Here is a 40874-nt window from a genome sequence, read left to right as displayed (position 1 = left end):
CAGCTCCCACCTTTTTATCTGCATTCCAAGCCAACGATCGCCATTTATTTGGCGCCAAAAAACATCCTGTCGCATTCCTAACGAATCTTTCACTCGACATTTCTGAATTTTTTTCGTAGTGGCACCACTTTTTTAAAACACTAGTGGCACAAAACTATCCCTTCGCGCCAACTACCTGTAACTACTGGCCCAAATAGCAAGTGCTATCAATATAGTACCAGTGCCATCTTTTCTAATATTTCAAGAAATTTCCTAAAACAGGATGAGTGGCCAGGAACTTCACCCTAAAGCACCGCTCATACCACCGGTAACGAAATTCTCTGTTGCTGTAAGAGATGACTTACATGGCGACCAACGGAAGTAGCAAAGTTGTCACATTTAACTTTGACTCAGGGGTCATATTACAAACCGATTAGTTGAGAGCGGCGATAAGGATGCATTGCCACCCACTATAAGGCCAAGGCTCAGCTTCCCTTAATGGGTCAGTGAGATAACCCAAGGCATTGATATTTAAAGGCTTAAAGCCTCTATCAAGGCTCTGCGGCACTGGCGCCAGGCCCTTCTCCCAGGAAGGCCGGCTGCATTACAGGGCAAGCACCAATAACAAGGCCACGTTTCGCACAACTTGAGTGCAATAGTTAGTCACTCGTTATTCAACATGCCTGCACGCGGCAAGTCGGCGTCTATTCGCCTAACTTTCGCGGCATCAGTGACGCTTGCAAACATGAACTCCGGCCATCTAATTGGCATGATTAATATCGTCTTCAATGACAAAGAGGTAAATGCGATGCGCATCAGCATATTTGGTTTGGGTTACGTTGGCGCAGTGTGTGCCGGTTGCCTGTCTGCCCGTGGCCACGAAGTGGTCGGCGTGGACATCTCCAAGGAAAAGATTGACCTGATCAATGCGGGCAAATCGCCAATCGTTGAACCGGGCCTGGGCGAACTGCTGAGCCAGGGTATCGAGACCGGGCGGCTGCGCGGCACGACCAATTTCGCCGAGGCCATCCGCGATACCGACTTGTCGATGATCTGCGTGGGCACGCCCAGCAAGAAAAACGGCGACCTGGAACTCAACTACATCGAATCGGTATGCCGCGAGATCGGTTTTGTCCTGCGTGACAAAACCACCCGCCACACCATCGTGGTACGCAGCACCGTATTGCCGGGCACTGTGGCCAATGTGGTCATCCCGATCCTCGAAGACTGCTCCGGCAAGAAGGCCGGCGTCGACTTCGGTGTCGCGGTCAACCCGGAATTCCTGCGTGAATCCACCGCCATCGCCGACTACGACCTGCCACCGATGACCGTCATCGGCGAGTTCGACAAAGCCTCCGGCGATGTCCTGCAGTCGCTGTACGAAGAACTCGACGCGCCGATCATCCGCAAGGACATCGCCGTTGCCGAAATGATCAAGTACACCTGCAACGTGTGGCACGCCACCAAAGTCACCTTCGCCAACGAAATCGGCAACATCGCCAAAGCGGTCGGCGTCGATGGTCGCGAAGTGATGGAAGTGGTCTGCCAGGACAAAACCCTCAACCTGTCCCAGTACTACATGCGCCCAGGCTTCGCGTTCGGCGGTTCGTGCCTGCCCAAAGACGTGCGCGCCCTGACCTACCGCGCAGGCTCCCTGGACGTGGAAGCGCCGCTGCTCAACTCGCTGATGCGCAGCAACGAATCCCAAGTGCAGAACGCCTTCGACATCGTCGAAAGCCACGACAAGCGCAAAGTCGCCCTGCTGGGCCTGAGCTTCAAGGCCGGCACCGATGACCTGCGTGAAAGCCCGCTGGTGGAACTGGCGGAAATGCTGATCGGCAAGGGCTACGACCTGAGCATCTACGACAGCAACGTCGAATACGCCCGTGTTCACGGTGCGAACAAAGACTACATCGAAGGCAAGATCCCGCACGTGTCGTCCCTGCTCAACTCGGACTTCGACGCGGTGATCAACAACTCCGACGTGATCATCCTCGGCAACCGTGACGAGAAATTCCGTGCCCTGGCGCATAACGCACCACACGGCAAGCAAGTGGTCGACCTGGTGGGCTTCATGTCCAAGGCCACCAGCGTGAGCGGCCGCACCGAAGGCATTTGCTGGTAACAGCAACAGCAAGTTCCGGGCTGCAAGCGTACCAATCCCCAGCGCTTGCAGCCTGGAGCCTTCTTCACCTTCGGATGACGCTTATGTCCAAGTTAAAACACGTACTGCTCCAATCCGCCGGCTGGCTGTTGTTTTTGAGCCTGCTGATGGGACTCGCCCTGCTGTTACCGGCGAGTACGTTCGACTCCGAGTCGAAGAATTTTATTTTCCTGATTGGCGCCGTCGGTATCTGGCGCTACTCGATGGGTGCTACGCATTTCTTTCGCGGCATGCTGTTCCTGTACGTGGTCTACCCACACCTGCGCCGCAAAGTGCGCAAGCTGGGCAAAGCCGCCGACCCATCCCATGTATTCCTGATGGTCACAAGCTTTCGTATCGACGCGCTGACCACCGCCCAGGTGTACAGCTCGGTGATTCGCGAGGCCATCGAATGCGGCTTCCCGACCACCGTGGTCTGCTCGTTGGTGGAAATGAGCGATGAGCTGCTGGTGAAAAGCCTGTGGGAACGCATGAACCCGCCGGACCATGTGAAGCTTGATTTTGTGCGCATCGCCGGCACCGGCAAGCGCGACGGTCTGGCCTTTGGCTTTCGCGCCATCTCCCGCCACCTGCCGGATGACCGTGCCGTGGTTGCGGTGATCGATGGCGACACCGTGCTCGCCGAAGGCGTGGTTCGCAAGACCGTGCCGTGGTTCCAGCTGTTCGGCAATGTCGGCGGCCTGACCACCAACGAGTTCTGCGAAGTGCGCGGCGGCTACATCATGAGCGAATGGCACAAGCTGCGCTTTGCCCAACGCCACATCAACATGTGCTCCATGGCCCTGTCCAAGCGCGTGCTGACCATGACCGGGCGCATGTCGGTGTTCCGTGCCAGCGTGGTCACCGACCCGGGCTTTATCGCCGATGTGGAAAGCGACTCGCTGCAACACTGGCGCCTGGGCCGCTTCAAGTTTTTGACCGGCGATGACAAGTCCAGCTGGTTCAGCCTGATGCGCCTGGGCTACGACACGTTCTACGTGCCGGACGCTGCGATCAACACCGTGGAACACCCGCCGGAAAAGAGCTTCATCAAAGCCAGCCGCAAACTGATGTTCCGCTGGTACGGCAACAACCTGCGCCAGAACTCCCGTGCCCTGGGCCTGGGCATACGCCGGCTCGGCCTGTTCACCAGCGTGGTGCTGTTCGACCAGCGTGTGTCGATGTGGACCTCCCTGCTCGGCCTGACCGTGGCAATCATCGCCACCTTCAAGTACGGCGGCGCATTCATCCTCGCGTACCTGCTGTGGATCGGCATCACCCGCCTGATTCTGACCCTGCTGCTGTCGTGCTCCGGCCACAAGATCGGCCCGGCCTACCCGGTGATTCTCTATTACAACCAGATCATGGGCGCGCTGGTGAAGATCTACGTGTTCTTCCGCCTTGATCAACAGTCCTGGACCCGCCAGGACACCAAACTGACCCGCGATTTGGCCAGCTTTCAACGTTGGTTCAACACCTGGTCGTCTCGGACCATGACCTTCTCCGCCGGCAGCATTTTCGTCGCCGTGTTGCTGATGATGGTCTGACCCTGCCAAGCCTGAATTAACTAGGAACTACACACCATGAATAGCCAAGTAAACGCCAACGTTGTCCACGAATCCGAAGCCCAGCGCCAACATGCCCGGGTGAAAATCCCGGCCAAGCTGCGCTTTTTCAACACCGACCGCACCCAGACCGAAGCACGGGTGATCGACCTGTCCGCCGGCGGCCTGGCGTTCACCGCCACCCAGCCGTTGACCGTCGGTGAAGTGCACAAGGGCCGCCTGCAATTTGTCATCGATAACCTCGGCCTGGCGATGGACGTAGAGCTGCAGATTCGCTCCTACGACCGCCAGACCGGCCGCACCGGTTGCCAGTTCCAGAACCTGGACGCCCAGGATATTTCCACCCTGCGCCACCTGATCACCTCGCACTTGTCCGGCGACATCGTGACCATGGGCGACGTGCTGGCGACCCTGCAGCGCGACAACTTCACCAAGGCGCGCAAGGTCAAGGACGGCGGCAGCAACATGAGCGCCGCGGGCCGCCTGCGCGCCGTGGTGTTCAGCGCAGGTATCTTCATCGTCGGCCTGGCAGCGTTCGGTTTCGTCCTCAAATCCATTTACGGCATGTACTTCGTCAGCCACGCTCAGGCTGGCCTCGTCAGCGTGCCGGGCATGAACGTGACCATGCCGCGCGACGGCACCGTGCAAAGCCTGCTCAAAGGTGACGCGGTCGCCGCCAAAGGCGCGCCACTGGCGACCTTCAGCACCAGCATGCTCGATGTGCTCAAGGGCCACCTGGACGAAGACCAACTGCAACCGGCCAAGGTCGAAGAGCTGTTCGGCAAGCAAATGACCGGCACCCTGACCTCGCCTTGCGATTGCGTGGTGGCCCAGCAACTGGTCGCCGACGGTCAGTACGCCAGCAAAGGCGATGTGATCTTCCAACTGGTGCCACGCGGCAGCCTGGCCAATGTGGAAGCGCGCTTCACCTACCGCCAGTTCGCCGACGTTCGCCCAGGCACACCGGTGAGCTTCCAGGTTGCCGACGAAGAACAGATCCGCACCGGCACCATCGTCAGCAGCACCAGCCTGAACAGCGCCGACTTGTCCTCCGACATCCGCGTGCAGATCAAGCCGGATGCGCCGCTGGACAGCACCTACGCCGGTCGCCCGGTCGAAGTGACCAGCGACCGTGGCCCATCGCTGAACTGGCTGATCGATAAAGCCATGGCTCACGGCCTGTAAGCGAGGACATGCCTGTGAACCCTATTTCAAAAACAGCATTGACCCATGTGGGAGCCGGGCTTGCCCGCGATGCAGGCGACTCGGTTTTTCAGATGCACCGAGGTGACGCCATCGCAGGCAAGCCAGCTCCCACACAGAGCCGATTTCACTCAGCCTCTGCGTTCTGCGCGCTGGCATTGGCGGTGAGCCTGGCCGGTTGCGCCGGCCTGCCCGACCAGCGCCTGGCCAACGAAGCCTTGAAACGTGGCGACACGGTGACCGCCCAGCAGAACTATCAGCAGCTGGCAGACCTGGGTTACAGCGAGGCCCAAGTGGGCCTGGCCGATATCCAGGTGACCACCCGCGACCCCGAGCAAATCCGCCAGGCCGAAGCCACCTACCGCGCGGCGGCCGATACCTCGCCACGCGCCCAGGCCCGCCTGGGTCGCCTGCTGGTGGCCAAGCCCGGCGCCACCGAGGCCGAGCAGCACGAGGCCGAAGGCCTGTTGAAAAAAGCCTTTGCCAATGGCGAAGGCAATACCCTGATTCCGCTGGCGATGCTGTACCTGCAGTACCCGCACAGTTTCCCCAACGTGAATGCCCAACAGCAGATCAGCAAATGGCAGGCCGCGGGTTACCCGGAAGCAGGTCTGGCCCAAGTGCTGCTGTATCGCACCCAGGACACCTACGACCAGCATCTGGATGACGTGGAGCGCATCTGCAAAGCCGCGCTGAACACCACCGACATCTGCTATGTCGAGCTGGCCACGGTCTACCAGAAAAAAGCCGAGCCGGAAAAACAGGCCGAACTGCTCAAGCAGATGGAAGCCGGCTACAGCCGTGGCACCGTCACCGCGCAGCGTGTCGACAGCGTGGCCCGCGTGTTGGGCGATGCAACCTTGGGCAAGACCGACGAGAAAACCGCGCAAGCCCTGCTGGAAAAAATCGCCCCTGGCTATCCGGCGTCCTGGGTCAGCCTGGCGCAACTGCTCTACGACTTCCCCGAACTGGGCGACGTCGACCAGATGATGAAGTACTTGGACAACGGCCGCGCCGCCGACCATCCGCGCGCCGAGCTGTTGCTGGGCAAGCTCTATTACGAAGGCAAGTGGGTCCCGGCAGATGCCAAGGCCGCCGAAGCGCATTTCGAAAAAGCCGTGGGCAAGGAAGTGGCCGCCGATTACTACCTTGGCCAGATCTACCGTCGCGGCTACCTGGGCAAGGTCTATTCGCAAAAAGCCCTCGACCATTTGCTGACCGCTGCGCGCAACGGCCAGAACAGCGCCGACTTCGCCATCGCGCAATTGTTTTCCCAAGGCAAGGGCACCAAGCCCGACCCATTGAACGCCTACGTCTTCAGCCAGTTGGCTAAAGCCCAGGACACGCCAGAGGCCAATGACTTGGCCACGCAGCTCGAAGCCCCGCTCACGCCAGAGCAACGCGCCGAAGGCCAACGCCTGGTGCAACAGGAACTGGCCGCGCGCGGCACCCTGGCCCAGAGCACGCTGCAACTGCACGCCCTGCAAGAAGAAGACGGCGAGGAATCCCTATGAAGCTCAATCCATTCGTCAAGGCCGGCATCGGCCTGACCTTCGCCCTGCTGTGGTCGTGCCCGACCCTGGCCGCGCTGACCGAAGCCAAGAACTTCGGCCTGGAAGTCAAAGCCACCGCGCAATCGGAAGATGACCGCGACCTCGGCACGCAGAAAGGCGGCGACGTCAACGGCATCGGCCTTGACCTGCGCCCGTGGATCTACGGCGAAAGCGGCGCGTGGAGCGCCTACGCCATGGGCCAGGCGGTCGTGTCGAGCGACATCATCGAGACCGACACGCTGCAACAGTCCTCCGATGACACGACCGAGCAATCGAGCAACGACGACCGCAAGGCCAAGAAAAACTACCTGGCCCTGCGCGAGTTCTGGGTCGGCTACAGCGGCTTTACGCCCTACCCCGGCGAGATCCTCAAGTTCGGCCGCCAGCGCCTGCGCAATGACGACGGCCAATGGCGCGACACCAACATCGAGGCGCTGAACTGGACCTTCGACACCACGTTGCTCAAGGCCAACGTCGGCGCTGCCGAACGCTTCAGCGAATACCGCACCGACCTCAAGGAACTGTCGCCCAAGGACAAGGACCGCCAGCACTTCTACGCTGACGCCGCCTACCAGTGGACGCCGGGGCAGTGGATCGGCCTGCGCGGTCACCACACCCATGACGACGGCAAGCTCGACTACGCCGAACCGGGCGTGGCCACCGACCCGTTGGACAAACGCGAGAATGGCGACCTGACCTGGCTCGGCATCGAAGCCAACAGCGACGCCTATAACTGGCGCAACACCAACACCGTCAACTACTGGGCCAGCGTCACCGGCATGAAAGGCGACCGCGACACGGTCAACGCCCTGAACAAAGACGGCACCCGCCCAACCGAAGCCAAGCGCAGCGATGACGTGAGTGGCTGGGCCACCGACCTGGGTGTGCGCCTGCGTCTGGACCCGCAATGGCAAGTCGGCGCGGCCTACTCCCGCGCGAGTGCCAACTACGAACAGAACGGCCTGCAAAGCAACCGTTCGAACTGGACCGGCACCCAGTCCCGCGTGCACCGCTTCGGCGAAGCGTTTCGTGGCGAGATGAACAACATGCAGTCCATGAGCCTGTTCGGGTCCTGGCAGCTGCGCGAGGACTATGACGCCAGCCTGGTCTATCACAAATTCTGGCGCGTGGACGGTAACAAGCCGGTGGGCAGCAACGGCATCGATGCCGTGCAGAACAACACCGATGACGTGACCGACGCGATCCTGTCCAGCACTTCCCTGCCGCTTGAAGACGGCAAGAAAGACCTGGGCCAGGAGATGGACCTGGTGGTCACCAAGTACTTCAAGAAAGGCCTGCTGCCGGCCGCGCTCAGTCAGTCGATCGACGAACCGTCGGCGCTGGTGCGCTTTCGTGCCGGCGTGTTCAAGCCGGGTGACGCCTATGGCAGCCAGGTCGACTCGTACATGCATCGCGCCTTTGTCGACGTGATCTGGAAGTTCTGATGGGAGCCTGCGCAATGATTCCTCAAAAATTGCTGGTTGCCGCGATGCTGATGGCCAGTGCCACAGCCTTCGCCGACACCCCGCAGCAGGGCAAGGCGCCGACTATCGCCAAAGAACTGCAACAGGCCAAGACCTACACCATCTCCAGCCCGCCGACCGCGCCGCTGGAAATGGCCAAGCCTGCCCTGCCGGACCTGTCGGGCTACACCGCCGCGGCGATGGAAAAGAAGATCGTCAGAAGCAAGCCCGGCAAAATCAGCATCCGCCGCATGATGCAGGAAGACGCGCTCAAGGACTTTATCGGCGGCGATAACAAGATGGCCGAATGGGTGGTGCGCCAGCACGGCATTCCCCAGGCGATCTTTGTCGACGACGGCTACCTGAACCTCAAGGACCTGCTCGGCAAAGTGCCCAAGCAGTACTTCAGCGAAACCTCGCCGGGCGTGTTTTTGGCCAAGCTGCCAATCGTGGTCGGGCGCAAGGGCATTCTGGAAATCGACAAGAAGACCCAGGAGCTACGCCTGTCCCAACAAGCCGGTTCGTTCCTGATCAACGACGGTCAGCTGTTTGTGCGTGACACCAAGATCACCGGTTGGAATGAAAAGACCAATGGCCCGGCGCTGTTTCAGTCGCCCAAGGAGTTTCGCCCGTTCCTGCTGGCCTGGGGCGGCACCGAGACTTACGTCGCCAACAGCAAGATGGCCAGCTTCGGCTACGCCAACAGTAAGTCGTACGGGGTGAGTATTTCCCAGTACACGCCGAACATGGCCAAGGTGCTCAAGCGCCCTGAGCCGACCGGCTGGATCGTCGATTCCGAGTTCTCGGACATGTGGTACGGCTTCTACTGCTACGAAACCACCGGCTTTGTGCTCAAGGGCAATACCTACAAAGACAACATCGTCTACGGCATTGACCCGCACGACCGTTCCCACGGCCTGATCATTGCGGACAACACCGTCTACGGCACCAAGAAGAAGCACGGCATCATCATTTCCCGGGAAGTGAACGACAGCTTCATCTTCAACAACCGCAGCTACGACAACAAGCTGTCGGGCCTGGTGATCGACCGTAACAGCGTCAACAACCTGATCGCCGACAACGAGATCTACCGCAACCACACCGACGGCATCACGCTCTATGAGAGCGCTGACAACCTGCTGTGGGGCAACAAGGTGATCAGCAACCGTCGCCACGGCATTCGCATCCGTAACAGCGTGAACATCCGCCTGTACGAGAACACCTCGATGGCCAACGGGCTGACCGGCGTGTACGGCCACATCAAGGATTTGACCGACACCGACCGCGACATCGCCCTCGACCCGTTCGACGCCAAGGTCTCGCTGATCGTGGTCGGCGGTGAATTGGCGGGTAACGGCAGCGGGCCGCTGTCGATCGACTCGCCCTTGAGTGTCGAGCTGTACCGCGTGTCGATGCTGGCGCCGACCAAATCCAGCGGCATCAGCTTCAACGGCGTGCTGGGTGATCGGCAGGAAGAAATTCTCGACCTGTTGGTGCGCCAACAGAAAGCCGTGCTGATCGACCCTGTCGAACGCCAGACCGAAATGCAGGACTGAGGATGACCCTTATGCACCCACACATGATCAAACTGCTGAGCCTCTCGGGTCTGACCCTCGGCCTGCTGGCGGCCAGCCAAGGCGTGCGCGCCGATGACGTCAAGGCGCCGACCTTTACCGCCGAACCGTGCTGCAGCCTGTGCCCCGCGGCCCATGATGCGAAGAACTACACCACGCGCTATCAGCAGAACTTCACCACCCTGGTACAAGCCCAGGGCGACTGGCTGTTCCGTACCCAGGAAGACCTGCGCACCGAATTTGACACCAGCCCCGCCGGCTACAAACGCATGCAACAGCTGCACGATGCGTTCAAGGCCAAGGGTGTGGAATTGGTGGTGGTCTACCAGCCGACCCGTGGCCTGGTGAACCGCAACAAGCTCAACCCCGAAGAGAAAGCCAAGTTCGATTTCGACAAGGCACTGGGCAACTACAAAACCATGCTCGGCCGGTTCGCCAAGATGGGCTACGTGGTGCCGGACTTGTCGCCGCTGACCAACGAGCAACTGCCGGATGAATTGCCGGCCCACGATTTCTACTTCCGCGGCGACCAACACTGGACCCCATACGGCGCCCAGCGCACCGCGAAAATCGTCGGTGCCAAAGTGCGTGCGATGCCTGAGTTTGCGGATATTCCCAAGCGCGAATTCGAAACCAAGCGCTCCGGACGCATGGGCAAGACCGGCACCCTGCACAACATGGCCGGGCAACTGTGCGGCACCAGCTACGCGATCCAGTACATGGACCAGTTCACCACCGAGCCCAAAGGCGAAGCCGGTGACGGCGACCTGTTCGGCGATTCGGGCAACCCGCAGATCACCCTGGTCGGCACCAGCCACAGCGGCAAGAACTACAACTTCGCCGGCTTCCTCGAGCAGGAAATCGGCGCCGACATCCTCAACGTCGCTTTCCCCGGCGGTGGCCTCGAAGGCTCGATGATCCAGTACCTGGGCAGCGATGAATTCCAGAAAACCCCGCCGAAAATTCTCATCTGGGAATTCTCGCCGCTGTACCGCCTCGACCAGGAGACCATCTACCGCCAGATGATGTCGCTGCTCGACAACGGCTGCGAAGGCAAGACCGCGCAGATGAGCGCCAGCACCACGCTCAAACCCGGCAAGAACGAATTGCTGGTCAACAGTTCGAACAAAGACCTGCGTAACAGCAGTCACCAGGTCGACATCCGCTTCGCCGACCCGTCGGTGAAGACCCTGCAAGCCACCCTCTGGTACATGAACGGGCGCCACGAGGACATCAAGATCGAGAAACCCGAAACATCCGATACAGACGGGCGTTTCGCCTTTGAACTGCGCACCGATGAAGACTGGGCCTCGCAGAACTTGCTGGCCGTGGAAGTGCAGGGTCCCGAAGCGGGCGCTGCCGCGCAGAAAGTCGAAGCGAAAATTTGCACACGCAACGTATTCCCTAGCGGCGGTCAGAAGACTGCTTCGCTGCCGTGAAGTAAGTGCGCAATGAGGTTACCTATGCAGAAGTTATTGATTCCAACGCTGCTGGGCCTGGCGATGTTCGCCGGTTCAGTCAACGCCGCCGCGCCACTGCGCCCGCCCCAGGGCTATTTCGCCCCGGTGGAAGCGTTCAAGACCGGCGACTTCAAGAATGACTGCGACGCCATGCCGGCGCCGTACACCGGCTCGCTGCAATTTCGCAGCAAGTACGAAGGTTCGGACAAAGCCCGTTCCACCCTGAATGTGCAATCCGAAAAAGCCTTTCGCGACAGCACGGCCGACATCACCAAGCTGGAAAAAGACACCAGCAAGCGCGTGATGCAGTTCATGCGCGACGGTCGTCCGCAGCAGCTCGAATGCACGCTCAACTGGCTGACCAGCTGGGCCAAGGCAGATGCGTTGATGTCCAAGGACTTCAACCACACCGGCAAGTCCATGCGCAAATGGGCGCTGGGCAGCATGGCCTCGGCCTATGTGCGCCTGAAGTTCTCCGACTCCCACCCGTTGGCCAACCACCAGCAGGAGTCGCAGGTGATCGAAGCCTGGTTCAACAAGCTGGCCGATCAGGTGGTGAGCGATTGGGACAACCTGCCGCTGGAAAAAACTAACAACCACTCCTACTGGGCCGCCTGGTCGGTGATGGCAACCTCCGTCGCCACCAACCGCCGCGACCTGTTTGATTGGGCCGTGAAGGAATACAAAGTCGGCGCCAACCAGGTCGACGACCAGGGCTTTTTGCCCAACGAGTTGAAGCGTCAGCAGCGGGCTCTGTCGTACCACAACTACGCGTTGCCGCCGCTGTCGATGATCGCCAGCTTTGCCCTGGTCAACGGCGTGGATCTGCGCCAGGAAAACAACGGCGCGCTCAAACGCCTGGGCGACAAAGTGCTGGCCGGGGTCAAAGACCCGGAGATCTTCGAGAAGAAGAACGGCAAAGAGCAGGACATGAAGGACCTCAAGGAAGACATGAAATTTGCCTGGCTTGAACCCTTCTGCACCCTCTACACCTGCGCCCCGGATGTGCTCGAACGCAAGCATGGCATGCAGCCGTTCAAGACCTTCCGGCTCGGCGGTGACCTGACCAAGGTCTACGACCCGACGCATGAAAAGGGCAACAAAGGAATCTGACGAAACGCGGTTAGACATGTGGGAGGGGGCTTGCCCCCGATAGCAGTGTGTCATTCAACACAGATGGCGGCTGTTACACCGCCATCGGGGGCAAGCCCCCTCCCACAGTTTGAGCCGGTTTCGTCAGTAGGAATGTTGTACGGCCTCCCCCGAAATCGTGGGGGGGTTTGGGGGGGCTCTGGCCCTTGACTGTCTGTTAAACATGGAGAGATCGGGATGGTTTTCTCGTCCAATGTGTTCCTGTTTCTGTTCTTGCCGATCTTTCTCGGCTTGTACTACTTGAGCGGGCAACGCTATCGCAACCTGCTGCTGCTGATTGCCAGCTACGTGTTCTACGCCTGGTGGCGAGTGGACTTCCTGGCGCTGTTCGCCGCTGTAACGCTGTGGAATTACTGGATCGGCCTCAAGGTCGGTGCGGCAGGCGTACGCACCAAGCCGGCCCAGCGCTGGCTGCTGTTGGGCGTGGCGGTCGACCTGTGCATCCTCGGCTACTTCAAGTACGCCAACTTCGGTGTCGACAGCATCAACGTGATGATGAAGTCGGTGGGTCTGGAGCCGTTCATCCTCACCCACGTGTTGTTGCCGATCGGCATCTCGTTCTACATCTTCGAGTCCATCAGCTACATCATCGACGTGTACCGCGGCGACACCCCGGCCACCCGCAACCTCATCGACTTTGCGGCGTTCGTGGCGATCTTCCCGCACCTGATTGCCGGCCCGGTGTTGCGCTTTCGCGACCTGGCCGACCAGTTCAACAACCGCACCCACACCCTCGACAAGTTCTCCGAGGGCTGCACGCGGTTCATGCAGGGCTTTATCAAGAAGGTCTTTATCGCCGACACCCTCGCGGTGGTCGCCGACCATTGCTTCGCCCTGCAAAACCCCACCACGGGCGACGCCTGGCTGGGTGCGCTGGCGTACACCGCGCAGCTGTACTTCGACTTTTCCGGCTACAGCGACATGGCCATCGGCCTGGGCTTGATGATGGGTTTTCGCTTCATGGAAAACTTCAAGCAACCGTACATCAGCCAGTCGATCACCGAGTTCTGGCGTCGCTGGCACATCAGCCTGTCCACCTGGCTGCGTGACTACCTGTACATCACCCTGGGCGGCAACCGCAAAGGCACGCTGATCACCTACCGCAACCTGTTCCTGACCATGCTGCTCGGTGGCCTGTGGCACGGCGCGAACATCACCTACATCGTGTGGGGTGCCTGGCACGGCATGTGGCTGGCGATTGAAAAAGCCATCGGCCTCAACACCGCGCCGCGCAGCTTCAACGTGGTGCGCTGGGCCTTCACCTTCCTGCTGGTGGTAATGGGCTGGGTGATCTTCCGCTCAGAGAACCTGCACGTCGCCGGCCGTATGTACGGCGCAATGTTCAGCTTTGGCGAATGGTCGCTGTCGGAACTCAACCGCGCCAGCCTCACCGGCCTGCAAGTGGCAACCCTGGTGGTGGCGTACGCAACGTTGGCGTTCTTCGGCCTGCGCGATTTCTACACCAACCGCCCTGCCGAGAAAGCCAAGCCGGCCGACCCGAGCCTGATCAAGGCCGTGCCGGGCGACAACCCGGGCAGCATCCACCAGCCAGGTTTCACCGTCGGCCAGGACGCCGCCGTGCAGCCGGCCTACTGGACCGCTGACTGGCCACGCTACGCCATGCGCGGCGCTGTACTGCTGCTGTTCGTGGCGTCAATCCTGAAACTGTCGGCGCAGAGTTTCTCGCCGTTCCTTTACTTCCAATTCTGAGGGGAGCCGACCATGACCCGTTCATTCCGCGTCCTCTACATCGCGCTGTTCCTGCTGGTGCTGCTGGCCCTGGGCGCCTGGTCGATGCGCAGCTTCTTCGGCTTCAGCACCAACGCCGACGCGACCGTGCTCAACGGTCGCTGGACCAAGGCCGTCGAAACGCACTACGACGACCAGTTCCCGATCAAGCGCATCGGCACCAACCTGTGGGCCGCGCTGGACTACAAGCTGTTCAACGAAGGCCGCCCTGGCGTGGTGCTGGGCCGTGATCACTGGTTGTACAGCGACGAGGAGTTCAACCCCATCGTCAACGAAGACCAGAACCTTGAGGGCAACTACGCGCTGGTCGAAGGCGTGCGCCAGAAGCTCAAGGCTCAGGGCATTCAATTGGTCATGGCGATTGTGCCGGCCAAGGTGCGCCTGTACCCGGAACACCTGGGCGAAGTGAAACCGGCGAGCATCCACGCCAACCTGTATCAGGACTTCCACGCCCGTGTCGCCGCCGACAAGATCATCGCGCCCGACCTGCTAGGCCCGCTGCAACAGGCCAAGCTGGGCGGCACGCAAGTGTTCCTGCGCACCGACACCCACTGGACCCCGGACGGCGCCGAAATTGCCGCCAAGCAACTGGCCAAGGTGATCAGCGAAAAGGCCCCGCTCAGCGGTGAGCCGCAGCGCTTTGTCACCGAAGCGGAAAAAACCGAGCCGCACAAAGGCGACCTGCGTCTGTTCCTGCCGCTGGACCCGCTGTTCGAAAACCTGATGCCGCCCAAAGAGCCGCTGCAAAAACGCGTCACGCACCTGGCTGAAAACAAAGGCGACGACGGCCTGTTCAGCGACAGCGAAACCCCAGTGGCACTGGTGGGCACCAGCTACAGCGCCAACCCCAACTGGAACTTCGTCGGCGCCCTCAAGCAAGCCTTGCACAGCGACGTCATCAACTACTCCGAAGACGGCCACGGCCCGATTCTGCCGATGCTCAGCTACCTCAAAAGCGACGACTTCAAGAACAGCCCGCCACAGGTGCTGATCTGGGAGTTCCCTGAACGTTATCTGCCCGTCAACAACGAAATCGGTGATGCCGACCCGCAGTGGGTTGCGCAGCTTAAACAAGCCGGTTCGCGCCAACAGAACATGGCACTGAACACACCAGCTAAAACCCAAAAATCCGAGACGCCCGACCGGGCGCAAAACTGAAAGAGAGGTAATTCACATGACTTTCACTACTACTCCGCGTCGTCTCGCCAAGACCCTGGCCATTGCTGCCGGCTTGAGCTTCGTATCGATGTCCGCCTTCGCCGGGGGCGACGCCGCCCTTTACGGCCCAACCGCGCCGAAAGGCTCAAGCTTTGTACGTGTGTACAACGCCAGCAACCAGGAAGTCAGCGCCACCGTCGGCGCCACCAACCTGAGCGACGTTGCGCCACTGGCCAGCAGCGATTTCAGCTTCATGCCGGGCGGCGACTACAGCGCCAAGGTCGGCAGCCAGACCGTACCGGTCAAACTCGCCGCCGATCATTACTACACCCTGGTCAACAGCGGCAGCGGCCAGCCCCAACTGATCGAAGAACCGCCGTTCAAGAACAAGCAAAAATCCCTGGTGCGCGTGCAGAACCTCAGCGACAAGGCCCTGACTCTGAAAACCGCCGACGGCAAGACCGACGTGGTCAAGTCGGTGGCCGCCAAAGGCCGTGGCGAGCGTGAAATCAACCCGGTGAAGGTGAGCCTGGCCCTGTATGACGGCGACAAAAAGGTCGGCGACGTGAAGCCAGTGGCCCTGGAGCGCGGTGAAGCGGCGGTGCTGTATGTGACCGGTTCCGGTTCGAGCATTTCGCCAGTCTGGGTAAAACGCCCGGTATCGACCCGCTGATTAGATTCTTGAATTGACCCATGCCCCCTGTGGGAGCCGGGCTTGCCCGCGATGGCATCACTGCGGTGTAACTGAAACACCGAGTCGTCTGCATCGCAGGCAAGCCAGCTCCCACAAGGACCAGGGTGTCAGTTCAGACCGAGACAAAAACAAGAGTGAAACGACAAACCTTCGTAGCTCTGACCCAAATTGATTCAAGGAGAAACACATGATCCCAGTAATCCTTTCCGGTGGTAGCGGCTCACGTCTTTGGCCGCTTTCCCGTAAACAGTTCCCGAAACAATTCCTGGCCCTGACCGGCGAGCACACGCTGTTCCAGCAAACCCTGGAGCGTCTGGTGTTCGAAGGCATGGACTCACCGATCGTGGTCTGCAATAAGGACCACCGTTTTATCGTCAACGAGCAACTGAGCACGCGTAAGCTCGAATGCCAGCGCATCCTGATGGAGCCGTTCGGTCGCAACACTGCGCCGGCCGTGGCCCTGACGGCGATGATGCTGGTCAATGAAGGCCGCGACGAGCTGATGCTGGTGCTGCCCGCCGACCACGTGATCGACGACCAGAAAGCCCTGCAACGCGCCCTGGCCCTGGCCACCGTGGCGGCCGAGCGTGGCGAGATGGTGCTGTTCGGCGTACCGGCCACCCGTCCGGAAACCGGTTATGGCTACATCAAGTCCACCAACGATTCACTGCTGCCCGAAGGCGTAAGCCGCGTTGAACAGTTCGTCGAAAAACCCAATGAAAAACGCGCGGTCGAGTTCGTCAAAAGCGGCGGTTACTTCTGGAACAGCGGCATGTTCCTGTTCCGCGCCAGCCGCTTCCTCGAAGAGCTGAAAAAACACGATCCGGACATCTACGACACCTGCCTGTTGACCCTGGAACGCAGCGAGCAGACCGCAGACACCGTGACCTTCGACGAAGCCACCTTCGCCTGCTGCCCGGACAATTCCATCGACTACGCCGTGATGGAAAAAACCCAGCGTGCCTGCGTGGTACCGCTGAGTGCCGGCTGGAGCGACGTGGGTTGCTGGGCCTCGCTGTGGGCGGTCAACGACAAAGACATCCACGGTAACGTCAGCAAAGGCGACGTGGTGATCCAGGACAGCCGCAACTGCATGATTCACGGCAACGGCAAGCTGGTGTCGGTGATCGGCCTGGACAACATCGTAGTGGTGGAAACCAAGGACGCGATGATGATTGCCCACAAGGACAAGGTCCAGGGCGTCAAGCAGATGGTCAGCACCCTCAACGACCAGGGCCGCAGCGAAACCCAGAACCACTGCGAAGTCTATCGTCCGTGGGGCTCTTACGACTCGGTGGACATGGGCGGCCGCTTCCAGGTCAAGCACATCTCGGTCAAGCCGGGCGCGTGCCTTTCCCTGCAAATGCACCACCACCGCGCCGAGCACTGGATCGTGGTCAGCGGCACGGCCGAAGTCACCTGTGACGAGAACGTGTTCCTGCTCTGCGAGAACCAGTCCACCTACATCCCGATCGCCTCGGTGCACCGCCTGCGCAACCCGGGCAAGATCCCGTTGGAAATCATCGAAGTGCAATCGGGCAGCTACCTGGGCGAAGACGATATCGAGCGCTTCGAAGATATCTACGGACGCTCCACGCCGGTTGAACGTGGCGTGTCGGTGAAAACTATCGCGCAGTAATACAGTCGTAGAAAGAAGCCCTCACCCAGCCCATTGCGTCCCCTATCCGCAGTGGGTTGGGTGGGGGCTTTTTTTGTGGGGTTTTGGGTGTTTCTGAAGGCCTCTTCGCAGGCAAGCCAGCTCCCACAGTTGACCGCATTCCAACGGATGTACCCGGTCAACTGTGGGAGCTGGCTTGCCTGCGATGGGCCGAGACCAGTTTGGTCTTGGTCGAGAGGCTTGCACCGAAGGGTTGCAGGCGGATTCTTCTGCTCAGTAAGTCAGTCATCGGGGGCAAGCCCCCTCCCACCTTTTGATTTGTGAATGCAGTCGAAGGTGGGAGCTGGCTTGCCTGCGATGGCGGCGGCCCAATCAACACTTATCTCAAGCTCGCCAATCCCACCTACGCTTAAGTTAGGATGCTCGTTCCCTATTCGAGGTGGTCTCCATGTTCTTCGGCGTTCTCCTGATCATCACCTGGCTGATCCTGCTGCTGCGCTACCCGGCCAAGGCGTTGCCGGTGTCGCTCGCGGCCGCTGTCGGCCTGGGCTGCGTGGCGATTTGGGTGGTGTGGCTGGACAGCCGCGAAGCCTCGCAACTGTCGCGCCTGGAACTACGCATCAGCTATGCGCCGCAGGAATGCCCGCCAGACCGGCCGCTGAAACTGGTCCTGAGCAACGGCAACGACGTACCGCTGACCGAACTGCGCTGGCGCGTTGCAGCGTATGCACCGGGCGACTCCGTCAACCTGGCCGACAATGTCTACGCCGCTCCACGCTATCGCGGCCCCGGCGAGTTGCAGGCCGGCGCCACCTGGGACGACTGCCTGCCCACACCACCGCTGCGCCCCGGCTACCGCCCGCAAACCCTGGAATTTCGCGCCGAGCACCTGCAAGGCAGTTTCTCGGACTGACAAAGGATTGATTCATGCCCACTGTACTGATCACCGGCTGCTCCAGCGGCATCGGCCGCGCCCTGGCCGATGCCTTCAAAACCGCAGGCCATGAAGTGTGGGCCAGCGCCCGCCAGCCTGATGATGTGAGCGCCCTGGCTGCCGCCGGTTTCAAGGCCGTGCAACTGGACGTCAACGACGCCATGGCGCTCAAGGCGCTCGCCGAACAGATCGGCGGGCTGGACGTGCTGATCAACAATGCCGGCTACGGCGCCATGGGCCCGCTGCTCGACGGCGGCACCGAGGCCATGCAACGCCAGTTCGAAACCAATGTGTTTTCCATCGTCGGCGTGACCCAGGCGCTGTTTCCTGCACTGCGCCGAGCCAAAGGCCTGGTGGTGAACATCGGCAGCGTCTCCGGCGTATTGGTGACACCGTTTGCCGGCGCCTACTGCGCCTCGAAGGCGGCGGTGCACGCGTTGAGCGACGCACTGCGCATGGAGCTGGCGCCATTTGGTGTGCGCGTGATGGAAGTGCAGCCGGGCGCTATCGACACGCATTTTGCGAAAAACGCCGGCGCCCAGGCCGAGCTGTTGATCAACGAAAAGTCACCATGGTGGCCGTTGCGCGAAGGCATTCGTGCGCGCTCCCAGGCCTCGCAGAACAACCCGACCTCAGCCGAGCAATTCGCGGCGCAGGTATTAAAGGCCGTGCAACAGCCAACGCCGCCACGGCTGCTGCGCGCGGGCAATGGCTGCCGGGCGCTGCCACTGATGGCGGCCTTGGTGCCCAAGGCCCTGTTGGAAAAAGTCTTGAAGAAGCGCTTCGGCCTGTCGGGCTCGCTCTAGCCTTTCATAAAATCAATAAACGCCCGCACCTTGAGCGGCAAATGCCGGGTGTCGGGGTACATCGCGTAGATCCCCTGTGGCGCAAAACGATGGTCCGCCAACAAGCGCACCAAGCGCCCCGCCGCCAGGTCATCCTGCACCAACCATTGCGGCAGCACCGCCACGCCGAGGCCGCGCACGGCAAACGCCTGAAGCACGGCCGCACTGTCGGCCACCAGCGCAGTCGGGCCGGCGCGGTATTGATGCTCGCCGCCGGCCGGGTCGGTCAGGCTCAGTTCGGTCAAACGGCCATGGCCCAGCTTGGGCACCTGCTCCAACGCATCCAGGGTTTGAACCTCGGCAAACTCGGGCGCTGCCACTGCAAACACCTCAAAGGTCGACAACTGCACCGCACGGTGATTGGAGTCGAGCAGACGTCCCAGTCGAATCGCCACATCAAAGCGTTCGGAGATCAAATCGGCGTGGGTCGAGGAGGTGGATAAGTGAATGTTCAGGTCCGGGTGCAAGCGCCGAAAGGCCTCGATTGCAGGGGCAACCACCGCCAGCGCGTATTCGACTGTGGTGGTGATGCGCAACGTGCCTTTGAGCTGGGCATGTTCGGAGCGCGCCTCTTCCACCGCCAGGCGCGCTTCTTCAAGCATGCGTGTGCAGCGCAGATAAAAACGCTCGCCGGCATCGGTCAGCGCCAGTTGGCGGGTGTTGCGGGTCAGCAGGGTTACGCCCAGCTCTGCTTCCAGGCGCTTGAGGTTGAAGCTGACCACGGCGCGGGTCTGGCCCAGCAAATCGGCCGCTGCGGTAAGCGAACCGGCTTCTACCACAGCCTTGAAGGTGTCGAATCGGTCCAGGCTGACCATCGGCCGCGCCCTCCTTTGTCAAAATATTTTTGACAAACTAACAGGCAAACCGGCGTAGCCCAAACCCTGCTGGCGGCCTACCCTGCGCGCTTCATTCGCAGGATCGCGTCCATGACCTACCGCTCGAAAGTCGCCTGGATCTTTTTATTCGGCTTTGCCCTGGACCTGGTGAACATGTTTGTCGCCACGGTCGCCTACCCGGACATCGCCCGCGAGTTGCACGCCTCGGTCACACAATTGGCCTGGATCAGCAATGCCTACATGCTTGGGCTGACCGTGATCATTCCCCTGAGCGTGTGGCTGGCGGCACTGATGGGCGAACGAACGCTGATCGCGGCGAGCCTGCTTTTATTTGCGGGGGCTTCGCTGATGGTCGGCCAGGCGAGTTCTATCGAAACCCTGATTGGCTGGCGGGCGCTGCAAGGCTTGGGCGGCGGACTGCTGATTCCCGTGGGCCAGGCCATGGCCTATCGGCATTTTCCAGCGGCAGAACGCAGCCAGTTGACGGCGCGGGTGATGTCGGTGGCGCTGCTGGTGCCGGCGCTGTCGCCGGCGCTGGGCGGGTTGATCGTCGACAGCCTGTCGTGGCGCTGGATCTTCTATGTCAACCTGCCGCTGGCGTTGATCACGTTGCTGCTGGCACTGCTGTGGATAAAACCTGACGCGCCTGCCACGGTGCGTCCGGCCCTGGACGTGGGCAGCATCTTCAAGCAGATCCGTAGCCCGATGCTGCGCGTGGCGATGTTGGTCTATCTGTTCATCCCCGGCGTCTTTATCGGCACCAGCCTGATCGCCATCCTTTACCTGCGCGGCCTCGGCTATGACGCCACGCAGACCGGCGCGCTGATGCTGCCGTGGGCACTGGCGTCGGCGCTGGCGATTTTCCTGAGCAAAAAACTGTTTAACCGCTGCGGTCCCAAACCCTTGCTGCTGGCGGGCATGGCGTTGCAATGCAGCGGCATCCTGTTGCTCAACCAACCCGCCTGGGTGATTGCCGCCTATGCCTTGATGGGCCTGGGGGGCAGCTTGTGCAGCAGCACCGCGCAGACGCTGGCGTTTCTCGATATACCCGCTCAACGCATGGGCGATGCCAGCGCGCTGTGGAATATCAATCGGCAAGTGAGCTTTTGCCTCGGCGCGGCGGCACTCAGTGCGTTGTTGTCGGCCTTGGATTCCTTCGCCATAACCTTCACGATAGCGGCAGCCCTGACACTGCTGCCCCTTTTTGCAGTGCTGCGCCTGGACGCTTCCAGAGTACGGACACTGCTTCACCCAGCCAACGAGCCCAGCCATGATTGATTACAGCGATTTTTTTGAGGAAGTAATCCAGACCCACGTCGAGATCGAGCAATGGTTTGCCGGCGTTGCGCCTGAAGGCACACTGGAAACCTTGCTGGCGCGCTTCTCACCCGAGTTCAGCATGGTCGCACCCGCCACCGGTACGCGGGTAAATGCGGCCGGGGTGAAAGCACTGTTCACGCGCCTTGGCGGTATGCGCCCGGGCTTGAAAATCACCTTGAGCGAGATGACCGGGATCGACCGCCATGCACGCGGCGCCACGGTGACTTACCGCGAACATCAGGTTGATGACAGCGGCACACAGACTGATCGACGCGCCACCGTGGTGTTCGAGAAGCAGGCCAGTGGCGCCTTGCTGTGGCGCCATCTGCACGAAACCTTCATCAAAGCCTAACACGGTCAAATGTGGGAGCTGGCTTGCCTGCGATAGCGGTGGGTCAGCCATACATACTTCAACTGACTGTCCGCCATCGCAGGCAAGCCAGCTCCCACACAAGCCAGTTGCCACAGTTAGTGTTGTGTTGGGTTGACGATCACCGTGCAAGTGATGCCCGCCGCCAACAGCACGCCTTCGGGCACTTCATCAATGTGAATGCGCACCGGCACGCGCTGGGCCAGGCGCACCCAGTTGAAGGTCGGGTTCACATCGGCGATCAGTTCGCGGCTCTCGGGGTTGTCGCGGTCGTAGATGCCGCGCGAGATGCTTTCCACGTGGCCCTTGAGCGTCTCGCCACTCATCAATTGCATATCGGCCTCGTCACCGACCTTGACGTGGGGCAGCTTGGTTTCTTCAAAGAAGCCATACACCCAGAACGAATTCATATCGACCACGGCCATCTTCGCCTCGCCGATGCGCGCGTAGTCGCCCCGGTGCACATTGAGGTTGGTGACGTAGCCGTCCACCGCCGCCACCACTTGAGTGCGTTTCAAATTCAGCTCAGCCGCTTCCAGTTGCGCCAGCGCGTGTTGGTAATCGGCCAGGGCCGAGTCGGCGATGTTGCTCGCGTCGTCGCGGTTTTCCTTGGAGATCACCAGGGCGTCGAGGTCGGCGCGGCGGTGAGCGTTGACCTTGCGCATCTCCCAGGTGGCCTTGCGCGAAGCCACCAGCGATTGCGCCTGCTTGACCGCGATGCGGTAGTGCTCGGGGTCGATCTGCATCAGCAGGTCGCCCTTTTTCACCAACTGGTTGTCACGCACCGGTACGTCGACCACTTCGCCGGTGACGTCGGCCGCCACGTTGATGATGTCGGCGCGCACGCGACCGTCGCGGGTCCACGGCGTTTCCATGTAGTGCACCCACAGCGTGCGGCCAATCCAGATCGCCAAAGCCAGTACCAGCAAGGTCGCGAGCAGGCTGAAAAACTTTTTCATCGGGGCATTCTCAACGGTAGACGGTCAGCGCCAGGGCGCCGAACAAGCAAACGAACAGGCTCAGGCGCAGCAACGCCGGGTGCCAGAAAAAACGGTACAGGTCGAACCCGGCCAGGAAGCGGTCCAAGGCCCAGGCCAACCCTGCGGCGATAAAAAACATCAGGGTCATGGTCGGCATGTAGACGCCGTGGAATGCGATTTCACGAGGCATTCGGGGATCCTTTGAGGGCGGCCAGGGGCGATTGCGGGTCCAGCAACGACGTGCGGATAAAGTGCAGGTAGCTTTTCACCCGGCGCAACGCCGAGGTGTCGAAGTGCGGGGCGAAGGGTTCATCGGTGGCCTGCACGCGGCTGATCGCATGGTCGACGGCAATCAACCCGCGCTCCAGGTTGCTGGCGCTCGGTTGCAGGAACAGCCGCACCAGCGAGCGGCCCATCATGCGGATCGCCTGGCGCCAGGGTTGCGACTCGGCATACGCCGGGTGCACCGGCAATATCGCCTGCTCCTTGCGCAACTCGATGATCGCGTGGCCGACTTCCAGCACCACGAACATCCAGCGCAGCAAGTCGCGTTGCACGTGCGGCTGGCCGACGGCGAGGCCGTAGGCCTGGTGCAGCAGGTCGCGGGTGCGGCTTTCAAAACTCGACGCCAGGCCCTTGAGCTTGCCGCTGATCGCGTACACCACCTGCTCGCGCAGGTCCTGCTCCAGACGGCGCCACAACCAGCGGCTGTTCGGCGGCAGGATAATCGCGCCAGCCGCCGCGCACACCAGCATGCCAATGACCATGGCGATGTAGTCATTGATAAAGCTGTAAGGGTTGTAGACCGTCAGGTTGTCCGGCACCGAGCCGGTGCTGAAAAAGATCAGCAAGCCCACGCCGACGCCGGCGTATCGCGGGCGGGAGGCGAGGAACGAGCCGAAGATAATCACCGGCGCAAGCATCACGCACAGCAGCGGGAAGCCGTCGATCCACGGGAACACAAAGAACATTTCGACAAAGCCCACCAACGCGCCGATCAAGGTGCCGCAAGCCATCTGAAAGGCCATGCGTTTCGGGTTGGGCGTGGCGGCGGACAGGCCGACGGTGGCGGCGGCGATCAGGGTCATGGTCGCGCCGCTGGGCCAGGCGGTGGCCACCCAGTAACTGCCCAGCACGATCAGGATAAAGGACGCGCGAATCCCCGAAGCGGCGCAGGCCAGCCAGTTGGTTTTCGGCGTGTAGGCTTCGCTCCACTGCTCGCGCTCATGGCTGTGATCGGCCAGTGATGCGTGGGTCTGCGCGTAGTTGTGCAGGTCATCGACAAAGCGGTAAAGCAGCTCGTAGGCGGTATGAAAATCCAGCTGCTCGGCTTCACTCGGATTGCCTTGCTGAAAATTCGCACGCAGGCTGCGCACTTTGGCGGGCAGTCCATCCTTGTAGGCGCTCAATTGATTGACCAGGCGCGCCGCGTCGGGGCTGGTGAGCGCACGGCCGGAGAAACCGTCAAGGACTTCGGCCAGGTCTTGCAGGCCCGGCTTGATTGCCGCGGCGACGTGGTCGGCTGCATCCGTGCGCAGCCGCTCAAGCAACTGGTGCAAGGCGTTGAAGCGCGTGGTGATGCTCATGAATTCGCTGTTGAGGCGACTCAGCCGGCCATTGCGCCGCCGCATGTGCGGGTCTTCAAATACGGTGACGCTGCGCAGCCCTTCCAGGCCCACGGCCTCGGCGATAAAGCGCACATTGCTGGCCTCGAACTCGTCACGCTGGCTGCGCCCACGCAGGCCGTCGGTGACAAACAGCGCGAACACGCCGAAGCGCTGGTACAAGGCGTTGCGCATCGCGGCGCTGCTGGTTTGTGGCAGGATCGCGGCGCTGACCAACGTCGAGCACAGTATCCCCAAAGAGATTTCCAGCACCCGCCACACCGCCACCATAAAGGCCCCGTCCGGGTGGGCCAGCGCGGGCAAACCCACCATCGCCGCGGTGTAGCCCGCCAGCACAAACCCATAGGCGCGAAAGTTGCGATTACGCGTCGCACCGGCCGTGCAAATGCCCACCCAGATCGCCAACGCGCCGAGGAACAATTCGGTGTTCTGCGCAAACAAGGCGATCAACAAGACCATCACCGCCGACCCCGTCAGGGTGCCGAGGAAGCGGTAAAAACTCTTGGCGAAGACCTGGCCGCTCTGCGGTTGCATCACGATAAACACGGTGATCATCGCGGTGCGCGGTTGCGGCAGTTCCAGGCGCATCGCCAGCCACAGCGTGAGGAACGCGGCGATCAGCACCTTGAAGATATAGACCCAGGTCACGCCATCGCTGCGTGCCCAGTCGAAAAAACCACGGCGCCACTCCAGGGAGTGCAACCAGCGCAGCGGTGCAGGCAAGGGCGTCATCAAATCCTACTCAGTGATCAAACACGGCAAGCGCCGCCGGGGTCTTGCTCGGAAGGGTCTTGGTGTCTGGCGGCACATCGTTGCCGGCGCCGAGCCCGCCGCCCAGGGCGGTGACCAGTTCAGCGTGGGCACTCAGGCGTGCGGCTTGCACCTGTTGTTCGATTTGCTGCTGGTGGAACAGCAAGGTCTGGGCGTTCAGCACGTTGAGGTAGTCGGTGAGGCCGCGCTGGTAGGCGATCATCGCGATGTCGTAGGTTTTCTGCGCAGAGGCCACGGACTGCGCGGCGAAGGACGCCTGCTTGTCCATCGATTCGCGGCGGATCAACTGGTCGCTGATGCCCTTGAGCGCGTTGACCAGCGTCTGGTTGTACTTGGCCACGGCCAGGTCATAACCGGCGCTGGCTTCGCCCAGTTGCCCACGCAAACGACCGCCGTCGAAGATCGGCAAGGTGATCGCCGGGCCGACGTTGTAGTTGAATTTCTTGCCCGCCAGAAACTCCAGCAGGCCGCCGCCGGTGGCCATGTAGCCAAGGCTGCCGACCAGGTCGACGTTGGGGTAGAAGCCGGCGTGCGCGACGTCGATGCCACGGGCTTGCGCGGCGACCTGCCACCGACCGGCGACCACGTCCGGGCGCTGGCCAAGCAATTGCGCCGGCAGGCTCGACGGCAATTTCAGCGGCGCGGCGAGGGACAAACTCGGGCGTTGCAGTTGCGCACCCTCGCCCGGACCTTTGCCCGCCAAAGCAGCCAGCTGGTTGCGGCTCAGGGCGATGTCCTCGTCGAGCGCGTCGAGCTGGCGATGGGTCTCCGGCAACGGCGTTTCGGCCTGGCTGACGTCGAAGTGCGTGCCGATCCCGGCGTTCAGGCGTTTATTGGCCAGGTCGAGAATCTGCTGCTGCTGGGCCAGGGTGGCGGCGACGATGTCGCGGTTGGCGTACTGCAACGACAACTGGATGTAGGCGCGCACCACGTTGTTCTGCAATTCGAGCTGGGCCTGGCGCGCTTCGGCGGCGCTCATATGCGCCAGGTCGACAGCGCGTTCGCTGGCGTTGCTTTCGCGGCCCCACAGGTCGAGGGCATAGCTCAGGCCCAGGGACGAATTGTTGTCCCAGGTGGTTGTTCCACTCAACTCGCCGGGGCCGTAGAACTGATCCTTCGGCCAGTTGTGGCGTTTGAGGGTGGTGTCACTGTTGATCTGCAACGACTCGGCCGACTCGGCGATGCCGGCCATGGCCCGCGCCTCACGCACCCGCGCGGCGGCCATGGCCAGGCTCGGGCTGTTTTGCGTGGCAAGTTGCACCCACTGATTGAGTTGCGGATCGCCATAGGCTTGCCACCATTGCGTGGTGGGCCAGTGGGCGTCGTGGGCGGCGCTCTGGATGGCTTCGTCGGTCGCCAGGTTATTGGCGTTGAGGGCCTGGCCTTGGGGGGCGATTCCTCCGGTTCCGATGCAGCCGCTGATTGCTAACGATAAGGCCCAAACACTGAGAGTCTTCAGCTCTCTGATGATGCGACGCGGCACGGCAAGCGTATTCCTGAGGTGGTGTTGCGCAAGAGGTGGCGCAATTCTAGGGGGCGCCATGGGGAACGATAAGCTGGCATTCCTGTGAATCTTTGTTACCGTTCAAGCGATAATCCGTTGGTAGGGATCACTGGACGGCGTAACTTTCTGTCACAATTTGCTATCTCCCCTGAGAACACTCCATGGACACTTTGCAAAACATGCGCGCGTTCAGTTGCGTGGCCGAAGCTGGCAGCTTCACCGCCGCCGCCGTGCAACTGGACACCACCACGGCCAACGTCTCGCGCGCGGTCTCCAACCTGGAAGCCCATCTGCAAACCCGCTTGCTCAACCGCACCACCCGTCGCATCGCACTCACCGAAGCCGGTAAACGCTATTTGCTGCGCTGCGAGCAGATCCTCGCCTACGTGGAAGAAGCCGAAGCCGAAGCCAGCGACGCGCACGCGCGGCCGGCCGGGCAGTTGAAAGTGCACACCATGACCGGTATCGGCCAGCATTTCGTGATTGACGCCATTGCCCGCTACCGCCGTACGCATCCCGACGTGACCTTCGACCTGACCCTGGCCAACCGCGTGCCGGACTTGCTCGATGAGGGCTACGACGTGTCGATCGTGCTGGCCAGTGAATTGCCGGACTCGGGGTTTGTGTCCCAGCGGCTGGGCATTACCTACAGCATCGCGTGTGCGTCGCCGGATTACGTCAAGACCAAGGGCTGCGCGCAACGGCCGCAGGATTTGCTCAACCATGCGTGCCTGCGGTTGGTGAGCCCGGTGATCCAGCTGGATAAATGGACTTTCAACGGGCCTGAAGGCCAGGAAAGTGTGGCGATCAATACGTCGCCGTTTCTGGTCAATTCGGCGGACGCGATGAAAACGGCGATCACCAGTGGCATGGGCGTGGGTCTGTTGCCGGTGTATGCGGCTATCGAGGGGTTGCGTAACGGCACGCTGGTGCGGGTGATGCCTAACTACCGTTCGCAAGAGCTGAACTTGTATGCCATCTACCCGTCGCGCCAGTACCTGGATGCGAAGATCAAGACGTGGGTTGAATATCTGCGCGGGTCGTTGCCCGAGATTCTGGCGGCGCATCAGGCGGAATTGGTGGCGTATGAGTTGAGTGGGAGCCTTAGCGGGGCGCGGTTGGCTAACTGACTGGGGTTTGGGCTTTGGGCTTTGGGGGCATATCCGTTATTTGGGTGATGGCCGCTTTGGGGTTCCGCCCTTACGGCGGGTCACTTTTGAAAAGAGCCCAAAAGTAACCAAAAGGCTCTTGCCCCACCACTCGGCACCTCGCTTAGGCTCGGTGTGCCCTCACTCCGGCTTGAATCCGTGGGCCGCCGTGACGGGCCATCCATGGCCCAGCACGGCTAACCCGGCGTCCTGCCGGGTTACCCACGGATTCAAGCCTGCGTTCGGCCAGCGTGGTTTAACGGGGCGCCTAAGATCAAAATCAAAAGCAGATCAAGATCAAAAGCAGAGCACGGCGGCCTAGTAGCCGACCTGAGTGGTAGAAGCAAAACCGAGGCGGCCTGACAGCCGACCTGATTCTGGAACCTGAACTCAATCAAAGGTGGGAGCTGGCTTGCCTGCGATGGCATCAACTGGGTGTCACTGATAGACCGAGGTGCCTGCATCGCAGGCAAGCCAGCTCCCACAGAAAAGCAAAGCACTGCGGTGCTGGCAGCTGAACTCGGTCAACTTGTGGGAGCGGGCTTGCTCGCGAAGGCGGTGTGCCAGTGACACATGAGCTGACTGAACCACCGTATTCGCGAGCAAGCCCGCTCCCACATTTGGATCTCTGTGCATCAGATAGAAGTGTGTTGCTGTGCTTTTGATCCGCTTTTGCTTCAACCACTCAGGTCGGCTTTCAGGCCGCCGTGCTTTGCTTTTGATTTTGATCTGACAGGCCCCGTCAACCACGCTGGCCGAAGTGAGGGCATGCCGAGCCTAGGCGAGGCACCGAGTGGTGGGGCAAAGACCTTTCGGTTACTTTTGGCTGGGCCGGCATTCCGGGCGTTTGCCAAAAGTGACCCGCTGTAAGAGCGGAACCGCCAGCCGCCGTTACCGCAGCATCGGATATGTACTCACTCACCCACTAAACAGCACCAAAAAGCTCCCCCCAATCCCCCCCAAGAATGTTAGCGTGCTTGGCATTCTTCCGTAGTCGATGAGCCCGCCTGCAATGAAAAAGACCGTCCTCGCCTTCAGCCGTGTCACCCCGGAAATGATCGAACGCCTGCAACAGGATTTCGAGGTCATCGCCCCCAACCCCAAGCTGGGCGACATCAACGCTCAATTCAACGAGGCCCTGCCCCACGCCCACGGTTTGATCGGCGTAGGCCGCAAGCTCGGCCGCGCACAGCTCGAAGGCGCAAGCAAACTGGAGGTGGTCTCCAGCGTCTCAGTAGGCTACGACAACTACGACGTGCCCTACTTCAACGAGCGCGGAATCATGCTCACCAACACCCCCGACGTACTCACCGAAAGCACCGCCGACCTGGCCTTCGCCCTGCTGATGAGCAGCGCACGCCGCGTGGCCGAACTGGACGCCTGGACCAAGGCCGGCCAGTGGAAAGCCAGCGTCGGCGCGCCACTGTTCGGTTGCGATGTACACGGCAAAACCCTCGGCATCGTCGGCATGGGCAACATCGGCGCCGCCGTGGCCCGGCGTGGACGCCTGGGCTTCAATATGCCGATCCTGTACAGCGGCAACAGCCGCAAGACCGCGCTGGAACAGGAATTGGGCGCCCAGTTCCGCAGCCTCGACCAATTGCTGGCCGAGTCGGACTTCGTCTGCCTGGTGGTGCCATTGAGCGACAAGACCCGCCACCTGATCAGCACCCGCGAGTTGGGCCTGATGAAATCCAGCGCGATCCTGATCAATATTTCCCGTGGCCCGGTGGTCGACGAGCCGGCGCTGATCGACGCCCTGCAAACCCAGAAGATTCGGGGTGCCGGACTGGATGTGTATGAGCAGGAGCCGCTGGCCGAGTCGCCGCTGTTCCAACTGAGCAACGCCGTAACCCTGCCGCACATCGGCTCGGCCACCCACGAAACCCGCGAAGCCATGGCCAACCGCGCCCTGGACAACCTGCGCAGCGCCCTGCTGGGCCAGCGCCCACAGGACCTGGTGAACCCACAGGTCTGGAAGGGCTGACACATCTTACCTGTGGGAGCGGGCTTGCTCGCTCCCACACACGCCAGCCCTGCATAAATCCGGTTAAAGCCTGGCGCGCCCGAGTCGATAACCCTCTATAGATCGTCATTCCTGATCCACAGAAGGTTTTTATGTCCACCACCAAAGCCCGCGCAGATTCACTCTCGCTTCTGCTCTTTACCTTGCGCAGCGGCAAGCTGATGGCGATCAACCTGCTGAAAGTCAGCGAAATCATCCCCTGCCCGCCGCTGACCAAGCTGCCGGAGTCTCACCCTCACGTCAAAGGCATCGCCACGCTGCGCGGTGCGTCGCTGTCGGTGATCGACCTGAGCCGCGCGCTGGGCGAAATGCCCCTGCAAGACCCGAACGGCGGCTGCCTGATCGTCACTGACGTCAGCCGTTCCAAGCAGGGCTTGCATGTGCAGGCAGTGAGCAAGATTGTGCATTGCCTGACCACCGACATTCGTCCGCCGCCGTATGGCTCCGGTGGCAACCGCTCGTTTATCACCGGGGTTACCCAGGTCGAAGGCGGGCTGGTGCAGGTGCTGGATATCGAAAAGGTCATCCACGGCATCGCCCCGGCACCGGTTGAAGCGGCGCCCACCGACCTGACCATGGAAGAGGCCGAAGTACTCGGCAATGCGCGGATTCTGGTGGTGGACGACAGCCAGGTCGCCCTGCAGCAATCGGTGCACACCCTGCGCAATCTCGGTTTGACTTGCCACACCGCACGCAGCGCCAAGGAGGCCATCGACGTGCTGCTGGAGCTGCAAGGCACGGCCGAGCAGATCAACGTGGTGGTTTCGGATATCGAAATGTCCGAAATGGACGGTTACGCCCTCACCCGTACGCTGCGCGAAACCCCGGATTTCCAGGAGCTTTACGTGCTGCTGCACACTTCTTTGGACAGCGCGATGAACAGCGAAAAGGCCCGCCTGGCCGGTGCCGACGCGGTGCTGACCAAGTTCTCTTCGCCCGAACTGACCAAGTGCCTGGTGGTTGCCGCCCAGACCGTGGCGCAAAAGGGCTTGTAACCGGTGACGCAATACTTCCACCTGTTGCGCCGCGACCTGACCGGCAGCCTGCCCGCCCCGCAGTGGCCGGCCGATACTCGGCTGAGCCATTACCGTGATGAACTGGCACCGGCGATTCATGCGGTGCTGCGCATGACCCAGGACCAGGGCGGCGGCCGCGTCGCCGGCCTGGAGCAATGGCGCCAGCAGTTCGTCACCGATGCCGAGTTCGACCCGACGCTGTGCCTGGTCGCCAGCAACGCCGAGGGCATCCTTGGTGTAGCCCAGTGCTGGACCAGCGCGTTTATCAAGAACCTCTCCGTGCATCCCTGCGCCCAAGGCCAGGGGCTGGGCCGCGCGTTATTGCTGCACAGTTTTCAGGTGTTCAAGCAACGCGGCGAACCCTACGTCGACCTCAAGGTGCGCGAAAGCAACCTGCGCGCCCGACAACTGTATGAAAGCGCGGGCATGGTTTTTGTGCTGCGCGACCGGGTACCCGAGGACTGACAGGCACTGGCGCATGACTTGCTTCGCAAGAGCCAGAACAGTGCATAGAGGCAATACCGAAGCGTTTGTGGCGATCACCTTTTGCCGCCTACGACGCCGGGCGCTGCCGGAATCTTGACGAAGACAGCCGCTGCAACATCTACTGGATGCCGGCACCAGGATCGCCACCCAGGTGCCGGCCAACTACGCGTTTATTTCCTTGCGGGCGTCTCAGGCCCGCAGCCTGCGAGGGCTTACAGGCTGGCGATACACTCGATTTCGATCCGCGCATTCAACAGCAGCTTGCCTGCCGCAAAGGTGGTTCGGGCAGGAAGCCGGCCTGCGGGGAAATAACTGGCGTACACCTCGTTCATTGCCGCGAAATCTTTGACATCGGCAAGAATCACCGTGCATTTGGCTACCCTGTCCATCGCCAAGCCTTTTGTCTTGAGCGTGCCACGCAAGTTTTCCAGGGCCTGGGCGGTTTCTGCGCGAATGCCTCCGCGCACCAGCTTGCCCTTTTCATCCAGGCCCAACAAGCCGGCGAGATACAGGGTGTGCCCAACCTGCACCACCTCCGAGTAAGGAAAACCACCTTGCGCCGGTGTGTAAATCATCCGGGCCGCTGCGGATTCAGCCGGAGCCGGTGCCAGATAAGGCTGGGTAATGGCCGCGTATTTGCCACTGTCCTTCAAGCGCTGCAGCGCCGTGTTCAGCGCCGCAGTCAATTGCGGGTCGGTTTTGCGCACCGCTATGGCCGGGCCGCTGCCCAACAACTCGTCATTGATCACCGGCCCCGCGAAGGCAAACGCTTTGCCTTGAGGGGTGTTCAGCAACGCTTGGGTGATTTCAACCGTGTCTTGCAAGGTCGCGTCCAACTCACCGGCCTTCAAGGCCTTGATCAGCTCGGCATTGAGGTTGAATTGACGTACCTGCACGCCTTGAGGCGCCCACCGTGCCAGCGCAAAAGCGGCTCGACTGGTGCCCGTCAGTACGCCCACGCGTTTGTCTCTGAGCGCACCGGGCGTTGGCAAAAGGCTGGAACCTGTGGGCGCGACCAATCGGCTTTCGAGGGCATAGAGCGGATGGGTGAAGTCGACTGTTTCGCGCCGTGGCGGCGTCGCGGTCATCGGCATGATGGCGTCAAAACGCCCGGCCTGGAGCGCCGCAAGGTTGGTTGCATAAGGCTGATCGACCCACACGCAGCGCGCGTTGAGTTCAGCACACAAGGCGTTGCCCAGCTCGATATCCAATCCGACGAGTTCGCCTTGCTCATTGCGATATTCAAACGGCGGGACATCCGCCTCGACCCCGAAGCGAATTTCGCTCCACGGGTTTACGGGAGGGGGAGCCACCGCGCATCCGCTCCCGGCCAACATTATCAGCGCCAGCGCCAATATTCTTTTTGCCGTAGTCATAGACCTGTCCTGTTCAAAAGTGGTGTGAGACGTCCGTGCTCTATCACTCACGGCCCGAACGCACCCGACGTTCTAACAAGCACTGACTGGTCTTTAACTACGACACGCCTGTTTGTTTCATAGGAGAATTCCCAAATTCAGCCTAGACGCTTTTTGACGTCAGCGCCGTTGGCCCCAGAACGCCTGCGCAAGCAGACGTAAATCTTGCGCCAGCGCCGCCACGTCGCCTGAGCTGCACTGGCTCTGCTGTGTGCCATGGCTTGCACCGCATCGCGGGCTGCGCCTTGCAGGGTGTTGATCATGCGCTGGATTTCATTGGTCGATTGCTGGGTGCGCTGTGTCAGCGATCAATCGCGCGCGGGTCCGGCTTGGTGCGCACTGACTGATACTCCACCGTCGCCCCTCCCCGGGTCACCTGCGTGGCATAAGCGCGCTCGTAATTATTGGAGGAGTCGGCAGGTCGTCGACGCTAAGCGCGCCCATGGGGCGAACACTGATCCCGCTCATGTTCCGCGCAATTAATCAGCCATCACTGGTCGGAAGGCGGCTCGTTCAGATTGTAGGGCTGCACGATGCGCTGGTATTCACCGCTCTGGCGCAGTTGTTCAAGCGCACGGTTGAGGTCCTGGCGCAAGGCGGTGTCCGGTTTGCGCACCGCGATGGCCGCGCCGTCACCCAGCAGTTCGGCCGACACAACAGGACCCAGGAAGTCGAAATCCTGACCCTGCGCGGTGTCGAGCAGTGCCGTGCGGATTTCCACCGTGCCTTGCAGCGTCGCATCGATATGGCCGGCCACCAGGCTGCGCGTCAATTCGTCATTGAGCCAGAAACTCTTGATGATGACGCCCGCCGGCGCCCACTTGATTCGAGCAAAGGCTTCGCGGTTGCTCCCCAGCAGCACGCCGACCCGCTTGCCCCTGAGCGACTGCAGTGTCGGCATCAGGCCGGAGGTCTTGCGCCCTACCAGCCGGGTGGTGAACGGGTACAGCGTATCCGTGAAGTTCACCCATTGGCGGCGCCTGGAGGTGGGCGCCATGCCCATGATCGCGTCGAACCGTCGGCCCTCAAGCGCAGGAAAACTCTCCATCAGCACCTGATCAACCCAGGTACAACGCACACCGAGTTGCTGGCACAACGCGTTTCCCAGGTCGATATTGAGCCCCACCAGTTGATCGTGCTGGTTGCGGCTTTGGAACGGCGGGAATTGCGCGGCGACCGCGAAACGGATCTCGCGCCGTGGTTCGTCAGCTGTTGCAGGTGTGCAGAAAACAGCGACCAGCAGGGATAAGGCAGGCGCAACACAGACACGTATCGAAACCACAAGGTGCGTCCTTTTCCGGAAAGTCCAGCCTCACCACGCCCCGGCGCCATCCACCTGGGCGAAGCAAATGCTGTGCAAGCTTTCAAGAAACGGTCGTGCACCTGCAATCAGAAACGTCAGCGAGCGATGTAAGGCAATGCCGACAAATACGTGACCGATTACTCTCAGCGTTTACCCATCGAACGACGAGTGCCCGGCGGTGCCATACCTGGCGACTTGGTATGGCCGTTTTTGGCGCCATTTTTGTACCAAGGCTGGGCCGCATTCTTGGCCCCGGCCAGTTCACCCGGCTTGAACGGAAACTTGAACGCCGGGATCTCGGCTTTTTCAACGCTTTCAGCGCTGGCCGGATCGACGAGGTCGGCCGCTTCAACAGGGGATTGTGTCGGGGAAGTCATGGAAGCTCCGGGGCATGCAGAAAATGAGGCGGCGGCCGGCTTGCGGGCCGCGCTGGCGCGCAGTATACCTGCGCGCCCCGGATCTTTAACCACCGCCTGTACGAATGGTCTGCCTTTACTGACAGCGCTGTCAGTTAGCAGTCACCGTGCTGACCGGGTCGGCGGGCTATAAAGAAAGCATCTTAATTTTCCCACCCCTTTGCCCCGGCGCCTCACCCCATGCACATTCAACGAAAAACCGCCCTGACCGTGGGTGTCCTCGTGGTAGTGGCGATTGCAGCCTGGGCCGTGACCCGGCCCGCCAAGACCAAACTGGCAGCGCCGAGCGCAATCCCGGTGCGGGTGGTGAGCGTGGTGCAACAGGACATTCCCCGCTTTGTCAGCGGCATCGGCTCGGTGCTGTCGTTGCACAGCGTGGTGATCCGCCCGCAAATCGACGGCATCCTCACCAAGTTGCTGGTCAAGGAAGGCCAACTGGTCAAAACCGGCGACCTGCTCGCCACCATCGATGACCGCTCGATCCGCGCGAGCCTCGACCAGGCCAAGGCGCAACTGGGGGAAAGCCAGGCGCAACTGCAAGTCGCGCTGGTCAACCTCAAGCGCTACAAGGAATTGAGCATCGACGACGGCGTGTCAAAACAGACCTACGACCAGCAACAAGCCTTGGTCAACCAGCTCAAAGCCACGGCGCAAGGCAACCAGGCCGCCATCGACTCCGCTCAGGTACAGCTTTCCTACACCCAGATTCGCTCTCCGGTGACAGGTCGCGTCGGCATTCGCACGGTGGATGAAGGCAACTTCCTGCGCATGAGCGATACCCAGGGATTGTTCTCCGTGACGCAAATCGACCCGATTGCGGTGGAGTTCTCACTGCCGCAACAAATGCTGCCGACCCTGCAAGGCCTGATCGCATCGCCGACTCAAGCCAGCGTCGATGCCTACATGGGCGCCGACACCGACGGCCAGACCGGCGACTTGCTCGGTGAAGGCCACCTGAGCCTGATCGACAACCAGATCAGTTCCACCACCGGCACGCTGCGCGCCAAGGCCGAGTTCAAGAATGCTTCGCAGCGCCTGTGGCCGGGGCAACTGGTGACCATCAAGATCCAGACCGCCCTCGACAAGAACGCCCTGGTGGTGCCGCCGACCGTGGTGCAGCGCGGCCTGGATGCGCATTTCGTGTACCGGGTCAACGGTGACAAGGTCGAGATTGTGCCGGTGCAAATCGCCTATCAGGACAGCGACGTGAACATCATCAAGGGCGTGCAGGCCGGTGATGTATTGGTCAGCGACGGCCAGTCGCGGCTCAAGGCCGGCGCCCAGGTCGAGGTGCTCAAGGAGCCGCCACAAGCCATCCAGACGGTAGACGCCAAGGTGCAGCCATGAGCGGCAGCCGTTCGCCGTCGGCCTGGTGCGTCGACCACCCGGTCGCCACCCTGCTGCTGACCTTTGCCTTGGTGCTGCTGGGGTTGATTGCCTTCCCGCGCTTGGCCGTCGCCCCACTGCCAGAAGCGGAATTTCCGACGATCCAGGTCACCGCGCAGCTGCCCGGCGCCAGCCCGGACACCATGGCATCGTCGGTGGCCACCCCGCTGGAGGTGCAATTCAGTGCCATCCCCGGCATGACGCAAATGACCTCCAGCAGCGCCTTGGGCTCCAGCCTGCTGACGCTGCAATTCACCCTGAACAAAAGCATCGATACCGCTGCGCAGGAAGTGCAAGCGGCGATCAACACCGCCTCCGGCAAGCTGCCCAGCGATATGCCAAGCCTGCCGACCTGGAAGAAGGTCAACCCGGCGGACAGCCCGGTACTGATCCTCAGCGTCAGTTCCGACAGCATGCCCAGCACCGAACTCAGCGATTACGTAGAGACCTTGCTGGCCCGTCAGATCAGCCAGATCGACGGCGTCGGCCAGATCAACATCACCGGCCAGCAGCGCCCGGCGATTCGCGTACAGGCTTCGCCCGACAAACTCGCGGCGATTGGCCTGACCCTCGCCGACGTGCGTCTGGCCATTCAGCAATCGAGTTTGAACCTGGCCAAGGGCGCGATTTACGGTGAGAACAGCGTGTCGACCCTGTCGACCAACGACCAGCTGTTTCACCCGGATGAATACGGCCAGTTGATTGTTTCCTACAAGAACGGCGCACCGGTTCAACTGCGTGATATCGCCAAAGTCATCAACGGTTCGGAAAACGCCTACGTACAGGCCTGGTCGGGCGACACGCCCGGCGTGAACCTGGTGATTTCGCGCCAGCCCGGCGCCAACATTGTCGAAACCGTGGACCGCATTCAAGCCGAGCTGCCGCGCCTGGAAGGCATGTTGCCGGCCTCGGTGCAGGTCAGCGTGTTGACCGACCGCACCAAGACGATTCGCGCCTCGTTGCATGAAGTGGAAGTGACGTTGCTGATTGCCATCTTGCTGGTGGTGGCGGTGATGGCGCTGTTCCTGCGTCAATTGTCGGCGACGATGATTGTGTCCAGCGTGCTCGGCGTGTCGCTGATCGCCAGTTTTGCGCTGATGTATGTACTGGGTTTCAGCCTGAACAACCTCACGCTGGTGGCGATCGTAATCGCCGTGGGCTTTGTGGTGGACGACGCCATCGTGGTGGTGGAGAACATTCACCGCCACCTGGAGGCGGGCCTCGATAAACGCGAAGCGGCGATCAAGGGTTCCGGCGAGATTGGCTTTACGGTGGTGTCCATCAGCTTCTCGCTGGTGGCAGCGTTTATTCCGCTGCTGTTCATGGGCGGCGTGGTCGGACGGCTGTTCAAGGAGTTTGCGCTGACGGCCACCTCGACCATCCTGATTTCGGTGGTGGTGTCACTGACGCTGGCGCCGACGCTGGCCGCGCTGTTCATGCGCGCACCCACCCATCACGCCCACGACAAACCCGGTTTCAGCGAACGCCTGCTGGCCGGCTACGCGCGCAACCTGCGTCGCGCGTTGGCCCATCAACGCACGATGGCGGCGATCTTCATGGTGACCCTGGCCCTGGCCGTGGTCGGCTACATCTTTATCCCCAAGGGTTTCTTCCCGGTGCAGGACACAGGTTTCGTGCTCGGCACCAGCGAGGCCGCGGCCGACGTGTCGTACCCGGACATGGTCGCCAAGCACAAAGCCCTGGCCGAGATCGTCAAGGCCGACCCGGCGGTGGAAGCGTTTTCCCACTCGGTGGGCGTGACCGGCAGCAACCAGACCATCGCCAACGGCCGCTTCTGGATCGCCTTGAAAGACCGCGGTGACCGCGATGTGTCCGCCAGCCAGTTCATCGACCGCATCCGCCCCAAACTGGCCAAGGTGCCGGGCATCGTGCTGTACCTGCGCGCCGGCCAGGACATCAACTTAAGCTCCGGCCCGAGCCGCGCCCAGTACCAATACGTGCTCAAGAGCAACGACGGCCCGACGCTGAACACCTGGACCCAGCGCCTGACTGAAAAACTGCGCGCCAACACGGCGTTTCGCGACCTGTCCAACGACCTGCAACTGGGCGGCAGCATCACCCACATCAGCATCGACCGCCAGGCCGCGGCGCGCTTCGGCCTGACCGCCACCGATGTCGACCAGGCGCTGTATGACGCCTTCGGTCAGCGCCAGATCAACGAGTTCCAGACCGAAATCAACCAGTACCAGGTGGTGCTGGAACTCGACACCCAGCAACGCGGCAAGGCCGAGAGCCTGAACTACTTCTACCTGCGCTCGCCGCTGACCAACGAGATGGTGCCTCTGTCAGCGCTGGCCAAGGTCGACCCGCCCACCGTGGGGCCCTTGTCGATCAGCCATGACGGCATGTTCCCGGCCGCCAACCTGTCGTTCAACCTGGCGCCTGGCGTGGCGTTGGGCGATGCGGTAATCATGCTTAACCAGGCCAAGAACGAAATCGGCATGCCGTCCACCATGATCGGCACGTTCCAGGGCGCGGCCCAGGCGTTCCAGAGTTCGCTGGCCAGCCAGCCCTGGCTGATCCTCGCGGCGCTGGTGGCGGTCTACATTATTCTGGGTGTGTTGTACGAGAGTTTCGTGCACCCGCTGACGATCATCTCGACCTTGCCTTCAGCAGGCTTGGGCGCGCTGATCATGCTGTGGCTGCTGGGCCAGGACTTTTCGATCATGGCCCTGATCGGCCTGGTGTTGCTGATCGGTATCGTGAAGAAGAATGGCATCCTGATGATCGACTTTGCCCTGGACGCCCAGCGCGTGCGCGGGCTGCCGCCCGAGGAGGCGATTTATGAAGCCTGCGTCACGCGGTTCCGGCCGATCATCATGACCACCCTCGCCGCCTTGCTCGGCGCGGTGCCGCTGATGCTCGGCTCCGGCCCGGGCGCGGAGTTGCGCCAGCCGCTGGGCATCGCGGTGGTCGGCGGCTTGCTGGTGAGCCAGGCGCTGACGCTGTTCACCACGCCGGTCATATACTTGTACCTTGAGAAGTTTTTCCACAGGCCCAAACCAGCGCTGGCGCTGGCGACCACACACTAAAGGCGGGGTCATGCGCGTCCTGATTATTGAAGATGAAGAAAAAACCGCGGACTACTTGCACCGCGGCCTGACGGAACAAGGCTACACCGTCGATGTGGCGCGTGAAGGCGTCGAGGGCTTGCACCTGGCGCTGGAGAACGATTACGCGGTGATCGTGCTCGACGTGATGCTGCCCGGCCTCGACGGCTTCGGCGTGTTGCGCGCGCTGCGGGCGCGCAAGCAAACACCGGTGATCATGCTCACCGCACGCGAGCGTGTGGAAGACCGCATTCGCGGCTTGCGCGAAGGCGCCGACGATTACTTGGGCAAACCGTTTTCGTTCCTCGAACTGGTGGCGCGCCTGCAAGCCCTGACCCGCCGCAGCGGCGGGCATGAGCCGGTGCAGGTCACCGTCGCTGACTTGTGGATCGATTTGATCAGCCGCAAGGCCAGCCGCAACGGCCTGCGCCTGGACTTGACCGCCAAGGAGTTCTCGCTGCTCAGCGTATTGGCGCGGCGCCAGGGTGAAATCCTCTCGAAAACGGCAATTGCCGAGATGGTCTGGGACATCAATTTCGACAGCGATGCCAACGTCGTCGAAGTGGCGATCAAGCGCCTGCGCGCCAAGCTCGACGGGCCGTTCGAGCACAAACTGCTGCACACCATTCGCGGCATGGGGTATGTGCTGGAGAACCGCAGTGTCGGCTAACTCCATCGCCCTGCGCCTGAGCGGCATGTTCACGCTGGTGGCGCTGCTGATCTTCGTGTTGATCGGCGGCGCGCTGTACCAGCAAGTGGACCGCGGCCTTGGGTTGTTGCCGGGCGCCGAGCTGGATGCGCGCTACAGCGTGCTCGAGTCCTCGGTGAACCGCTTTGGCACGCCGGACCATTGGGCGAAAATCACCGCCAAACTGAAATTGCTCGGCGAGGAAGACAAGCGCATCCGCTTCTGGGTGGTGAGCAGCGATCCGAACTACGAGTACGGCAACCCGGATGCGCAGATCCGCGCGTTCGCCGCAGGGCCGACCGGTAAGCGCGACTTGCGCCTGCCGGGGCGCGAGTACCCGTTCAAGGTGTTGGTGAGCCAGTTCGCGGCGAAAGAACAGCGCCCGCCGCTGCGCTTTATGATCGCCATCGACACTGAAAACTTCCGCGCGACTCAGCACCAGTTGCTGGTGGCGTTGATTGGCCTGGCGTTTGTCGGCGTGGTGCTGGCGGCGCTGTTGGGGTTCTGGGTGTCGCGCATCGGCCTCAAGCCGTTGGGCAAACTCTCGGATGAAGCGCAGAAGCTTGCGCCGCCCAAGCTCTCGGGGCGCTTGCAACTGTCGCCGTTGCCGCCGGAGCTGAGCCAGTTCGTCAATTCATTCAACTCCACGCTGGATCGGGTGGAACAGGCTTATTCGCGCCTGGAGTCGTTTAATGCCGATGTGGCCCATGAGCTGCGCTCGCCGCTGACCAACCTGATCGGCCAGACGCAGGTGGCGCTGACGCGCGGGCGTTCGGCCGAGCATTATTTCGAGGTGCTGCAATCCAATCTTGAAGAGTTGGAGCGGCTGCGTTCGATCATCAATGACATGCTGTTTCTCGCCAGTGCGGACCAGGGCAGCAAGGCCACCAAGCTGATCGAAAGCTCCCTGGCGGATGAAGTGGCGACCACGCTCGACTACCTGGATTTCATCCTCGAAGACGCCCAGGTTCAAGTGCGGGTGCGTGGCGATGCGTTGGTGCAGATCGAGAAAGCTCACTTGCGCCGCGCGTTGATTAATCTGCTCAGTAATGCCGTGCAGCACACTGCGGCGGGGCAGGTTATCGAGGTGGATATTCAGGTGCAGGAACATCAGGTGGCGATTGGGGTGACCAACCCTGGGGATGAGATTGCCAGTGAGCATTTGCCACGACTGTTCGAGCGGTTTTATCGGGTGGATGCGTCGCGCAGCAACAGCGGGGCGAATCATGGGCTGGGGTTGGCGATTGTGAAGGCGATCGCTTTGATGCACGGCGGGGATGTGTTTGTGCGCAGTGAGGGTGGGGGAAATACGTTTGGCATAACCCTGCCGGTGTAGGGGTGGTTTGCTGGGGGTATATCCGTTATTTGGGTGATGGCTGCTTTGGGGTTCCGCCCTTACGGCGGGTCACTTTTGAAAAGAGCC

32 protein-coding genes and 1 pseudogene are annotated in these 40874 nt (G+C 61.4%); 25 read left to right on the top strand and 8 right to left on the bottom strand.

Translation table 11 applies throughout. The annotated features are described in order from the left end of the window. Positions 1–787 precede the first annotated feature (787 nt). The 14 genes from NTD89_RS03790 (at position 788) to NTD89_RS03725 (ending at position 19051) form a co-directional block, all read left to right on the top strand. Positions 788–2104, top strand: a complete 1317-nt coding sequence (locus tag NTD89_RS03790) for a nucleotide sugar dehydrogenase (RefSeq protein WP_106579580.1) — start codon at positions 788–790, stop codon at positions 2102–2104. Positions 2105–2187: 83 nt separating this feature from the next. Next, on the top strand, positions 2188–3669 hold the full coding sequence (gene alg8, locus NTD89_RS03785) for a mannuronan synthase (RefSeq protein WP_262206505.1): 1482 nt from the start codon (positions 2188–2190) through the stop codon (positions 3667–3669). Between the two features lie 36 nt (positions 3670–3705). Beyond that, the gene (locus tag NTD89_RS03780) at positions 3706–4872 is read left to right on the top strand and encodes an alginate biosynthesis protein Alg44 (RefSeq protein ID WP_145161270.1); all 1167 of its coding nucleotides are present in this window, start codon (positions 3706–3708) and stop codon (positions 4870–4872) included. Between the two features lie 92 nt (positions 4873–4964). Continuing rightward, positions 4965–6404 (top strand): alginate biosynthesis TPR repeat lipoprotein AlgK, encoded by a 1440-nt coding sequence (gene algK / locus NTD89_RS03775; RefSeq protein WP_262206504.1) that lies wholly within the window; start codon positions 4965–4967, stop codon positions 6402–6404. Beyond that, complete coding sequence (locus NTD89_RS03770; RefSeq protein ID WP_262206503.1) at positions 6401–7888, top strand: alginate export family protein; 1488 nt, start codon at positions 6401–6403, stop codon at positions 7886–7888. The genes algK and NTD89_RS03770 overlap by 4 nt, the downstream gene beginning before the upstream one ends. Further along, complete coding sequence (gene algG / locus NTD89_RS03765) at positions 7888–9462, top strand: mannuronan 5-epimerase AlgG (RefSeq protein WP_242194603.1); 1575 nt, start codon at positions 7888–7890, stop codon at positions 9460–9462. The genes NTD89_RS03770 and algG overlap by 1 nt, the downstream gene beginning before the upstream one ends. 11 nt (positions 9463–9473) lie before the next feature. Then, positions 9474–10919, top strand: coding sequence for an alginate O-acetyltransferase (locus tag NTD89_RS03760; RefSeq protein ID WP_262206506.1), 1446 nt, complete (start codon positions 9474–9476; stop codon positions 10917–10919). Between the two features lie 24 nt (positions 10920–10943). Next, positions 10944–12053, top strand: coding sequence for a mannuronate-specific alginate lyase (locus NTD89_RS03755; RefSeq protein ID WP_262206502.1), 1110 nt, complete (start codon positions 10944–10946; stop codon positions 12051–12053). 216 nt (positions 12054–12269) lie between these two features. After that, positions 12270–13802, top strand: coding sequence for an MBOAT family O-acyltransferase (locus NTD89_RS03750; protein WP_262206501.1), 1533 nt, complete (start codon positions 12270–12272; stop codon positions 13800–13802). Between the two features lie 12 nt (positions 13803–13814). After that, on the top strand, positions 13815–14999 hold the full coding sequence (locus NTD89_RS03745; protein ID WP_262206499.1) for an alginate O-acetyltransferase: 1185 nt from the start codon (positions 13815–13817) through the stop codon (positions 14997–14999). A gap of 16 nt (positions 15000–15015) precedes the next feature. Then, positions 15016–15672: an alginate O-acetyltransferase AlgF gene (locus tag NTD89_RS03740; RefSeq protein ID WP_053254501.1), complete on the top strand. Its 657-nt coding sequence runs from the start codon at positions 15016–15018 to the stop codon at positions 15670–15672. A 208-nt stretch (positions 15673–15880) separates the two neighbouring features. After that, complete coding sequence (locus NTD89_RS03735) at positions 15881–17332, top strand: mannose-1-phosphate guanylyltransferase/mannose-6-phosphate isomerase (RefSeq protein ID WP_119738428.1); 1452 nt, start codon at positions 15881–15883, stop codon at positions 17330–17332. Between the two features lie 427 nt (positions 17333–17759). Beyond that, positions 17760–18224: a multidrug transporter gene (locus NTD89_RS03730; protein ID WP_106579538.1), complete on the top strand. Its 465-nt coding sequence runs from the start codon at positions 17760–17762 to the stop codon at positions 18222–18224. Between the two features lie 14 nt (positions 18225–18238). After that, positions 18239–19051, top strand: a complete 813-nt coding sequence (locus tag NTD89_RS03725; RefSeq protein WP_145161259.1) for an SDR family oxidoreductase — start codon at positions 18239–18241, stop codon at positions 19049–19051. Here the strand turns inward: NTD89_RS03725 and NTD89_RS03720 are convergent. Then, entirely contained in the window at positions 19048–19905 is an 858-nt protein-coding gene (locus NTD89_RS03720; protein ID WP_145161257.1) for a LysR family transcriptional regulator, read from the bottom strand. The genes NTD89_RS03725 and NTD89_RS03720 overlap by 4 nt on opposite strands. Positions 19906–20016: 111 nt before the next feature. Here NTD89_RS03720 and NTD89_RS03715 point away from each other — a divergent pair, with 111 nt between their 5' ends. Both NTD89_RS03715 and NTD89_RS03710 read left to right on the top strand, forming a co-directional pair. Next, positions 20017–21204 (top strand): MFS transporter, encoded by a 1188-nt coding sequence (locus NTD89_RS03715; RefSeq protein ID WP_262206495.1) that lies wholly within the window; start codon positions 20017–20019, stop codon positions 21202–21204. Next, positions 21197–21598: a DUF4440 domain-containing protein gene (locus NTD89_RS03710; protein WP_145161253.1), complete on the top strand. Its 402-nt coding sequence runs from the start codon at positions 21197–21199 to the stop codon at positions 21596–21598. The genes NTD89_RS03715 and NTD89_RS03710 overlap by 8 nt, the downstream gene beginning before the upstream one ends. A gap of 116 nt (positions 21599–21714) precedes the next feature. Here the strand turns inward: NTD89_RS03710 and NTD89_RS03705 are convergent, their stop codons facing one another. Genes NTD89_RS03705 through NTD89_RS03690 form a run of 4 tightly spaced genes read right to left on the bottom strand, consistent with a single transcriptional unit; the run spans position 21715 to position 26475 of the window. Then, positions 21715–22575 (bottom strand): HlyD family secretion protein, encoded by an 861-nt coding sequence (locus NTD89_RS03705; RefSeq protein ID WP_145161251.1) that lies wholly within the window; start codon positions 22573–22575, stop codon positions 21715–21717. Positions 22576–22585: 10 nt separating this feature from the next. Continuing rightward, positions 22586–22786: a DUF1656 domain-containing protein gene (locus NTD89_RS03700; RefSeq protein WP_119738415.1), complete on the bottom strand. Its 201-nt coding sequence runs from the start codon at positions 22784–22786 to the stop codon at positions 22586–22588. Continuing rightward, entirely contained in the window at positions 22776–24953 is a 2178-nt protein-coding gene (locus tag NTD89_RS03695) for an FUSC family protein (protein WP_262206492.1), read from the bottom strand. Before NTD89_RS03695 ends, NTD89_RS03700 begins: the two co-directional genes overlap by 11 nt. A 10-nt stretch (positions 24954–24963) precedes the next feature. Continuing rightward, complete coding sequence (locus tag NTD89_RS03690) at positions 24964–26475, bottom strand: efflux transporter outer membrane subunit (RefSeq protein ID WP_262206491.1); 1512 nt, start codon at positions 26473–26475, stop codon at positions 24964–24966. A 182-nt stretch (positions 26476–26657) separates the two neighbouring features. Here NTD89_RS03690 and NTD89_RS03685 point away from each other — a divergent pair, with 182 nt between their 5' ends. The 5 genes and pseudogenes from NTD89_RS03685 to NTD89_RS03665 form a co-directional block, all read left to right on the top strand. Then, positions 26658–27626: a LysR family transcriptional regulator gene (locus tag NTD89_RS03685; RefSeq protein ID WP_122719937.1), complete on the top strand. Its 969-nt coding sequence runs from the start codon at positions 26658–26660 to the stop codon at positions 27624–27626. A gap of 1030 nt (positions 27627–28656) precedes the next feature. After that, positions 28657–29631, top strand: a complete 975-nt coding sequence (locus NTD89_RS03680) for a 2-hydroxyacid dehydrogenase (RefSeq protein ID WP_262206489.1) — start codon at positions 28657–28659, stop codon at positions 29629–29631. 131 nt (positions 29632–29762) lie between these two features. Further along, on the top strand, positions 29763–30665 hold the full coding sequence (locus tag NTD89_RS03675) for a chemotaxis protein CheV (RefSeq protein ID WP_145166225.1): 903 nt from the start codon (positions 29763–29765) through the stop codon (positions 30663–30665). A gap of 3 nt (positions 30666–30668) precedes the next feature. Beyond that, positions 30669–31151: a GNAT family N-acetyltransferase gene (locus tag NTD89_RS03670; RefSeq protein WP_262206488.1), complete on the top strand. Its 483-nt coding sequence runs from the start codon at positions 30669–30671 to the stop codon at positions 31149–31151. Between the two features lie 40 nt (positions 31152–31191). Further along, a pseudogene (locus NTD89_RS03665) lies at positions 31192–31294 on the top strand (YkgJ family cysteine cluster protein); the annotation flags it as partial. Between the two features lie 90 nt (positions 31295–31384). Here the strand turns inward: NTD89_RS03665 and NTD89_RS03660 are convergent. The 3 genes from NTD89_RS03660 to NTD89_RS03650 all read right to left on the bottom strand — a co-directional run bounded on the left by NTD89_RS03660 (position 31385) and on the right by NTD89_RS03650 (position 34267). Next, positions 31385–32548: a transporter substrate-binding domain-containing protein gene (locus NTD89_RS03660; RefSeq protein ID WP_262206487.1), complete on the bottom strand. Its 1164-nt coding sequence runs from the start codon at positions 32546–32548 to the stop codon at positions 31385–31387. A gap of 529 nt (positions 32549–33077) precedes the next feature. Then, positions 33078–33869, bottom strand: coding sequence for a transporter substrate-binding domain-containing protein (locus NTD89_RS03655; RefSeq protein ID WP_145166228.1), 792 nt, complete (start codon positions 33867–33869; stop codon positions 33078–33080). A 164-nt stretch (positions 33870–34033) separates the two neighbouring features. Further along, on the bottom strand, positions 34034–34267 hold the full coding sequence (locus NTD89_RS03650) for a hypothetical protein (protein ID WP_106579552.1): 234 nt from the start codon (positions 34265–34267) through the stop codon (positions 34034–34036). Between the two features lie 219 nt (positions 34268–34486). Here NTD89_RS03650 and NTD89_RS03645 point away from each other — a divergent pair, with 219 nt between their 5' ends. Genes NTD89_RS03645 through NTD89_RS03630 form a run of 4 tightly spaced genes read left to right on the top strand, consistent with a single transcriptional unit; the run spans position 34487 to position 40787 of the window. Further along, entirely contained in the window at positions 34487–35653 is a 1167-nt protein-coding gene (locus tag NTD89_RS03645; RefSeq protein WP_145166229.1) for an efflux RND transporter periplasmic adaptor subunit, read from the top strand. Next, on the top strand, positions 35650–38745 hold the full coding sequence (locus NTD89_RS03640) for a multidrug efflux RND transporter permease subunit (protein ID WP_262206486.1): 3096 nt from the start codon (positions 35650–35652) through the stop codon (positions 38743–38745). Before NTD89_RS03645 ends, NTD89_RS03640 begins: the two co-directional genes overlap by 4 nt. Before the next feature lie 10 nt (positions 38746–38755). After that, on the top strand, positions 38756–39433 hold the full coding sequence (locus tag NTD89_RS03635; RefSeq protein WP_053254480.1) for a heavy metal response regulator transcription factor: 678 nt from the start codon (positions 38756–38758) through the stop codon (positions 39431–39433). Continuing rightward, a complete protein-coding gene (locus tag NTD89_RS03630) occupies positions 39423–40787 on the top strand; it encodes a heavy metal sensor histidine kinase (RefSeq protein WP_262206485.1) in 1365 nt (454 codons plus the stop codon). The genes NTD89_RS03635 and NTD89_RS03630 overlap by 11 nt, the downstream gene beginning before the upstream one ends. The last annotated feature ends 87 nt before the right edge of the window (positions 40788–40874 follow it).

Source organism: Pseudomonas sp. 14P_5.3_Bac1 (genome assembly GCF_025466135.1).
Classification (GTDB): Bacteria; Pseudomonadota; Gammaproteobacteria; order Pseudomonadales; family Pseudomonadaceae; genus Aquipseudomonas.
Note: the sequence above shows the minus strand (reverse complement) of the source record. Positions and strands in the feature narration are given on the sequence as shown.

What these genes read in the sequence shown, in the direction of transcription:
- NTD89_RS03790 (WP_106579580.1), top strand. Translation starts at nt 788, where the DNA reads ATGCGCATCAGCATATTTGGTTTGGGTTACGTTGGCGCAGTGTGTGCC.
- alg8 (WP_262206505.1), top strand. Translation starts at nt 2,188, where the DNA reads ATGTCCAAGTTAAAACACGTACTGCTCCAATCCGCCGGCTGGCTGTTG.
- NTD89_RS03780 (WP_145161270.1), top strand. Translation starts at nt 3,706, where the DNA reads ATGAATAGCCAAGTAAACGCCAACGTTGTCCACGAATCCGAAGCCCAG.
- algK (WP_262206504.1), top strand. Translation starts at nt 4,965, where the DNA reads ATGCACCGAGGTGACGCCATCGCAGGCAAGCCAGCTCCCACACAGAGC.
- NTD89_RS03770 (WP_262206503.1), top strand. Translation starts at nt 6,401, where the DNA reads ATGAAGCTCAATCCATTCGTCAAGGCCGGCATCGGCCTGACCTTCGCC.
- algG (WP_242194603.1), top strand. Translation starts at nt 7,888, where the DNA reads ATGGGAGCCTGCGCAATGATTCCTCAAAAATTGCTGGTTGCCGCGATG.
- NTD89_RS03760 (WP_262206506.1), top strand. Translation starts at nt 9,474, where the DNA reads ATGCACCCACACATGATCAAACTGCTGAGCCTCTCGGGTCTGACCCTC.
- NTD89_RS03755 (WP_262206502.1), top strand. Translation starts at nt 10,944, where the DNA reads ATGCAGAAGTTATTGATTCCAACGCTGCTGGGCCTGGCGATGTTCGCC.
- NTD89_RS03750 (WP_262206501.1), top strand. Translation starts at nt 12,270, where the DNA reads ATGGTTTTCTCGTCCAATGTGTTCCTGTTTCTGTTCTTGCCGATCTTT.
- NTD89_RS03745 (WP_262206499.1), top strand. Translation starts at nt 13,815, where the DNA reads ATGACCCGTTCATTCCGCGTCCTCTACATCGCGCTGTTCCTGCTGGTG.
- NTD89_RS03740 (WP_053254501.1), top strand. Translation starts at nt 15,016, where the DNA reads ATGACTTTCACTACTACTCCGCGTCGTCTCGCCAAGACCCTGGCCATT.
- NTD89_RS03735 (WP_119738428.1), top strand. Translation starts at nt 15,881, where the DNA reads ATGATCCCAGTAATCCTTTCCGGTGGTAGCGGCTCACGTCTTTGGCCG.
- NTD89_RS03730 (WP_106579538.1), top strand. Translation starts at nt 17,760, where the DNA reads ATGTTCTTCGGCGTTCTCCTGATCATCACCTGGCTGATCCTGCTGCTG.
- NTD89_RS03725 (WP_145161259.1), top strand. Translation starts at nt 18,239, where the DNA reads ATGCCCACTGTACTGATCACCGGCTGCTCCAGCGGCATCGGCCGCGCC.
- NTD89_RS03720 (WP_145161257.1), bottom strand. Translation starts at nt 19,905, where the DNA reads ATGGTCAGCCTGGACCGATTCGACACCTTCAAGGCTGTGGTAGAAGCC.
- NTD89_RS03715 (WP_262206495.1), top strand. Translation starts at nt 20,017, where the DNA reads ATGACCTACCGCTCGAAAGTCGCCTGGATCTTTTTATTCGGCTTTGCC.
- NTD89_RS03710 (WP_145161253.1), top strand. Translation starts at nt 21,197, where the DNA reads ATGATTGATTACAGCGATTTTTTTGAGGAAGTAATCCAGACCCACGTC.
- NTD89_RS03705 (WP_145161251.1), bottom strand. Translation starts at nt 22,575, where the DNA reads ATGAAAAAGTTTTTCAGCCTGCTCGCGACCTTGCTGGTACTGGCTTTG.
- NTD89_RS03700 (WP_119738415.1), bottom strand. Translation starts at nt 22,786, where the DNA reads ATGCCTCGTGAAATCGCATTCCACGGCGTCTACATGCCGACCATGACC.
- NTD89_RS03695 (WP_262206492.1), bottom strand. Translation starts at nt 24,953, where the DNA reads ATGACGCCCTTGCCTGCACCGCTGCGCTGGTTGCACTCCCTGGAGTGG.
- NTD89_RS03685 (WP_122719937.1), top strand. Translation starts at nt 26,658, where the DNA reads ATGGACACTTTGCAAAACATGCGCGCGTTCAGTTGCGTGGCCGAAGCT.
- NTD89_RS03680 (WP_262206489.1), top strand. Translation starts at nt 28,657, where the DNA reads ATGAAAAAGACCGTCCTCGCCTTCAGCCGTGTCACCCCGGAAATGATC.
- NTD89_RS03675 (WP_145166225.1), top strand. Translation starts at nt 29,763, where the DNA reads ATGTCCACCACCAAAGCCCGCGCAGATTCACTCTCGCTTCTGCTCTTT.
- NTD89_RS03660 (WP_262206487.1), bottom strand. Translation starts at nt 32,548, where the DNA reads ATGACTACGGCAAAAAGAATATTGGCGCTGGCGCTGATAATGTTGGCC.
- NTD89_RS03650 (WP_106579552.1), bottom strand. Translation starts at nt 34,267, where the DNA reads ATGACTTCCCCGACACAATCCCCTGTTGAAGCGGCCGACCTCGTCGAT.
- NTD89_RS03645 (WP_145166229.1), top strand. Translation starts at nt 34,487, where the DNA reads ATGCACATTCAACGAAAAACCGCCCTGACCGTGGGTGTCCTCGTGGTA.
- NTD89_RS03640 (WP_262206486.1), top strand. Translation starts at nt 35,650, where the DNA reads ATGAGCGGCAGCCGTTCGCCGTCGGCCTGGTGCGTCGACCACCCGGTC.
- NTD89_RS03635 (WP_053254480.1), top strand. Translation starts at nt 38,756, where the DNA reads ATGCGCGTCCTGATTATTGAAGATGAAGAAAAAACCGCGGACTACTTG.